The following is a 50,583-nucleotide window of genomic DNA, read 5'->3' on the forward strand; positions in this document are numbered from 1 at the left end:
GTATTTCCAGACCACGTCCTGGCCATCCCGGCCGGCGCCCAGCCAGACCAGCGCCATGACGGCCAGCAGCGCCAGCGAGCGGCCGCGGTAGCTGCGCCCGCTGAGCGAGGCGACGCTGTTCAGCACCAGCAGATAGCCGCCGAGGATGATGAGATTGCTGACCGGCGAGCCCAGCCCGGCGGGCAGGTCGGCGCGGAACAGGACGCTGCTACAGCCGACCGCCAACGTCGCGAAGCCGGCCGCCAGGATGCCCAGCGAACGGCTGCGGTTGGGATGGGTCCGATGTTCCCAGAACGTCAGGCCGGCACTGGCCAGCAGCGTTCCAATGGTGATGAAGTACAGGGTAAGGAGATCGACGTGCATCTCTTATCGGGAAATGAGGCACGCCAGGGAATTGCGGCGGCAGTCGCAATTCTAGGGGAAATCGGTCGCGAAACTGTGACGAACGCGACGGTTCCGGAATGATAAGTCCCTATTTACAAAGATCAAAAACGATAGGTCACGCTGCCGACCACGCTGCGGCGGGTGCCGAAGAAGCAGTCGCCGCGGGCGATGCAGCTGCCGACATACTGCTTGTCGAACAGGTTGGTGACGTTCAGCGCCACGCGCATCGGCCCCGCGTCGTAGGCCAGCATCGCGTCGTACACCGTGACGGCGGGCACATTGTTGTGGCCGGTGCCATCGTCGCTGCCGCCGGTGTAGCGCACCCCCGCGCCCGCCAGGAATCCCGGCGCGCCCAGGAGGCGGAAGCGATGGTTGGCCCAGAGCGACGCCATATGGCGGGGCATCCTGGCCAGTTGCCGGCCTTGTTCGGCGGGAACGCCCCGGGCGACCCTGGCGTTCAGCAGCGTCCAGGTGGCGACGACGTCGAAGCCGGCCACCGAAGCCAGCGCCTCCAGTTCGGCGCCGCGCGTGCGCGCCTGGCCCACCTGGACCGTGTCGGCCACGCCGTTCACCACGCCCGCCACCTTGCGGTTCGTTTCGGTCATGTCGAACAGGCTCGCCGTGATGGTCAGGTTGTCGCCAGACGGCTGGACCTTGACGCCGGTTTCCCACTGCTTGCCGCGTAGCGGCTTGAAGGCCTGGTTGGCGCGATTGAAACCGGCCTGCCCCTGGAACGACTCGGCATAGCTGAGGTAAGGGTTGAAACCGGCGGCCGAGCGGTACATCAGGCCGAAACGGCGGGTCAGTTCGCTGTCGTCACGGCTGCCCGACGGCGTGTCGTCCACCGCGCTGCGCGAACGGTCGTAGCGCAGCCCCAGCATCACCAGCCATCTTTCCCATTCGAGCTGGTCCTGTGCGTAGAAGCCGATCTGGTTCTCGTGCGAGGTCGGCATGTGGCGCAGGCTCGTGGGTGGCGTGAAGTTGCCGTACACGGGGTTATACACGTCGATCGGCGCCGCCAGCCCGCCGATGCCTTTGTGGGCCTCGAGGGTGGAGCGCTGATAGTCGATGCCGGCCAGCGCCAGGTGGCGGACCGCGCCGGTCTGGAGTTTGAACTGGAGCTGATTGTCGATCGCCAGTTGCTTCAAGGTGGGCTGGTTCATGTAGACCACCCGGCGCAGCAACGTGTCGCTGCCGGGCACCCATCCGTGTCCCGCGCCGTTGAAGCCGGTGGTGTAGATACTGCGGTAATCGGCGTCACTGTGCGAATAGCGCAGGTTTTGCCGCAAGGTGACCCGGTCGTTGAATGCATGCTCGAACTGATATCCCACGGCCTGCTGCCGGGTGCGATATCTGTCGAAATCCGGCTCGCTGACGAAGAAGTCCTGCGGGATGCGCCCGCCGGGCTTGTCGGTGCGCGTGCCGCGCCAGGGGAAAAAGCCGACCATGGTGCCGCTGTTGTCGCGCTGGAAGTTGGCCAGCAGCGTCAACGAGGTGGCGCCACTGGGCCGCCAGGTGAGCGATGGCGCCACGAAATAACGGTCGTCGGGCACGTGCCGGACCGCGCTGCCGCTGTCGCGTCCCAGCGCCACCAGGCGGTACAGCCATGTGCCGTCGGCATTGAGCGGACCCGTGAGATCCGCCTGGATCTGCTTGCGGTCGTGGCTGCCGACGCTGACACCGATCTCGCGCGTCGCATCGGGTTGCGGCCGCTTGCTGACCAGGTTCACGATGCCGCTGCTGGACGCCTGGCCGTACAGCATGCCCGAGGGCCCGCGCAGGATTTCGATGCGTTCGAGCGCATAAGGATCGGGCCGCGTGTTGTTGTAGAACCCCACCGCGTTGAGCAGGCCATCCAGGTACTGGGTGGACTCGGCGCCTCGGATCTTGATCCAGTCGCTGCGGTTGTCGGCGCCGAAAGAGTCGGCGGTGCTCACGCCCGCGGTGTAGCCGGCGGCCTGCTGCACCGACTGCGCGCCCTGCAGCGTGATGCGATCCTGGGTGATGACGGTGATCGACTGCGGCGTGTCGAGCACGGCCGTGTCGGTCTTGGTGGCCGTGGCCGCGCGCCTGGCCACGAAACCATGCACGGGACCGGTCGCCGTTTCCTCGGCGTCGGCGCCCTTCACCGTCACCGCGGGCAGCTGCCGCACCGACGCGGCCGATTGCGCCCCGGCGGCCGTGGACAGGCCCAGCCCCAACAGGATCCAGGGCAGATGCGATGCGCGGCAAAAAGGAAAGGCGGGACTGGGGTTCATCAGGCTTTATCCATCAATACAACGTGCGAACAGGAATCGATCTCACTATTATGGAAAGCCTGAGCGCCGAATCCCGCCCTTGCCTCGCGATGGATAAGCCCCGGTATTGCCTGCCGCCACGCAGCGTTGCGGCAGGCCCGCCGGTTCAGAACCGATGCGCCCAGCGGCACTTCCAACACGCGGGCCGTGGAAATACTTCGTGGCAAAAGGTGTCAGCCTGCAATGGCGCGCGCCCCCGGCTGCGGTTCAATACCGCACGTTGTCGCTGTGCCTGTCGTTGCCGGCCGCCTGGCGGCTCGCGCCGGCATTCCACTCCCCTTTCCGAGGCCCCGATCGCCATGGCAAATCGTTCCTACCTCTACAGCCTGAGCAACCGCCCCACCCACTTCACCGACCGCCCGGAGACGATTTCCGGCTTGTCCGAATGGCCCTACGCGGTGCCGTTCATGTACCGGCTATTGATGTCGGGCGATCCACAGCTGTGCGCCTCGCTGATCTCGGATGGACTGGAGGACGAAGAACCGGACCAGCGCACCCGGCTGCCCGCCATCAGCAGCACGTTCGAGCCGGGCCTGGCGCGGGTGAAACGCTTTGCCGAGATCGTGCGGACCGCGCTGGCCACGCCCGCCGCCGCGCCGACGGCCGCGCCCGCGACGCCGGCCACGCCGGAACCCGCCTCGCTGCTGGGCAAGCTCAAGCGCCTGTTCTCCTCGGACGACGCGGCGCCGGCCGGCGCGGCCAAGCCCGCGGCGCGGGGCCGCGGCCCGACGTCCGTGACGCGGCTGCTGGAAGCGCTGGACGAAACCCTGGTCTTTCTCGAAGCGCACCGCAATGAATACCTGCTGCTGGAGACCATCGAGCTGGAACTGATGATGGAATCCGAAGAGGCCGCGCTCAAGGCCAACGCGGAAAAGGAAATCGCGCGCTGCCGCCAGGCCGGCGCGGCGCTCGATGCGCTGCCGGCGGATCCCGCCGAGGCCGGGCGCCAACTGCTGGCGGCCACCGCCGAACGGGGCGAGCCGCCGCTGGACGCCTTCCATGGCCTGCGCCTGGACGACGGTTTCGACGGGAGCCGCACCGGCAATACGGACTACGTGCTGGGCCTGGCGTGGAGCGACGTGCTGTACTTCGCGCTGCACAACCGCGAGGAATTCGAGACGCGGCAGGCGCAGCCCGACGAGGACTGACAGCCGCGCCCGCGGCCCGCGAGGCGATCCGGATCGAGGACCTGGCGGCTATGCGCCTTGCGCGCCGGCGGCCTGGCGCAATGCCGGCCGGTTATCCCGAATCCACTGCGTCAGCCCATGCACCGCGATGCCGCGCTGCGCATTGAACGTGCGCGCCGGTTCCCAAGCCACGCCCCGCCCTTGCGCGAACACGGCGCGGTATTTGCGCATGCCGTCCTCCGGCGCGGCGGCCAGCTGCCGTTCCAGTTCCGGCACGGCCCAGACATGGCGCGCGATCTCGATGTCCAGCTCGCGCGCCACGCGCTCGGCCAGTTCGCCGTAGGTCACGGTGTCGCCGGCGACATGGACGGCCTGGTTGGCGATGCGCGGCTCGGCCCACAGGATCTCGGCGGTCAGTTCGCCGATGTCTTCGGCGGTGGTGACGGTGACGGCGGTGTCCCAGCCGCCCAGCGCGTTGACGCGGCGGCCGGCCAGATCGACCACGCCGAACGACGGCTCGAACAGGAAGCTGGTGAACATGCCGGTGGAGACGATGATCCATTCGGTGGCGCGCTGCGCCCGCAGCATGTCGCGCACGTCGAGCTGTTCGTCGAACAGGTCCTGCGGGCTGCCGCGGCCGATGGCGTCGTAGTCGACGCCGAACTGCCAGGGCACGAAGCGCCCGACGCCGCCGGCCAGCGCGGCCTGCGCGATCTTGCGCTGCACGCCCGGGCCGCCGACAAAACCGGTGCACGAGATCACGGTATCGAAGCGGCCGAATGTGGCGGCCAGTTCAGCGGTCGATTGGGCAACCAGGTCGCCTTCGACAATGCGCACGCCCAGGGCCCGCAGCTCGGCCAGGTCGCGCTGCTTGCGCGGATCGTCGGAGCGCGGCCCCGCCGGCCGCAACAGCACCGACAGGGACACGCCGGCATCGCCCGCGGCGCGGCGCGCCAGGCCGCGCAGCATGGCCATGCCGAGCTGGCCCGCGCCCAGGACCAGGATGGCATTGTGATTCAACATGGAAACTCCGGGGAAATGATTCAGGGAAGGCACCGCGGACGACGGTGGCTGACACGCCGCCAACGTCCGCGCTGCCGGCATGCGGGCAGTGTAGGAGCGCGCCCCGCGCCCATTGTTCGGCGCGCCTGAATTCACAACGCGCGCTGCGCGAACCCGTCGCGCCCCTACCCGAGCCGGCCCGTATCGAGGCCGATCCGCCCACCGCGCGAACCGCTTAACATTCCCCTTCTCCAGCGCATTCCCCAAGGCTCCCGTCCATGGACAAACTTCAAGCAATGGCGACGTTCGTGCGCGTGGTGCAGGCGCAGAGCTTCAGCAAGGCCGCCGAAACGCTGGCGATGCCGCGCTCGTCGGTGACCACCACGATCAAGAACCTGGAGGCGCACCTGGGCACGCCGCTCCTGCGGCGCAGCACCCGCAGCCTGAGCCTGACCGACGCCGGCGCGCGCTACTTCGCGTCGTGCCAGGCCATCCTGGCCGACATCGCCGAGGCCGAACACGACATGGCCGCCACCACGCAGGCGCCGCGCGGCCGGGTGCGGGTGGACATGCCGGGCGTCATCGGCCGCGCGCTGGTGGTGCCACGGCTGCGCGAGTTCGAGGCGCGCTATCCGGACATCGAGGTGGCGCTGGGGCTGAGCGACCGGCCCGCGGACCTGGTGTACGAAGGCATCGACTGCGCCATCCGCAGCGGCCCGCTGGCCGATTCGACGCTGGTGGCGCGCCCGCTCGGGCGGCTGGCGTGGCTGACCTGCGCGGCGCCAGCCTACCTGAAGCAGTTCGGGGAACCGGACTCGGTGGCGGCACTGCAAAGCCACCGCATCGTCAACTACCTGTCCAACGCCAGCGGCCGGCCGTTGGACTGGCGCTTCCGGGTCGACGGCGAGGACATCGCGCTGGCGTTGCCCGGCCGCTATTCGGTCAACGAGACCGAGGCCTACCTGCACTGCGGCCTGGAGGGACTGGGCCTGATCCAGCTGTCGGAGGTGGCGGCGTCGATCTACCTGCGCAGCGGCCGCCTGCGCGAAGTGCTGGCGCAGGCGCGCTGCGCGCCGGTGCCGATCTCGATCGTCTATCCGCAGGCGCGGGCCACGGCGGCGGTCAGGACCTTCGTGGACTGGACCGTCGCGATCATGCGCGACGCCTTGCCGGCCTGATGGCACGGGCGGCGGCGGGTGCGGCCGCTTGAGTGCGACATCGGCCCGCCGGCCGCGCATTCGCGCCACAGCGTGACAAATCCGCCACTCATCTACAATCCGGGGTCACATTGATCGGCTGCTCTGGGCGGCCGGTCCGCAGCCCCCAGGTAGTATGACCCGCGCGAAGAAACCCGCTCCCAGAAAGAGAAGCCCCTCCTCCCGAACCGCCGCCCGCTCCGCCGGACGGATCCCGCGTTTCCTGCGGGCGTTGATCGTCACGTCGCTGGCGAGCTTCGGCGCCGCCACCTACGTGCTCCACCCGCAGTGGAAGATACCGGCGTCGGTGGGCGATGCCCTGTCGCACCTGGGCTGGCCGGGGCAGGAACGCACGGCGCCGGTGGCGCTGCCCGCGCCCAACGCGGCGCTGGTGCAGACCGCGTTCACGGAATGTCCGCAGTTCTTCCCCAACGCGCGGCCGCCGGCGGTGCCCGCCGGCCAGCAATTGCGCGAGGTCTGTTTTTCCTCGTTCGCCATCCTGCACAACGGCCAGACCAAGACGCCGGTGTTCGTGGCCGAACGCCTGAACCGCCAGAACCTGGCGCAGGCCAAGGGCCTGCACCGCACCGACAAGTTCTACGCCGAGGCGCGCGTGCCGCGCGCCGAACGCGCCGAGCTGGACGACTACCGCGGCTCGGGCTTCTCGCGCGGCCACATGGCGCCGGCCGGCGACATGGCCACGCCGGATGCGATGGCGCAGAGCTTTTCGCTGGCCAACATGGTGCCGCAGGACCAGAAGCACAACGCCGGCCCCTGGAGCCGCATCGAGCAGGACACGCGCCAATACGTGATGCGCGCCTCGGGCGATGTATATGTCTTCACCGGACCGGTGTACACCGAGCGGCCCAAGACCATCGGCGCCGGCGTCGCGGTGCCGACCTATCTCTACAAGGTCGTGTACGACGCCACCACCGGGCGCTCGTGGGTCCATTGGCAGGCCAACAGCGCCAGCACCAAGGCCGGCCCGCCGATCGGCTATGACGAGTTCGTCAAGCGCACCGGCATGCGGCTGCTGCCGCAATAGCCGCGCCGTTCAGGCGGCCTGCCGCGTCTCGCTGTCGTAGAGCACCGGCATCTGCCCGCGCCAGCGCGCCCACGCCGCGCCGCCCGTGGCCAGCTCGGCCATGAAGTGGGCCACGTTGATGCGGCTGACGTGGCCCGCATCGAAGATGGCGCTGCGGATGGGCGAGGGATGCGCCTCGTAGGCGCTGACGGCATCGCGATCGCGCAGGCTGTCGGGACGCACCACCGCCCATTGCACGGCCGCGTGGCCCTGGCCGATGGCGGTGCGCAGGTAGTCCGCGGCCTGCTCGTTGTCGGCATGCGGCGGCACCAGCGCGCGCACCAGGCCGACCACGCCGCGCTGGGCCAGCGACAGCGGCTCGCGCAGGTCGCGGTTGCGGTTGCCGGCGGTGTTCATCAGCACGAAGCGGACCGGTTGCGGCGGCCGGTTGGCCGCGATGGCGCCGCACAGGCGGCGCACGGCATCGGTCACCAGGCGGCGCGGCGCGCCGTAGATGCCCTTGAGCGTCGGGGTGTGGCCCAGGCACGACGCCACCGCCGCGCAGTCTGCCGCATGGCGCGCCAGATCGGCGTCATCCAGGTCCAGCACGCCGGCCTGAATCAAGGTCAGGCGGCTGTCGCCATGATGGCGCCGCAGCGCGTCGGGCGCGCGCACGATGGCCCTGACCGCTTGCCCGCGGTCGAGCAATTGCGCGACCAGCAGCCGTCCGGTCGCGCCGCTGGCGCCGACTACGAGTGTCCGCATCGCCGATCCTCTTTTTGTATGAATGGCGCGATTGGTAACCGAAAGATTGTATCCGGCACGCGCCTTGCCGATTCAGGCAAAATGGGCCGCGCGCGGCCATGGCAATGCCCTGTGCGCTCCGCCGGACAGGCCGCGCGGCATTTCGAATAACAAGGAAAACCATGAAACACGCCACCCGGATGGGCAGCCTGATCGCGGCCCTGCTGCTGACCAGCATTGCCGCCAACGCCATGGCGGCGGCCGATGCTGCCGCGAGCCCGGCCACGCCCGCGAAAACCGCGCCCGCGAAACCGGCCACACCGCCGGCCACGCCGCCGGCCGCGCCCGACGCCGCCATCGAGCCCGGCAACCTCGGCCCCATGAGCGAACAGGAATACCTGACCCGCATGGAAGCCGCGTTCAACAAGCAGGACGTCAATGCCGACGGCTATCTCACCCGCAGCCCGCTGCTGCAGGAAGCCACGCCCGAGCAGATCACCGCGATGGACACGGACGGCGACGGCCGCATCAGCAAGGCCGAATTCCTGGCCTACGCGCTGAAGAATTTCCAGGCCCGTCCGAAGTACGAGAAGAACCACTACGCCAAGCCCTGAAGGGGCGCGATCGCGGGTCCAGGCGCCGCCCGCGGCGATGCTATTAACGATTGGATACACAAGACGGAAATCGCAATTACCCCGTCGCGGCCGCGTGCTAAGTTACGTCCCCAGTTGACGGCGCCGCCCCGCGCGCGCCGGCGGCAGTGCGCTTTCCCCTTCCCTTTCTTCTCGACCATCATGCACAAGAACCAAGATCGCGCCCCGGCCTCGGCCGGCAAGAAACGGATAGCCGGCCTGCTGGCCCTGGCCACCGCGACCTCCGCCACGCTGGCGGGCGACCTGCCCCCGCGCGGCGGCCCCGCGGCCCAATCGCAAGGCCAGACGCAGATGCAGACCCAGCAGCCCGCGCAGAACGACGGCCGCTTGCCGCCGCGCGGTTCGACGCAGAACCAGGCGCCGGCGCAGGCGCAAGCCCAGGGCGGGCAGAAAACCGAGATCAAGGACCAGGCCGCTTACGAGCGCCTGCTGCACAACAGCGGCGTCAGCGTGCAATGGTTGTGGACCGACGCGCGCGGCAAGCTGAAGGCCGTGGACGAGAACGACGTGGTGCGCCTGGAAGGCGGTCACGCCACCGACAAGGGTTCGGTGTCGATCAACGGCCAGGTGCTGTCGATCTCGGCCGACCGCTTCACCTTCCGCGGCACCATCCTGATCCTGGACGCGCCGGACAAGGGCCGCCGTTGCGAACGCACCGGCGATTACGAGTTCCGCGCCACCGGCAAGCGCAAGTACTGGCGCCTGCAGCAGATGGAAGCGTGCGGCGGCCTGACCGACTACGTTGACATCTACTATTGATCGACAAGCGGCCGGATCACAGATGCCGGTGGCTGCACGCCATCGGCTGATCGGCGATGCCGGCCACCACCCGCGCCAGCGCTTCGGCGCTGTCCCGATCCAGACAGTCGGTGCGGATCATGCGGTAGCCCAGCGCCAGGCTGTATTGCCAATCCAGGTCGAACAGATGGTAGTCGCGCCCGTCATCGGGATTGCGCCATTGCACGGCCGGGTCTTCGTAGGCCGCGCCCAGCAGATCGAGGTAGGTGCCGATCGGCGGCAAGGCTTCGAGCGGTTCATCCGAGTCCGGCAAGGTCGGCGGCGACAGGTTTTCGCCAGCGGCCACGTAGGGTTCGGGGCGGTCATACGCCAGCAGCAGCGCGCCGAAGGCGGCCGGGTCCGCGTCGTATTGCGCGCGCAGGTCGGCGCCCAGGCAGTCACGCGCCGCCGGCCCCAGGCAGTAATAGGGGCTGCGCCAGGTACTGCTCTCGTCGTCGAGGAAACGCGCATCCGGCGTGATGCCGTGGCGGGCCAGCAGTTCCAGCGTCTCCTGCACGGTGTCGTCATGCCGCACCGGCATGGCGGCGGGCAGATGGCCGGCATCCCGGTACAGCGCGATCACGTCGCCAGGGGTGCGCATGCCGTCGCGGTACTGGAACGAGCCTTCCTTGAGGCCGGCCAGCCGCATGCCCAGATTGAACAGTTCGGCGCGCGGCACCCGCGCGCCACGCGGCGCCAGCAGATAACCGTCGGCCAGCAACCTGGCCTCGAGCCCGCGCCAGTCGGGCGGGGCCCGATGCGGGTAACGCGGGAAGATGAACTGGTGATGCTCGGACATCGGACGCAGGCTCCAGTTGGCGTATTCTTTAACGATCAGGCAACCCACAGGATATCCCGAGAATGAATACCACCGTGATCAAGTGGCTGGCCAGCGTCGGTTTCGGCCTGCTCATCGGCCGCGCCGCCTACGGCGTCATCAACTCACTGCTGCAGATGGCCTTCGGGCTGGACCAGCCCGGCGCGCCGCTCGACCCGGTGGCGCTGGACCGCATGTTGATCACAGGCAGTGTGCTGTGCCTCGTGGTGGCGGTGGTGGTGGCGGCGGCGCTGCTGCGCGTGGCCGACAACCGGCGCCGCATTGCATGGGGCTGCCTGGTGCTGGGCGTGACGCTGCTGCTGACGCTGCTGGCCGCCCTGCCGGGAATGGACCTGGGCGGGCATCCCGCCGGATCGGCCGACGCGCGCGACGCCAACACGGCGCTGTTCTTCTGGCTGCTGATCTTCGGCCTGCCCTACCTGGGTGGCGGCCTGGCGCTGACGATCGGCGGCGCGGTCATGCTGCGCAAGTTCCGTCTCGCCGCGCCGCGCGCCTGACCCTTCCTTTGCCGGACCCGTACCGCTGGACCCATACCGCATGACCACCCCGACGTCCGATTGGACGACCACCGCCATCGTTCCCGCGCTGGTGCGCGGCGCCCTCGAACTCGAAGCCACCGCGCGCGGCCTCCTGCCGCATCGCCTGCCCGCCTGGGCCCGGGCGCAATGCCCAGACCCGCAGCTGGCCATGGTCGAAGCGCAACCCTCGGGCGTGCGGCTGGTGTTCCAGACCCGCGCCACCGCGATCGAGCTGGACACCGTGCCGACGCGCTACGCCTACACCGGCGTGCCGCCGCGTCCGCTCGGTCTCTACGACCTGCGCATCGACGGCCGGCTGGCCGGCCAGGCCAGCGCCGATGGCGGCGACGTGGTGACGATCGACATGGCGACCGGCGCCCGCGCGCACCAGCGCGGCCCCGTCGCCACGCTGCGGTTCGACGGCCTGCCCGGCCAGGCCAAGCGGATCGAGATCTGGCTGCCGCACAACGAGACCACGGCGCTGGCCGCGCTGCGCGCCAATGCGCCCATCGACCCGGTCGATGACGACGGCCGGCCGGTGTGGCTGCATCACGGCAGTTCCATCAGCCACGGCTCCAACGGCGACAGTCCGACGGCGATCTGGCCGGCGCTGGCGGCAAGCCTGGGCGGCGTCGAACTGGTCAACCTCGGTTTTGGCGGCAGCGCCCTGCTCGATCCGTTCATGGCGCGCACGATCCGCGACACGCCCGCGGACCTGATCAGCCTGAAGCTGGGCATCAACGTGGTCAACGCCGACCTGATGCGGCTGCGCGCCTTCGGGCCGGCGGTGCACGGCTTTCTGGACACGATCCGCGACGGTCATCCCGACACGCCGCTGCTGCTGGTGTCGCCGCTGTTCTGCCCGATCCACGAGGACACGCCCGGCCCCGGCGCGTTCGACATGGACGCGCTGGCGGCGGGCAAGGTGTCGTTTCTCGCGACCGGCGATCCGGCCGAGCGCCGCGCAGGCAAGCTGACCTTGACGCTGATCCGCGACGAATTGCGGCGCATCGCGGCGCAGCGCGCGGCCAGCGATCCGAACCTGCGCTACCTGGATGGCCTGGCACTGTACGGCGAGGCCGATTTTGCCGACCTGCCGTTGCCGGACCAACTGCACCCGGACGGCGCGGCGCATCGCCGCATCGGCGAGCGTTTCGCCCGCCTGGCGTTCGGCCCGGACGGGCTACTGCCGCGCGCCGGCTGACACGCGCGCCGCCGGGCGGCGCGACGGCCACGAGCCGCCGCGCCTGGCGCATCAAGCCGGACGGCTGCGCGCCACGTCCTCGCCGACGCCGCGCGGCAGCAGGAAGATATCCAGCATGCCGATCAGCGACACCAGCCCCACCACCAGGAACGCCAGGCGATAGGCCGCGCCCGGCGCGCCCTCCAGGCCCAGCAGCGGCACGCTCCATTCGCCGATGCGGATGGCGATGGCGCCCAGCGCCACGCCCATCCCCAGCGCCAGTTGCGACATGGTGGAGAACAAGGTGTTGGCCGCGCTCATCTGCGGCTGCGGCATCTCGGAGAACGCCAGGGTATTGAGCGCGGTGAACTGCATCGAGCGCGACATGCCGCCGATGAACAGCAGCAGCGCGGTCAACGCCACCGGCATGTCGGGGCCGATCAGCGCGCACGCGGTCAGCGCCGCGGTGTTGAGGATGCCATTGCCCACCAGCGTGGGCCGGAAGCCGAAGCGGCGCAGCACCGGCGTGGTGAACAGCTTCATCGTCAGGTTGCCGGCGAACACCGCGATCACCAGCAGGCCGGCGCGGAACGCATCCATGCCGTAGCCGACCTGGAACATCAGCGGCAGCAGGAACGGCACCGCGCCGACCGACATGCGGAACAGCGAACCGCCCCAGAAGTTGGCCGCGTAGGCGCGGATCTTCAGCGGCGTGAGGGTCAGCATGGGATGCGCGTGGCGGCGCAGGTGGCGCACGCCCAGCGCCAGCAGCGCGACGCTGGCCGCCAGCCACAGGCCGATGCGGTCCCAGGCCGGCGTGGCGCCGCCGAACAGTTCCAGCGCCCACAGCAGGCTCGACAGGCCGCCGCCGATCCACAGGAAGCCGGCCCAGTCGAACGGACGCCGTTCGGCGGCGCGGTCGCTCGGGATCAGCACCCAGGCGGCGGCCAGCGCGGCCAGGCCCAGCGGCAGGTTGAGGTAGAAGATCCAGCGCCACGAGGCGTAGGTGGTGATGAAGCCGCCGACGGGCGGCCCCAGCACCGGCGCCACCAGCGCCGGCCAGGTCAGGATCGACATGGCGCGGATCAGTTCGTGCTTGGGCGTGTTGCGCAGCACGACCAGGCGGCCGACCGGCACCATCATCGCGCCGCCCACGCCCTGCAGCACCCGCAGCGCGATGAAGGACCAGAGGTCGTTGACCATGCCGCAACCGAGCGAGGCCAGCGTGAAGATCACCAGCGCGCTGCAGAACACGCGGCGCGCGCCGTGGCGGTCGGCCATCCAGCCGCTGATGGGAATGAAGATGCCCAGGGTCAGCAGATAGGCGCTGACGCCCAGGTTCAGGTCCACCGGCAGCACGCCGAAGTCCTGGGCCATGGCCGGCACGGCGGTGGTGATGACGGTGCCGTCCAGGTTCTCCATGAAGAACGCGGCGGCCACCAGCAAGGCGGTGAAGTACAGGCGGCGCGCATCCGGCGGCGGCGTGGCCTGGGCAGTGGTGGTTTGGGAAGCAGTGGGGGTCATGATGTGTAGCGGTCCCGAAGGAGGGAGCGCCTGCGGCGACGGGGCCCGACCCCGCGTTCACGCAGGCGCGCCCGGCCGCGGCAAGGCGGTCCGAAGGCGCGTTGGATGACGTGAACGCTTACGGCGCCACGGCGGGAATGCCATGGCAGCCTGCGAATCATAATGGGAATCGCTTAATTCAGCCTGAAATTTTCGGGCTGGGATTTCCGCGCGGGCGGTGGCGCGGCGGCCAGGCGCTGGCGTTCAGGCCGATTTGGGTCTGGCGCGCTTGCGGGCCGCGGCCGGGACCTGGTCGCAAGGCGATGCACCGTCTTGCAGTCTGACACCATTTGCCGCCTGCCGCCCGGGCGCCGCCCAGGCCGGCCCGGTACAATTTCCCTCGCGTTTTCCCCTACCGGTCGTCCAAGCTCCTCACCCATGTCCAATCTCATCGTCCACGGCGGCACGCCCCTGCGCGGCCGCGTCATCCCGTCGGCCAACAAGAACGCGGTGCTGCCGATCCTGTGCGCCACGCTGCTGACCGACCAGCCGCTGCGGCTGCACGGCGTGCCCGACATCACCGACGTGCGCAAGATCCTCGACATCTTCCGCACCCTGGGCAGCGAGGTGCGGCTGGACGAAACCACCCGCACGCTGGACCTGCACCACCGCGACACCGCCTTCGACGCCGCGCGCCACCGCCTGCCGGAAGAGATGCGCTCGTCCATCATGCTGGTGTCGCCGCTGCTGGCGCGCTTCGGCGTGGCGCGGCTGGAGGACAACGTCAAGGGCTGCACGCTGGGCGTGCGCGAGATCGATCCGCACGTCGACATCTTCCGTTCGTTCGGCGGCGAGGTCGAACGCGCCAGCGGTTCGCTGCTGGTGCGCAGCGCCGGCCCGCTCAAGCCAACCCATCACTGGCTGGACTACGCCTCGGTCACCACCACCGAGAACTTCGTGCTGTGCGCGGCCGCCGCGGCCGGCGAATCGACGCTGACCAATGCCGCGTCCGAGCCGCACGTGCAGGAGTTCTGCCGCTTCATGACGATGATGGGCGCCGACATCGACGGCATCGGCACCTCGCGCCTGACGGTGCGCGGCGGCGCCACGCTGCGCGGCGGCGAGTTCACCTTCGAGGAAGACTTCCACGAGATCACCACCTTCCTGGCGCTGGGCGCGATCACTGGCGGCGACGTGGTGGTGCGCAACAGCACGCCGTCGAACTTCCCGCTGATCGACCGCACCTTCGCCAAGTTCGGCGTGAAGATCGTGCACGAGAACGGCTGGTCGCGCGCGCTGCGCGATGGCCCGCTGAAGGTGCAGACGCCCTTCACCAGCAACGTGCTGACCAAGGTCGAAGCCGCGCCCTGGCCGTATTTTCCGGTGGACCTGCTGCCGATCTTCATCGCGCTGGGCGTGTGCGCCCAGGGCAACGCGATGTTCTGGAACAAGGTCTACGACGGCGCGCTGGGCTGGACCGGCGAGCTGTCCAAGTTCGGCGCCCACGTGTTCTCGTCGGACCCGCACCGCGTCATCACCTTCGGCGGCAATCCGCTGACGCCGGCGGTGGTCGAAAGCCCCTACATCATCCGCGTGGCGATCGCGCTGTTCATGATCGCCAGCAGCATCGAGGGGCGCTCCGAGATCCGCAACGCCACCCCGATCCGCCGCGCCCACCCGCGCTTCGTCGAGAACCTGCGCAGCCTGGGCGTGCAGGTCGAGTGGACCGCCGAGGAATAGCGCGGGCGGTTTCCTATAATCCCGGGATTCCCTCGAACGGCGCCACGGCGCCTTTTTGCTTGCCAGGATCCCTCCCATGTCGTCGATTGCCCGCCAGGATGTCCATGTGCCCACCCCGCAAGGCCGCCTCTTCGCGCGGCGCTGGGACCCGGCGGGCCAGGACGCGGGCAAGGCGCCGATTGTGCTGCTGCATGATTCGCTGGGCTGCGTCGAGCTGTGGCGCGATTTCCCCGAACAGCTGGCCGAGGCGACCGGGCGCAGCGTCATCGCCTACGACCGGCTCGGGTTCGGCCGCGCCGATCCCAACCCCGCCACGCTGGCCACCGGCTTTGTCGAGGCCGAGGCCCGCGACGGCTTCCAGGCGCTGCGCCAGGCGCTCGACATCGGCCCCTTCATCGCCTTCGGCCACAGCGTCGGCGGCGGCATGGGCATCTGCTGCGCGGCGGCCCATCCCGACGACTGCCGCGCGCTGATCACTGAATCCGCGCAGACCTTCGCCGAAGACCGCACGCTCGACGGCATCCGCGCGGCGCAGCGCAACTTCGCCGAGCCCGGCCAGCTGGACCGCCTGAAGAAATATCACGGCGACAAGGCCGCCTGGGTCCTGAGCGCCTGGGTCGACACCTGGCTGTCGCCCGCCTTCGCCGACTGGAACCTCAACGACACGCTGCGCCAGATCGCCTGCCCGGTGCTGGCGCTGCATGGCGAAGCGGACGAGTACGGTTCGGCCGCGCACCCCGAGATCATCGCCCGCCTGACCGGGGGCAAACAGGCGCTGCTGGAAAACTGCGGCCACGTGCCGCACCGCGAGCAGGCGCACATCGTGCTCGACCTGGCCAGCCAGTGGCTGCGGGGCGCGGTGCGGGGCTGACGGCCGCCGGGGCCTGCGCAGGCAGGCCCCCTTCCCGGAAGGGAAAACCCCAGGGGCGTATTGGCGCAAAGGTTGTATACACTCTTTGCACACCATAGTACGCGCCAGGCTCCGTCCAAGTGTTGCTGCTGTAATTGGTCCGCCCGGCTTCCTTTACGGCCATGCCCACACCTGGGTCAGGGAGCTCGCCATCGATATCCGAAATCCGTCGCCCGGTCTCTACAACGAGGACCTGGCCCCCACGAAAGAACGCCGCTGGGGCGCCTTCAGCATCTTCAACGTCTGGACCTCGGACGTGCACAGCCTGTGGGGCTACTACCTGGCCGCCAGCCTGTTCCTGCTGTGCGGCAGCTTCGTCAACTTCCTGATCGCCATCGGCCTGAGCTCGCTGGTGATCTTCTTCCTCATGAACCTGATGGGCTATGCCGGCGAGAAGACCGGCGTGCCCTACCCCGTGCTGGCGCGCGCCTCGTTCGGCATCTGGGGCGCCAATCTGGCGGCGCTGGTGCGCGCGGTGGTGGCGTGCTTCTGGTACGGCGCGCAGACGGCGGCGGCCTCGGGCGCCATCGTGGCGCTGCTGGTGCGCAACGACAGCCTGCTGGCGTTCCACCAGAACACGCACTGGCTGGGGCATTCGGGGCTGGAGCTGATCTGTTATGTCGGCATCTGGGCGCTGCAGCTGCTCATCATCCAGAAAGGCATGGAAACCGTGCGCCGGTTCCAGGACTGGGCCGGCCCGGCGGTGTGGATCGCCATGCTGGTGCTGGCGGTGGGGCTGTGCGTGAAGGCCGGCGGCTTCAGCCTGGACCACGGCATTCCGATGGACGTGCTGCTCGACAAGACGCGCGACGCGGGCGTGAACGGCGCGCCGGGCAGCTTCTGGGCGCTGATGGCGGTGGGCGCGACCTGGATCACCTACTTCGCCGCGCTGTACCTGAACTTCTGCGATTTCTCGCGCTATGCCCGCGACAAGCAGGCGGTCAAGCGCGGCAACCTGTGGGGCCTGCCGGTGAACCTGGTGGCCTTCTCGCTGGTGGCGGGCGTCACCACCATCGCCGCCTACAAGGTCTATGGCGAAGTGCTGCTGCACCCCGAGCAGATCTCCACCAAGTTCGACAGCTGGGTGCTGGCGCTGCTGGCCGCCCTGACCTTCGCGGTGGCCACGCTGGGCATCAACGTGGTGGCGAACTTCGTGTCGGCCGCGTTCGATATCTCGAACGTGTTCCCCAAGCGCATCGACTTCAAGCGCGGCGGCTACATCGCGGCGTTGATCGCGCTGGTGCTGTATCCGTTCGCGCCGTGGGAAGGCGGCGCGGCGCACTTCGTCAACGCCATCGGCGCCACCATGGGGCCGCTGCTGGGCATCATCCTGGTGGACTATTACCTGGTGGCCAAGGGCCGCATCAATGTCGCGGCGCTGTACGACGAGCACGGCGAGTACCGCTACCAGGGCGGCTGGAACGTCAACGCGCTGATCGCCACCGGCATCGGCAGCGTGTTCTCGACCATCCTGCCCAACTTCACGGATTTGCTGCCGGCGTGGTGGGCCACCTATGGCTGGTTCTTCGGCGTGATGATCGGCGGCGGCGTCTACTGGGTGCTGGCCACGCTGCGCCCGCGGGTGATTCCCGCCATGGCCTGAGGCGGCCCGCGCCGGCGCGGACCCGGACTCGACGCCCGGGCCGCGCTCGCGGTACCCTGCATGCGACAGCCGCCACCCATGGCGCCGCGCCCCTGCATGGAGATTCCGCCCCCATGAGCCACCTGGTCTTGCTGCTGCTTGGCGTCGACTATCTGCACAAGCGGGCCCGCGCCCTGATGATCGGCGGCTGGCTGATGCTGGCGGCCGGCGCGTTCGTCTTCATCGACGCGCTGGACAACGCGCTCTACTTCCCGCTGGACTTCTTCGCCGCGCTGCTGGTCATCGAAGGCATCGCCACGCTGGCCACCGCCACGTCCGGCGTCGGCGGCCAGCGGGTGCTGCGCTACACCAAGGGCGTGTTCGTGCTGCTGGCCGGCGCCCTGGTGCTGGCGGGCCAGCATCACGGCCATTTCGTGCTGTCGATGATCTTCGGGCTGCTGTTCCTGGTGGACGGCCTGATCCAGTGCATCGCCGCCTACGTGGTGCGCTACCCGCGCTGGCGCGTGGTGTTCGCCTCGGGCGTGGCCGAGGTGCTGCTGGCGATCTTCTTCTTCCAACCCTATCCCACCCATTACGTCGGCACGGTGCCGTACTGCATCGGCCTGTTCCTGGCGATCTCGGGCCTGAAGCTGCTGTGGCTGGCGCGCCGCGTGCGCAACCTGGACGCCAATCCGGCGCTGGCCAACAATCCCGACCCCGCCTTCATGCCGACGCGCGTGGATGGCCCCGCGCAGAAGGTGTTTGACGGCCCGCCGCAAGCCGGCGAGCGCGCCCTGACCGTGCATGTGTGGACGCCGTCGGGCTCGGCCAGGACCGAGACGCGCAACTATCCGGTGGTCGACCGCTACATCGCCGCCGTGGACAGCAACGGCGTCATCTCCACCGGCCATGCCGCGCTCGAATCCCCCGACGGCGTCTACATCAGCCTGTACCCGGCCCAGGAAATCGACCGCTCGCCCGAACAATTCGGCGCGTTGCTGCGCGCCACCGCCGAGAACAACGTGCCGGGCATCTATCAACCCGATTACGCCACCGAATCGCAGGCCTGGTGCCCGTCGACCATGCAGGTGCGCATCCGCAACTACGACGCGGCCAGGCTGCGCGCCTTCTGGGACGACTACCGCAAGACCGAGATCTACAACCTCACCCACCGCAACTGTTCCAGCTCGGTCTCGGCCGCGCTGGAGGCGGCGCTGGACGGCGTGGTTGGCCGCCTGCACGGGCCCGGCGCCGGCTGGGCCGTGCTGTGGCGGCTGCTGTTCACCCCGGAACTGTGGGTGGCGGCGCAGATCCGCAAGCGCGCCCTGACCATGGCCTGGACCCCCGGCCTGACGCTGGACTACTCGCGCGCGCTCAGCATGCTGGCGGACCCGCGGCCCTTCGGCTGGTGGAAGATGTCGCAGGCGGCGATCCGCCAGATCGCGGCGCTGCGCGCCAGCTGGCGCCGCCAGGACCGCGAGGCGGTCGCGCGCAACGCCCAGACCCAGTCATGACGGCGCTGCTGGCGGTCATGACCGTGGCCGGCGCCGCGTGGGGCGCGCTGGCGCTGTGGTTCCAGTCGCCCGCTCGCGGCGGCGCGCGCGCGCTGGCGCCGCTGGCCTGGCTGCTGCTGGCCGCGGCCGCGCTGGCCGGGCTGGCCTGGGGCCATCGGCTGCCGGCAGTCGTGTTCGGGGCGATGCTGCTGATCCTGCTGGCCTGGTGGATCTGGGGCATGCGGCCATCCAACGACCGCGACTGGATGCCCGAGGTGGCCCGCACCACCTATGGCGAGGTGGACGGCGACCGCCTGACGCTGCACAACGTGCGCAACTTCGACTGGCGCTCGCGCAGCGACTTCGACGCGCGCTGGGAGACGCGCCGCTACGATCTGTCGAAGCTGGCCTCGGTGGACCTGGCGCTGTCGTATTGGGGCCGGCCGGCGATCGCGCATGCGCTGGTGTCGTTCGGCTTCACCGACGGCCAATACGTGGTGTTCTCGGTGGAGATCCGGCGCAAGCGCAACGACACCTTCTCGGAGATTGGCGGCTTCTTCCGCCAGTACGAATTGTCGGTGCTGGCCTCGGCCGAGGAAGACAGCCTGCGGGTGCGCACCAATGTGCGCGGCGAGGACGGCTACCTGTACCGCATCCACATGCCGGCCGGCGCGCCGCGCAAGCTGCTGCTGTCGTACGTGGACACGGCCACGCGCCTGCGGCGCCAGCCGCGCTTCTACAACACGCTGACGGCCAACTGCATCACCATCGTGTACCGGCTGGCCGACAAGATCGTGCCCGGCCTGCCGCTGGATTACCGCCTGCTGCTGTCGGGCTATCTGCCGGACTACCTGTACCGGCTCGGCGCCCTGGAGGGCGCGACCAGCGTGCAGGCCTACCGCGACGCCGGCCGCTACACCGAACGGGCCCGCGCCACCCGGGACCCGGCGCAGTACTCGCGCAACATCCGGCGCGGCGTGCCGGGCGTGACGCCGCCCGGCGCCGATGCGTGACCGCGCTGGGCAATGCGCTTGTCGTGTGGACAGGCCCTAGGTCAGGTTCAGGCCGCCGTCCGACAGCAGGATCTCGCCCGTCAGGTAGTCGGACTGCGCCAGCCACGCCACCGCCTGGGCGATGTCGTCCGGCTGCGCGGCGCGGCGCATCGGCGCGCGTTCGCGCCACAGTTGCTGCGCCTGGGTCCAGTCCTGCGTCAGCGGCGTGTCCACCAGCCCCGGCGCCACCGCGTTGACGCGGATGTCCGGCGCCAGCGACACCGCCAGCAGGCGCGTCACGTGGTTCAGCGCCGCCTTGGCGGCCGCGTACGGAATCGAGGCGCCCTTGGGCCGCACGCCCGCATGCGAGCTGACGTTGACCACGCAGCCCGGCCGGCCGCGCGCCGCCGCCGCCGACAGCGCCGCCTGCGCCTCGGCCACCAGGCGGAACGGCGCGACCACGTTGACCTCGTGCATCTCGTGCCAGACCGCGGGCGTGGCCGCGGCCAGGTCGGCGTGCGCAATCACGCGGCTGATGCCGGCGTTGTTGACCAGCACGTCCAGCCGCCCCCACGCCGCCACCGCTTCGCGCACCAGGCGGACGCGGTCGGCATCGACGGCCAGATCGGCCTGCACGTACACCGCCGAGCCCAGCTCGGCGGCCAGCGCCCGGCCCGCCTCGGCCGACTGGCGCGAATGCAGGACCACGGCATAGCCATCGCGTGACAGGCGCCGGGCGATGGCGGCGCCGATGCCGGAGGTGGAACCGGTCACCAGCGCAACGGGAAGGGAATCAGGCATGGAATCAGGCAATCCAGGAGAAAGGCGTCAGGGGGAAGGCGTGGCGGACGACTTGCGGGCCCGCCGGCGCGTCGCCTCGGGGCCGCCCGCCAGGCTGTCGAGATAGGCGCACAGCATGTCGGCCAGCGCGTCCGCGTAGGCCTCGATCTCGGCCTCGGTGCGCGGGCTTTCCGAGAACTGCTTGCCGACGGCGCTGAGCGTGTGGGTGATGAGATCGCCGGCCAGCGCGCGGGTGGCGTCGCTGGCCTGGGGCAAGGCCTCGACGAGAAAGGCGAGCACGATGCGGCCGCCCGCTTCCTTGGTGGCGCGCGCCTCGGGCGCATCGCGGTAGAGCGGCGCGGCGTCGTTCAGGGCCACGCGCATCACGGCTTCTTCGCATTCCGAGCGCACGAAAACGTGCACCAGGTTGCGCAGCCGCCGGGGCGGCGTGTGGCGAGTGTCTTCGAGCAGGCGCCGCAACAGGTCGGACGTCTGCTGCCATTCCTGCGTCTGCAGCCGGTACAGGATGGCGGCCTTGTTGGGGAAGTACTGGTAGAGCGAACCGATGCTGACGCCGGCCTTGTCGGCGACCCGGGCGGTGGTGAAGCGCGTGGCGCCTTCCTGGGCCAAAACCTGAGCCCCGGCCTGCAGGATGGCCGCGACCAGCTCGGCCGAACGGCTCTGCTGCGGCTGTTTTCTCTCGGAAAGCCGGGTGCTGCGGCGTGTGGTCATGGCGGCTCGGGAAATGCGAATAGAGAAATGCGACGAATCCGTCGTATTCTAAACCCACAATTGCTACTGGAAAACCGCCTCATGGCCAATACCCTGACTTCCCCTCCCCTGGTCGCCCTGCTCGACCGCCTGTTCACCCACGCCGACGCCTCGTGGTCCCGGGCCGACCCGGCGCTGGCCAACATGTCCGACGCCGAACAGACGCGGCTGATGCGCAGCAAGACCGACTACCGCGACTTCTACGGCCGCATGAAGGACCTGCCGCTGGCCGTGTCGCCCGAGACCGGCACGCTGCTCTACATGCTGGCGCGCAGCACGCAGGCGCGGTCCATCGTCGAATTCGGCACCTCGTTCGGCATCTCGACGCTGCACCTGGCGGCGGCGCTGCGCGACAACGGCGGCGGCCGGCTGATCACCACCGAGTTCGAACCGACGAAGGTGGTGCGGGCCGGCGAACACCTGGCCGAGGCCGGGCTGGCCGACCTGGTGGAACTGCGCCAGGGCGACGCCTTGCAGACGCTGGCGGCCGGCCTGCCCGAGCGCATCGACCTGGTGCTGCTCGATGGCGCCAAGGCGCTGTATTCGGACGTGCTGGCCCTGCTGGAAAGCCGCCTGCGCCCCGGCGCGCTGATCGTGGCGGACAACGCCGACTATTGCCCCGAATACCTGGCGCGGGTGCGCTCGCCGGCCTCGGGCTACCTGTCGACGCCGTTCGGCGACGATGTGGAACTGTCGATGCGGCTGGGCTAGAAAGCGCCCCGGGCCTCAGGCCCGCGCCGCCGTCGCCGGGGCCGCCGCGCGCGTCTCGGGCCGGCCCAGGAACAGGCACACCACCAGCGCGGTCAGCAGCGTGATCGCCGCCAGGATCCACAACAGCGTGGCGAAGGCGCCCGCGGAGGCCTGCGCAAGAGCCGCGCGGCCAACGCCGGGCAGGATCGCCGCCACCGCGTCGACATCGCCCGCGACCAGCCGCTGCGCGGCCTGCCCCGCCTGGGGCGCGGCGCCCGGCAGGGCCGCGGCCAGATGGCGGGTGGTCAATGCCGTCAGCATCGCGCTGACCACGGCCAGCGCCACGCCCTCGCCCGCCACCCGGGTGGTGCTGAAGATGCCGGTGGCCATGCCGGCGCGTTCCACCGGCACCACGCTGACGGCCAGGCCGTCCATCAGGCCCCAGGGCAGGCTGATGCCGACGCCGATCAGCAGCATCGGGCCGACCAGCGCCGCCACCGGCCCCGCCGTCATCGCCAGGCTGAGCCAGGCCAGGCCGGCGGCCGCCAGCAGCAGCCCGGCGCCGCAGATCCACGCCGGCGCCAGCCAGCGCGTCAGCTGGCCGGCCACGATCGGCAACAGCAGCAGGGGCGCGGACAGCGCGATCATCATGCGGCCGGCCTCGATCTCGCCCAGGCCGTCGACGGCGATGAAGCGCACCGGCAGCAGGATCAACAGCACCACGAAGGCATAGGCCGGCGCGGCCGCCAGCAGCTGCACGCCCAGGAAACGCGGGTAGCGGAACAGCGTCAGGTCCAGCATCGGCCGCGCCGCGCGCAATTCGATCAGGCCGAACACGGCGAACAGCGCCACCGCCGCCGCCAGCATCGCCAGCGTGAACGGATCAACCCAGCCGCTTTGCGGCGCCCGCATGATGCCCCAGGTCAGCAACGCCAGGGCGGCGCTGAAGGTGGCCGCGCCCGGCCAGTCCAGGCGCCCGGCCGCGGGGTCGCGCGATTCGCGCAGGCCGCGCGCGCCCAGCGCGAACGCGAGGACCGCCAGCGCGATCACCAGCAGGAAGATGCTGCGCCAGCCGAAGCGCTCGATCAGCAGCGCCGAGGCGATCGGTCCGAACGACAGGCCGGCGCCGAAGCTGGCGCCCAGCAGGCTGAAGGCGCGCATGCGGCCGGCCCCATCGAACTCCTGCGCCAGCGCGGCCGCGCCGCCCGAGAAGATCGCCGCGCCGCCGAGGCCCTGCGCCGCGCGCAGCAGGTCGAAGGCGGCGATGCCGGGCGCATAGACCAGGCCGATGGAGGCGGCGATGAAGATCGCGGCGCCCGCCAGGAACACGCGGCGGCGGCCGTAGCGGTCGGCCAGCGCGCCGGCCACCAGCAGCGTGCTGCCGAACACCAGCATGAAGGCGTTGGTGATCCAGTTCAGCGCCTCCGGGCTGCCGCCCAGGTGGCGCGCGATCGACGGCAGCGCGATGGCGGGGCCGGTGAAGGCGAACGGCATGGCCGCGCACGCCAGGCACACGGCGATCAGGATCAGGATCTTGCGGGCCGCGACGGGCGGCGGGGTAACGGTCGATGGCATAGACGGCATCACAAGGGAACGGGAACGGCATTGAAGATACCGAGGCTCGCCTGGCGGATAAATAGGTTAAAAATCCACACATCACGGAATTAATTTCTTCAATGGAATCGCCATGGACCGCCTGAGCGGCTTGTTGCCCTTTGTCCGCAGCGCCGAGCTGGGCGGCTTTGCCGCCGCCGGCCGCGACCTGGACCTGTCGCCCTCGGCCGTCGGCAAGGCGGTGGCGCGACTGGAGCAGGACCTGCACGTGCGGCTGTTCCAGCGCAGCACGCGCCGCATGCAATTGACCGAAGAAGGCCGGCTGTTCTACGAGCGCTGCAAGCGCATCCTGGAAGACCTGGACGAGGCGCACGACATGCTGTCGCAGACGCTGCGCGAGCCGCGCGGCCGGCTGCGCGTCAGCGCGCCGCTGGTGAGCTACCACTTCCTGCTGCCGGTGCTGCCGGCCTTCGCCGCGCGCTATCCGGGCATCGAGCTGGACATGGATTTCAACGACCGCATCGTCGACCTGATCGGCGAGCGCGTGGACGTGGCGATCCGCAGCGGCGACCTGCCCGATTCACGGCTCACGTCGCGGCCGCTGGGCACCTTCCGGCTGCTGCTGTGCGCAGCGCCGGACTACCTGGCGCGTCACGGCGCGCCGCAACGGCCGCGCGACCTGGAACGGCACCGGGCGGTGCGGTTCCGCTACCCCAACGCCGGCACGCTACAGGCGTGGCCGCTGGCGCGGGCCCCCGGCGAGGCCGAGCCGCGGCTGAGCGCCGCGTTCACCTGCAACAACATGGAAGCCCTGCTGGGCGCGACCATCCAGGGGTTCGGCATCGCCTGCATGCCGGACTTCCTGGCGCGCGATGCGCTCGCGGCCGGCACGCTGCGCACGGTGCTGGAAGAGCAGGTGCGCGGCGCGGGCCGCTTCCAGGCGCTGTGGCCGTCGAACCGCAACCTGTCGCCCAAGGTCCGGGTGTTCGTGGACTTCCTGGGCGAGCGGCTGTTCCGCGACGGCTCCACGCCGGCCTAGGGCCTGTTTACGCAGAAAGCGCCCGGTGCAGGCCCTGGCGCCGCCGGGATCACGCCACCGGCATGCGCTCGCACAGCTGGCCGATCGCCGCCAGGTCGCCCAGGCGCGCCAGGCGCCGCACTTGCTCGCTGAAGTCCTTGAAGGCCGGATCGCGCGCCTGGATCGCGCGCGCCCAGTCCATCAGGTCCGAGATCCCGCCGATGTCCAGCAGGCGTTGCACCTGCTCCAGCTCGGCGCGCGACAGGCGCGGCAGCGACGGCGACGCGGGCGCCGCCTCGCTGGCGGGCTGTTGCGTCGACAGGTGCAGCAGCCGGCCCAGCACGTGCCGCAGTTCCACCAGGTTGATGGGCTTGAGCAGGCTGGCGTCATAGCCGGCGCCATCCGGGGTGGGCGCTTCCTGCGGCGTGGCCGACACCGCGATCACGGGCAGGTCCGGCCAGCGCGCGCGGGCGGCCGCGAGCACGGCCGCGCCGTCGGCGCCTTCCATGCGATGGTCGGTCAGGATCAGGTCGGGGCGGCTCGCCTCATTGGCCTGGATGCGCGCCAGCATGCGCAGGCCGTCGGCCTCGCTGTCGACCTGGAAGCCCAGGCTGGCCAGTTCCTCGACCAGGAATTCGCGGATTTCCGGCGTGTCCTCGGCCAGCCAGATGTGTCGCCCGCTGCCATCCAGCTGCGGCAGGACATGCGCCGCGGCGGCGATGTAGTGATGCGACACGCGCGATTCGTCCACCTCCCTGACCGGCAGCGCCACGCGGATCGTGGTGCCCTGGCCCAGCTCGCTCTCGACCTGGATGCGGCCGTGCATGCGCTGCACCCATTGCTGCACGATGGCCAGGCCGAGCCCGACGCCGGGCTGGCTCTCGGCGGCCGACAGCCGCTGGAAGGGTTCGAAGATGTGCTGCCGGTCTTCCGGCGCGATGCCGCAGCCGGTGTCGCCCACCGACAAGGTCAGCCAGCCGGCGCCCTCGCCCGGGGCGGGCGCGGCGTAGTCGGCGGTCAGGGTCAGCACGCCGCCGCGGGTGAACTTGGCGGCGTTGTCGATGAGATTGGACAGGACCTGCCGCACGCGCTTGCCGTCCATCTCCAGCACCGCGGGCACCGTGTCCGCCACCCGCAGTTCGAAGCGGTTGTCCTGCCGCGCCGCGATCGGGGTGGATTCCTTGGCAACGGCGTCGAGCAAGGCGTGCGCGTACTCGGGCGCCAGGCGCAGGGCCTGGCCGCCGACGCCGGCCGCGTAGTCGATCAGGTCATTCACCATGCCCAGCATGTGGTCGGCGCTGCGGCGGATGACGGCGCCGCGCGGCGCGTCGTCGCGGCCGCCGGCCTGGATCAGGTCGGCAAAGCCGATGATCGAGGTCAGCGGCGTGCGCAGGTCGTGGCTGATGCGCGCCAGGAAGTCCTGGCGCACCCGGCCGGCCTCGTCGGCCAGGATCAGCGCCGCCTGCAGCGCCTGGGTGCGCTCGGTGACGGCCTGGTCCAGCCGTTGGTGTTCGCGTTCGCGCGCCTGCGCCAGCTCACGCTGGGCCGCCAGCCGCTCCTGGCGATGCTGGCGCGACCGGCCATATAGCAGCACGGCCAGCATCAGCGAAATCGACAGCAGGTCCCAGGCCACTTCCGGCCCGCCCTCCCAGCGGCCCGGCAGCAACCCGTGGATATAGGCCACCCGCAAGAACAGGCAGGCGCAATAGACGGCGAAGGACAACAGGAAGGTGCGGGCGTTGGCGTGGCCGCGGCGCCAGCCGTCGGCCATGGAGACCAGCCAGACCAGCGCCCACAGGAAGATCAGGCCGATCAGCGCCTGCGCGGCCTCGCGGTAGTCGCCCAGCGCCGCCCAGACCGTGCCCGCCACGCCCGCGGCGATCAACGACAGGTACACCCGGCGCCACAGCGGCACCCGGTGCAGGTCCGCGAACAGCATCGCCATGAAGGCGAACAGCGACGCCGCCACCGTCGCCAGGACGCTGGGCGCGCGCAGCGCCATCTCGCCGCCGCCGGTCAGCACGTAGCGGTACAGCAGCCCCTGGAACGACAGGCTGTAGAGAATCTCGACAAAGATGGCGGCCGACAGCAGCAGGAACACCGGATCGCGCTGCACCACGCCGAGCAACCCGGCGCAGATGCCGACCATCGCCAGCGCGCCGACCAGCAGCGCCACGAGCAGCGTGTTGCGCTGCGTCTGGCTCACGAACGCCGCCGGCGTGCGCAAGGTGGGCTCCATGCTGATGGCCGAGCGGCTCTGCACCCGCACCAGCACCGTCATGCGCTCGCCCGGCCCGAGCCGCAGCGGCGCCACCGACACGCTGGCGGGGACCGCGCGCTGGGCCAGCGGCTCGCGGTTGCCCTGCAGCAGCACGCTGGCCGGCGTCGAACTGCCCGCCGGGAACAGATAGAAGCGCACGTCTTCCAGGCGTGGCACGCCGAACGACAGCCAGCGTTCCTGAGTGCTGCCGGAGGTGTTGCGCACCTCCAGCCGCAACCAGAACGCCGAGGTCGAATACCCGCGGTTGAGCCAGCCGGCGGACACCGGTTGCCAGGCGTCATCCAGGATCTGGCTGGCGTCCCGGCTGGCGGTCTTGTCCTCGATGCCGCGCAGCTCGCTGTCGAGCGGCAGGCTGCCGCTCACCGCGCTCAGGTCGATGACGGGTTGGACGGCCTGCGCGCGCACGGGCAGGACCAGGCAGGACAGCGCCAGCCACAGCAACCAGGCCAACACGCCTGGACGGACACTACGCATGCGGATCCCGCTCCTGGCGCAAGGCGGTCGGCGCCATGCCGAACCGCTCGCGGAAAGCGGTGGAGAAATTGCCCCGGTTGCCAAAGCCCACCGCCTGCGAAATGGCCTGGATGTCCAGGCCGGTCTCGCACAGCAGGCGGCGCGCCTCGCGCATGCGCTCTTCGCGCAGGAACTCGAACACGGTGGTGCCGGCGCAGCGCCGGAAGGCCTGGTTCAGGCGCCGCGCATTGGTGCCCAGCGCCTGGGCCAGGGCCACCAGTTCGGGCGTGTGGTCGAGCCGCTCGCGCAGCAGCTTGCGCGCCGCGCGGAACAGCACCCCGTCGAGCGAGCTGCCGGCGGCGACGGCCGAGGTGCCGTCATCGGACGCCGCCACGGCAGGCGCGGGCGCCGGGACCGGCGCCACCCGCAGGTGGATCAGCAGGCGCAGGCGCACTTCCTCGAAATCGAACGGCTTGGCGACATAGTCGACCGCGCCCGCCGACAGCCCCGCCACCCGTTCGGTGGGCAAGGCGGCGGCGGTCAGGAAGATGATGGGGATGGCGCGCGTGGCCTGGTCGGCCTTCAGCAGGCGGCAAGCCGCCAGGCCGTCGCAGACCGGCATGTTCACGTCCATCAGGATGATGTCCGGCTGCACCAGCTGCGCCTTGCGGTACGCGTCGTTGCCCTCTTCGGCCACGTAGACCCGACAGTCCTGGCTGGTGAGGAAATCGACCAGCAGCATGCGGTCCTCGGGCCGGTCCTCGACGACCAGCACGCGCAGGCCCGCAAGCTGGCCAGGAAGGAGCGGATGGGAAGCGGCGTCGTTCATGCCGCGCATTCTTTCATGCTGGCGGGGGGACGCGTTGGTAACACGCGACGAAACCGTCGCGGGTTTATGAATATTTTTCCTTGTGGCAAACGTGCCCTGCATTCCGGCAAACCTCGCAAGCGCAATCATTGTTCACACATGATAGTGTTTGTTACATAGGGCAACTTGCCGGAAAAGGTAGCGCGTCGTCGACCCGGACCGCCGCAGCGTATCCCGATAACAACATCCCGCAGACACCGGGAGCGCGCGCCGGCAAGCCCTCTCTGTGGCGCATCCGAAAAGATGCCATTGCCCAGGCAAGAATCCCGCAGTGCCGGATAGTTGTAAAGAACTTTAGAAACTTTGTTTATTGATGTTTACGAAATATATCAAATAGCTTCGTTTAATTCTGATTGTAACGAATTATCACTTACGTATCCATGCGCCGCCTAGCCCACTCCTGCCGCCCCGCCGTTCTCCGCCAGCCTCCCTTCTCCTTGCGCGCCGGCTTTGCCGCCGTGGTGCTGGCGCTCGCCGCCGGACCGGTAGCCGCGCAGAACGTGCAGTTGCGGCTGCCGTCAGGCGCCGAACCCGGCCGCCAGCTGCCGCAACCCGCCCTGCCGGAAAGCACCCCGGCCGCGCCTTCGGTGACGGTGCAGCAAGGCGGCGCCACGGAAGCGCCCGCCGGCGCCGACAAGCTGACCTTCACGCTGACCGATATGCGCGTGGAGGGCGTGACCCGCTACCCGGCCGATTCGCTGCGCCCGCTCTATGAGGGGCTGGTCGGCAAGACCATCACCGTCGCCGACGCCTTCAAGGTGGCCAACGAAATCGAGCTGCGCTACCGCAATGACGGCTATGTCACCACGCGCGTGATCGTGCCGGCGCAAACCATCGATGATGGCCATTTCCGCATCATGGTGGTCGAGGGCTACATCGCCGACGTGAAGTACGACGGCGATATCGGCCCGGCCCAGGCGGCGGTCGAGAAGCTGGTGCAGCGCCTGCGCGGCGTGCGCCCCATCAACGTGGCGGAAGTCGAGCGCCAGCTGCTGCTGGCCAACGACCTGAACGGCCTGACCGTGCGCGCCACGCTGGAGGCCTCGCCCAAGGAAGTGGGCGGCTCGGTGCTGGTGGTGCACAGCGAACGCAAGGCGGTCGACGCGCGCCTGGGCATCGACAACCGCGCCTCGCCCTACCTGGGCTGGAGCGAAATGACCGGCCAGATCACGCTCAATTCGTTCGGCGGCCGCGCCGACAGCCTGACCCTGACCGGCCGCATGGGCTTCCCGGCCTACCGCAGCAAGGCCGTGGGCGCCAACTACAACATGCTGGTGTCCGACAGCGGCGCCACCGTCGACGTGGCCGCCAGCTACGCCAAGAGCGAGCCGGGCCGCGAACTGGCGCCGCTGAACGTCGCCAGCGACGTGCAGGCCTATTCGGCCACCGTCACCTATCCGCTGATCCGCTCGCGCCTGGAGAACCTGCGCGCCTTCGGCATGCTGGACGTGCGCAACGTCGCCACCGACATCATCGACATTCCCTTCACGCGCGACCGCCTGCGCGTGCTGCGCGCCGGCCTGAGCTATGACCGCACCGACAGCTGGAACGGCATCACCGCCGTGCGCGGCACGGTGCACCAGGGCCTGGACGCGATGGGCGCCTCCAAGGAAGGCAACGAGCTGGCCTCGCGCGCCAAGGGCCGCCCGGACTTCCTGAAACTCACCGCCGAACTGACCCGCCTGCAGCAGCTGTCCGACCGCTTCAGCCTGGTGGCCACCTTCGCCGGCCAATACAGCGCCCGCCCGCTGCTGGCCAGCGAGGAATTCGCCCTGGGCGGCCCCAACTTCGGCCGCGGCTACGACGACGGCGAAATGTCCGCCGACTCGGGCGTGGCCGCGTCGCTGGAACTGCGCTACGCCGCGTCCACCGACCGCTTCCTGCCCAGCGGCGCGCACGTCTACACGTTCGTGGACGGCGGCCACATCTGGTCGCGCAGCGAAAGCGCGCTGCTGACCCGCGCCAAGCTGTCCTCCTACGGCGCCGGCATGCGCGCCAACCTGACCAAGAACCTGTACGCCACGATCGAAGTGGCCAAGCCCATGAGCTCCGATGTCCTGACCCAGGGCAACAAAGATCCCCGCGTGTTCTTCAGCCTCTCGGCCCAGTACTAATCCGCGACAGAAAAGCGACCGACCATGAATCGTCAATCCCGCATCCTCGCCCAATCCGCCCGCCGCCCGTCCCTGAAGGCCCCGCCCCTGCCCGCGCTGACCACCATGGCCATGGTGATCGGCTCGCTGGTCTCCGGCGGCGCCCACGCCAACCCCACCGGCGGCAACGTCGTGGCCGGCGGAGCGACCATCAATGACCGCGGCAACGGCACGCTGGACATCAACCAGTCGACCGGCAAGGCGATCATCAACTGGAAGGACTTCAGCATCGGCGCCAACGAGACGGTCAATTTCCGTCAGCCGGGCAGCAACAGCATCACGCTGAACCGCGTGGTCGGCAATGATCCGTCGGCCATCTTCGGCCGCCTCAACGCCAACGGCAACGTGATCCTGGTCAACCCGAACGGCGTCCTGTTCGGTAAGGGCTCGCGCGTGGACGTGGGCGGCCTGGTCGCCACCACCGCCAACATCAGCGACAAGGACTTCCTGGCGGGCAAGTACAAGTTCGACCAGGCTTCGCCCAAGGCGAACGCCATGATCGTCAATGAGGGCACGATCAGCATCAAGGACAGCGGCCTGGCCGTGCTGGTGGCGCCCGCGGTGCGCAACTCGGGCGTGATCGAGGCCAAGCTGGGCCGCGTGGCCCTGGCCGGCGCCAAGACCGTCACGGTCGACTTCCATGGCGACGGCCTGTTGAGCTTCGACGCCACCTCGACCGTCAACGAACTGCCCAAGGACGCCGACGGCAAGCCGGTCTCGGCCCTGGTGACCAACGCCGGCGTGATCCGCGCCGACGGCGGCACGGTGCTGCTGACGGCGCGCGCCGTCAAGGGCGTGATCGACAACGTGGTCAACACCGACGGCATCATCAGCGCCAAGGCGGTGGGCACGAAGAACGGCAAGATCGTGCTGTCCGGCGGCGACGCCGGCACGGTCAACGTGGCCGGCACCGTCGACGCCACCGGCGCCGGCGCCGGCGAGCGCGGCGGCAAGGTCGTGGTGACCGGCGAACACGTCAACGTGGCGCGCGGCGCCGCGATCGACGTGTCCGGCGCGGCGGGCGGCGGCGAGATCGCGCTGGGCAGCCTGGGCGTCGCGCCCGACGACGGCTCGGCCGCGTTCAGCGGCAAGTCGTCCACCGTCAAGGTGGCGGCGGGCGCCACGCTCAAGGCCGACGCGCTCATCAATGGCAACGGCGGCAGCGTCACGATGTGGTCCAACGACGCCACCGCGTTCGCCGGCAGCCTGTCGGCGCGCGGCGGCGCCCAGGGCGGCGACGGCGGCTTCGCCGAAGTCTCCAGCAACAAGAACATCGGCCTGACCGGCTCGGCCGACCTGCGCGCGCCCAAGGGCAAGACCGGCCTGCTGCTGATCGACCCGACCGACCTGCGCATCGTCGACTCCGCCAGCGGCAGCGGCTCGCAGGACGGCAACGCCGGCGACGGCACCGTCAACGGCGGCGACGCCAACACCGCCAACAACACCGTGTCGCGCGGCCTGCTCGAAAGCCTGGCCGGCACCACCAACATCAAGCTGGAAGCCACCGGCCAGATCACCGTCGCGGACATGGCCGCGATCAATCTGAAGACCACCAGCGGCCACAGCTTCACGATGCGCTCGACCCAGACGGGTGGCATCCGCTTCGAGAATTCGAACACCGAGATCAGCGCCCAGGGCGGCTCCATCACGCTGGAAGCGCTGGGCGTGGGCAGCACGCTGGACAACATCGGCAAGCTGACCAGCCGCGGCGGCGCGATCACGCTGAACGCCACCGGCGACATCAACCTGGCCAACGTCATCAACGCCGGCACCGGCGCGGCGCAGATCCGCACCAGCGCGGGCTCGATCCGCAACACCGGCGGCGCCAACCAGGTGGTGGCGGGCAACACCGTCAAGCTGGACGCCAGCGGCGGCAGCATCGGCGACCTGGCCGCCCCGGTCAACACCCAGACGGCGCTGCTGTCGCTGGCGACCGGCGGCAACCTGGCGGTGGCCAACCGTCAGACCCTGACCTCGCTGGACATCACCAGCCGCCACGCGCAACCGGGCGCCAACAACAGCTTCCTGCTGACCTCGCCGGGCCTGGCCTTCGCGCTGCAGGACAACGGCGGCTACCAGCTGAACACGGTCAACCAGTCGGGCCTGAACTTCTCGTTCACCGGCGACCGCACCATCACCGTCGGCGACATCGGCCTGGGCGCCGGCACGCTGGCCCTGACGTCGACGGCCGGCCACATCCTCGGCACCCCGACCGGACAATTGACCGCCAGCCAGATCACCCTGAGCGCCGCCGGCGGCGACGGCCGCACGGGCGCCATCGGTTCGTCGGCGCAGGCGCTGCGCACGCAGACGGCCGCCCTGATCGCGACCAGCGGCAGCGGCGGCATCTACGTCAATAACAGCGGCACGTTGAACCTGAAGGCGATCGACACCACCGGCAGCCTGGTCGCGCAGACCTCCGCCCACCTGACGCTGGGCGACATCAAGGCGGGCTCGGCCACGCTGACCTCGCTCCTCGGCACCATCGTCGACGACGGCAACGACGCCACCAGCATCTCCACCGCCTCGCTGACGCTGTCGGCCGAGCTAGGCATCATCGGCGGCCCCGCGCGCGCCATCAAGACCAACGCCAGCACCGTGTCCGCCAACGCCGGCCTCGGCGGCGTGTACCTGGACAGCACCAGCACCAACCTGAACATCACGCAGGCGCAGGCCAACGGCGGTCCGATCGTGATCACCGGCGCGGGCAGCGTCTCGGCCAACAACGTCGGCTCCGGCGGCGGCGCCATCAACCTGACCGGCAACAGCATCGCCGCCGGCCAGATCAACGCGGGTTCGGGCAACGTCACGCTCACCGCGCGCGCCGGCAGCATCACCGGCAACGCCGCCTCGCTCATTACCGGCAACGTCGTCACCCTGCTGGCCCCGGCCTCCAACACCGCCTACACGGTGGGCACTGCCGGGATCTACCTGCGCACGGCCGCCAACGAACTGCACGCCACCGGCGGCAGCATTTACCTGAACCAGGCCCAGGGCTCCGTGCTGCTGGACGACCTGAAGGCCAGCAACGGCATCTACGTCACCGGCGTGGCCAACCTGACCGCCAACATGCTGGACGCCGGCAACGGCACGCTGTCGCTCAACGCCCAGGGCGGCAATATCCTGCGCGCCAACGCCAACAGCGCACTGGCGGGCAGCAGCATCAACCTGCAGGCCAAACAGCACATTGGCACGGCCAGCGACCACATCAATACCGCGACCACCAGCCTGACGCTGGGCAGCGGCGGCGACATCTATGTCGACAATCCCGCCAAGACGCTGACCTACCTGGCGATCAACAACTGGCACGCCGACCCCGCCCGCCGCAACACGCTGCAGGTGGCCGCGCCGTTCCTGAATTTCGACGTCAACGACGACCTGGGCAACGCCTACGAGCTCAAGCAGGTCTACAGCTCGCTGCTGAACCAGTTCTCGTTCACCGGCGACCAGAGCCTGAAGCTGGGCAATATCCGCGCCGGCAGCAACATCACGCTGACCTCCACCCAGGGCAGCATCCTGGATGACGGCATCGCCGACACGCGCGTCACCGCCAACAACGTCAGCCTGACGGCCGCCCAGGACATCGGCACCAGCGCCAATTACGTCGCGATCAACGCGCCGGGCCTGACGCTAGACACCCGTGGCAACCTCTATGCCACCGACATCGCGGACCTCAACTCGCTGACGGTATACGCGCGCCACAAGGCCGCGGACGACCGCTACACGCTGGACGTGCGCGCGCCGTCGCTGCTGTTCAATATCACCGACGACGTCGGCGGCCACACGATCCGTGAAGTGCGCGACAGCAACTGGATCAACTTCAGCTTCAACAGCGACCGCGACATCACGGTCGGCAGCATCGACGCCGGCTACAGCGGCAGCATCACGCTGAACGCCGCGGGCGACCTGCGCGACGACGGCAACAAGCAGACCCGCCTGCTGGCCAACTCGGTCAACCTGATCGCCGGCAAGGCCGTCGGCGCCACCGGCACGGGCTATCTGGACGTGCTGACCGGCTACCTGAGCGGCACGGCGAGCAATGGCGGCTTCTATGTGCAGCCGCCCAATCCGACCGGCGCCAACAATTACACCGGCATCGTCACGCTGAACAACATCACCGCCAGCGACGCCGTGCAGATCGACCTGCGCCAGGGCGACGCGCTGCTGGCCAACACGGTGCGCAGCAACAACGGCAGCGTGACGCTGAACGTGGCCAACGGCTCGCTGTACGGCAACGGCAGCGGCAGCATCTATGCGGGCGGCAACGACATCACGCTGTCGGCGGCGGGCGCGATCGGCGGCATGTACAACGGCGCCGTGCGCTACGTCGGCGTGGGCGCCGCGGGCCAGGCCAACGTGCAGGCCACCGCCGGCACCGACATCTATCTGAACGGCACCACCGGCAACATCAAGCTGACGCGCCTGGAGGCCGGCACCGGCCAGATCGGCTACACCCAGTCTTCCGGCAACACCACCCTCGGCAGCCTGCGCGCCGGCGGCGCGGCCACGCTGGCCAATACCGGCGGCTCGCTGCTGGACGACGGCGATGCCGCCACCCTGATCCGCGCCAGCAACATCGCCCTGACGGCGAGCGGCGCGATCGGCGCGGCCGGCGCGGCATTGACGCTGCAGGCGCCCGACGTCAGCCTGACCAGCGGCGGCAACATCGCCGTGGACAGCCTGACTGGCCTGACTCGGCTGAACGTCACGCGCAATGGCTCGGCCAATGGCGTGTACAGCATCACCGCGCCCAACCTGACGGCCTTCACCGTCACCGACGACGGCCTCGGCATCCACCTGGCGGACATCGCCAGCTCGACCAATCTGGACTTCGGCTTCACCGCCAACAACAAGAATCTGCTGGTCGGCAACATCGACGCGGGCGCCAACGGCAAGGTCAGCCTGGTGTCGGGCCTGAACATCGCCAACGACAATCCGGCCAGCCCCGGCGCCATCCGCGCCGCGACCGTCGCGCTGACGGCCGGCTCGAACGGCTCCATCGGCACGTCCGCCACGGGCGGCGCGCTGGCGCTGACCGGCGCCTCGGCGCTCAGCCTGACGGCCGGCAACAACATGTACGTCGGCAGCGACACCGTGCTGCGCAGCCTGGCCATCAACAGCCTGAAGAACGCGGGCAGCGCCAGCACCTTCGCCATCACCGGCGGCGCCGGCCAGGTCATCACCATCAGCGACGACGGCACCACACAGTACCTGCAACAGGTCACGGGCGGCCTGACCGACTTCAGCTTCAGCGGCCGCAAGAACATCCAGGTCGGCACCCTCACGGCCAGCAACACGATCAGCCTGACGACCACCGGCGGCGGCGTCAATTCCAGCATCACCAGCGACGGCACCGCCGGCCGCATCACGGCCGGCAGCGTCACGCTGTCCGCCACCGGCTCGGACAGCTACACCGCGCGCGACGCCAATACCGGCGCCATCGGCACCAGCGGCCGCGCCCTGCGCCTGAGCACCAGCAACCTGGCCATCACCAACAACGGCGACATCAACCTGAACAACGGCGGGCTGGCGCTGAACAGCCTGAACCTGTACCTGTCGCGCCGCGACGCCGGCAGCGTCAACTTCGACACCAACAGCTACGCCTTCGGCGGCCTGGGCAGCCAGGTAATGAGCATCTCCGGCGGCACGAACCTGGCGATCGGCGCCAACATGAGCGGCGCCGCGCTGACGGTCAATACCGACACCGCCATCACGCTGAACACCATCAACACCGGCAGCGGTTCGGTGTCGCTGACGTCGCGCTACGCCAACAGCGACCTGGCCCCGACCATCGGCGGCTCGGGCATGGTCACCGCCAACAACGTCAGCCTGAGCGCGCTAGGCACCAACGGCAGCGTATCGGCCCAGACCAACACCGCCAACCTGGCGGTCGCCTCGGCCGGCAATGTATCCATCGCCAACAGCAAGCAGTTCGATTCGCTGTCGCTGACCGCCAACCACAGCAGCAGCAGCGGCTCGGTCAACAACACGTACAACATCAGCGCTACCGGCATGACGGCGTTCTCGTTGAGCGACTCGACCGGCACCGCGGGCCTGACGCTCAACAACATCACCAACAGCGGCAACCTGGCGCTGTCGATCTCGTCGGACCGCTCGCTGACCGTCAACAACGTCACCACCGCCGCCGGCGGCTCGGTGACGCTGGCCAGCAATGGCACCATCTACGGCAACAGCTCCAGCGCCAGCCTGCCCAACATCACCACCAGCGCGCTGACCCTGAACGCCGGTTCGGTCACGGGCACCTACGCCACCAACCAGCCGCTGTTCGTCAGCGTTGATTCGCTCTCGTCCAACATCCGCGGCAGCCTGTGGGTGTCGAACAACAAGAGCCTGACGCTGCGGGACAACAGCGCCACCAGCTCGGCCCAGGTCAACGTGACCAACGGCTCGATCACCCAGGGCGCCGGCCGCTTCGTCACCCCGGTGCTGACGCTCACGGCCACCCAGTCGATCGGCGTCGCCGGCAACGAGATCCTGACCGACACCCGCCAGCTGACCACGCAGTCGGGCCGCAACCTGTACCTCGACAACGCCAGCGACCTGTTCTCGCTGAACATCACCGCCAACCACGCCAACAGCGCCCTGGACAACGTGCTGCAGGTGGCGGCCAAGGGCCTGACGTTCAACGTCACGGACGCCGGCTCCTATGTCATGACCCAGGTCAGCGACCTGACCGGCCTGAACTTCTCGTTCAACGGCGACCGCACGCTGTACGTCGGCAACGTCGACGTCGGCCCGGCCAACACCGTGAGCCTGGGCGCCTATGGCTCAGGCGCCCACATCCTGAACCTGACGCCGACCTCGCACATCACCGGCGACGTGGTCACGCTGGGCACGAGCGGCCAGATCGGCGTGGCGTCGGGCGACAATTCGGGCTCGATCCACACCACCACCGGCGAGCTCTACCTGACGGCCGGCAGCCACGTCTACCTGGACAACGACCGCGACCTGGCCAGCCTGTCGCTGTACGCCACCGGCTCGTCGGCGGCCACCTACCAGATCCTGTCGAACGAACTGCTGTTCGATGTGGCCCATAACGGCAGCCGCCTGCAGGTCAACGAGGTGCGCGACAACACCGGGCTGAACCTGATGCTGTCGAGCAACGTCGGCCAGGACATCGGCATCATCGACACCACGCAGAACGGCACGGTGCGCCTGTCCAGCAACAACAGCATCCTGGGCAGCGCCGACGACAGCCAGCGCGTCACCGCGGCGTCGGTGCAGATCATCACCCAGGGCTCGGGCGCCATCGGCGCCGTGGGCCGCGAGATCAACCTGTCGGCGCCGCTGGTGAACATCCAGAACGTCGGCGACGTGTACATCGACTCCAACCGCCACATCGACGCGCTGACGCTGTATTCCACCGGCAACGGCGCGCGCAGCTACAGCATCAACTCGCCCACGCGCGACGGCGGCAGCATCGTGCTCCAGGCCGCGGACGGCGGCAGCGGCAGCAGCGCCGGCCTGGTCCTGACCAAGGTCGAGGACAAGGGCGGCCTGAACCTGAGCGTGACCAGCGACCGCACCATCACCGTCGGCGCGATCAACGTCGGCTACGACAGCGTGGTGCTGAACTCGCGCGGCGGCTCGCTGCTGGGCGACGGCGACGCCAACACCAAGATCGACGCGGCCGGCCTGACCCTGACGGCGGCCAACGCCATCGGCGCGGCCGGCGCCGGCAACGCCATCGACACCCGCGTCAGCACGCTGAGCGGCCGAGCCGACAACGGCGGCGCCTTCATCACGGTGGAGGGCAACACCAGCCTGCCGAGCCTGACCTCGACCGGCGCCAGCTCGGTCAGCAACACCACCGGCGACATCGAGCTGGGCACGGTCAACACCAACGGCAACACCTTCACGGTCAACAACACCGGCGGTTCGATCCTCAGCGGCACGATCAACAACGCCACCAGCGTCAACCTGACGGCCAACGGCTCGATCGGCAACAAGAGCGCCATCCGCACCAATGCCCTGAACGGCGGCACCACCACCGTCACCCTCAGCGCCACCAAGACCGACCGCGCCGATGGCAGCATCGCGCTGACCGAGACCTACGGCCTGCAGGCGACCTCGGTCACCGCGCCGGGCGACATCACCCTGACCGCCGACACCGGCAACAACGGCCGCAACCTCACCGTGGGCACCGTCACGTCCACCGACGGCGCGGTCACGCTGTCGACCGCGCGCGGCAGCATCATCGGCATCGACAACAGCAACCTGGTCACCGGCAAGAGCGTCAGCCTGACGGCCAACTACGGCACGGCCTCGAAGATCGGCACGTCCAACGCGGCTCTCCTGCATCTGAACACCGAGAAGCTGACGATGGCCACGCCCGGCAGCATCTACGTCGACAACCTGGCCGACCTGTCCGACCTGACCATCATCCGCAACAACGCGCAGGGCTCGAACCTGGGCAGCGCCGGCTTCCTGACCATCGGCGCCAAGAACCTGCTATTCAGCGGCGGCGACAGCAGCAATGCCACCGCGCTGACCGTCGTGCGCGACACGACTGGCCTGAACTTCACCTACCAGGCCATCGGCGCGATCAACGTACACGACATCGACGTCACCCAGAACGGTTCGGTCAACCTGTCGACCAACCCGTACTACACCACGGGCGGCTCGATCCAGGGCATGAACGCGTCCTCGAAGATCGTCGCTGGCGACCTGACGCTGTCCACCGCCACGGGCAACACGCCCAACACCATCGGCTCTGCCGGCCTGGCCCTGAACACCCAGGTCAAGAACATCGCCGCCACCGCCTCGGGCGGCATCTGGCTCAAGCAGAACGGCTCGATCAACCTGGGCAACCTGCGCGCCGGCGGCGACCTGTCGGTCACCACCACCACCGGCGACATCCTGGTCGGCACCGTCAGCTACGGCACCGGCAACGCCCTGACCTTGAACGCCCAGACCGGCAGCATCCTGTACGGCGGCGGCACGCTCTCGGGCGCGGGCACCGGCGCCATCACGCTGACGGCGCAGAACGGCATCGGCACGCGCGACGCGGCGATCAAGATCGCCGCGCCGAACAGCCCGGTGTCGGCCACCGTCACCGGCGACGGCTCGCTCTACCTGGACAGCAGCGGCAACCTGCTGGGCGGCCTGACGACCTCGGTCGCCAACGGCGAGACCCGCATCACCGGCAACGGCAGCCTGGCGCTGACCAGCGTCACGTCGGGCACCGACGCGGCCGGCAACGACATCTCGGTCAAGACCACCTCCGGCAACATCACGGTCAAGAACGTGCAGGCCGGCGCCAACCACGGCCAGGTCACGCTCAACGCCGAGAACGGCTCGATCCTGGCCGACGCCGCCGGCGCCACCGTCAAGGCCTACGGCGTCGCCCTGAACGGCGCCAACGCCGTCGGCGCCGTCAACGGCCGCATCAACGCCACCGGCCAGCGCGTCGAAGTCACCACCAACGGCGGCATGTACCTGGCGGCGGACAACAATTCCGTCTACTCGTACCTGTCGGGCAACACCATCGACATCGCGGCCGCCGGCAATCTGCAGATCGCCAACGCCATCGCCAGCAACGGCACCATCAAGATCGTCGGCAACGGCAACAACAGCCAGCTGGTCGCGGGCAACATCGACGCCGGCGCCGGCACCGTCAACATCGACTTCAGCAAGACCGGCAGCACCATCGTCGACGACCGCGAGGAATCCACCCGCATCATCGGCAACACCGTCACGCTCAAGGCCGGCGCGGGCATCGGCGGCGCGGCGGGCTCGCCCGACAACCTGCAGACGACCGCCGCCAACATCATCGCCGAAGTCACCGGCAGCGGCTCGCTCTACCTGAACGACAACCGCGCGGCCGGCACCACGCTGGCCTCGGTCATCACCCAGGACGGCGCCATCGGCATCACCACCGCCGGCCCGACCCTGGTCACCAGCGCGGTCAGCAAGACCAGCTCGGCCAACAACGGCATCTCGATCGCCACCACCAGCGGCGACCTGTCGATCAACACGATCGACGCCAAACAGGCCGGCGACGTCACGCTGCAGGCGGCCGGTTCGATCAAGGGCGCGCTGGTGGGCAACCTGATCACGGGCAACAGCCTGACCGCCATCGCCGGCGGCAGCATCGGCTCGGCCGCCTACCTGGCCAACGGCACCGGCGGCATCGCGCTGCGCACCAACCTCGGCGCGCTGGGCAATCTGTCGACCGCCGCCGACGGCGCCGTCATCGTGCTCAACAACGTCGGCACGCGGGCGCTCACCGCCAACAGCGGCAACATCCAGCAGGCCGGCGCCAACAGCTCCGTCTACCTGACCAGCGCCGGCGACCTGGACGCCAGCGGCGGCATGTCGAATACCGCCGACAACCTGCTGCTGTCCTCGGGCGGCACGCTCAAGCTGGCCGCCGCCGGCGTGCAGGCCAACGGCACCGTCACGCTCAAGGGCACGCAAGACGTGGTCGCGGCCGGCGCCGCGCCGCGCACGATCAACGTCAAGGGCACCACGGTCAGCTTCAGCAGCGGCGCCGCGGGCGGCAACACCAATCTGGTGACCGAAGCCAGCTCCGTCGCGGCCAGCCTGACCGGCACCACCACGCCGGCCAACCTGACGCTGACCAACACCGGCGCGCTCGACGCGTCGCTGAGCACCGCCAACGGCGACATCAACGCCACGGCCACCGGCACGCTGATCGCCGCGGCCACGGCCGCCGGCAGCAACCGCACCATCACGCTGACCTCGCAGCACGGCAACGTCGAGATCGACACCGTCAACGCCGGCGCCGCCAACGGCACCGTGGTCCTGAGCGCCGCCGAAGGCTCGCTGCTGGGCCTGGGCAACAGCCTGATCGCCAACAGCCTGGACCTGACCAGCAAGACCGGCATTGGCACCTCTGCCGACCACGTCACCACGACGGCCCGCAACCTCAAGGCCAACGTCCTGGGCAGCGGCGACATCTACGTGGACGGCAGCGGCCCGCTGACGCTGGGCCGCGTGGCCACGGCCGACGGCAACATCGGCATCAGCGCCACCGGCAATCTGGTCAGCGCGGTCGGCCTGTCGGCCGGCAACAGCGGCGATGTCACGCTGGCCTCCAGCGCCGGCAACGTCACCGTCAGCCACGACATCGCCAGCACCGACGTGCATGACCTGTCCGTGAGCGGCGCGGCCATCGCCATGGCCGCCGCCAACACCAGCGGCAGCCAGGCCTACAGCGGCAACGTCACCCTGAACGGCGACCTGACCGGCAGCGCCATCGGCATCACCGGCAGCGCCACGCTGGCCGGCGCCAAGCGCACCCTGACGGCCAACGGCGCCAACGGCGGCGTCGCCCTCTCGGGCACGCTGAACGGCGGCGCGCAGCAGGCGGTGATCGTCGCCAGCGACGGCGACGTCACGCTGGGCGGCAATGCCTCCAACCTGGCCAGCCTGACCATCACCGGCAACAACATCGACCTGCGCCAGGTCACCAGCACCGGCGCCCAGCAGTACAACGGCGCCACCACGCTGCGCGGCGCCTACACGACCACCAACGGCGCCTTCGGCGTCGACGGCGCGACCACGCTGGCCAGCGCCGTCAGCGTGTCCACCGGCAGCGGCGCGGTCGCCTTCACGGGCGGCGTGTCGGGCGCCAACGCGCTGACCGTCACCAGCAGCGGCACCACCACCTATGGCGGCGCGGTCGACATCGCCTCGCTCAACCAGGCGGGCACCGGCGGCACGGCCATCAACGGCGGCAGCGTCACCACCAGCGGCGCGCAGACCTACACCGGCCACGTGGAGCTGGGCGACGATGCGGTGCTGACCGGCGCCACCGTCACCCTGGCCAACGGCGTCGACGGCGCCCATGCGCTGGAGATCGACGGCGCGGCCGCGCTGACCGGCGCCATCGGCGCCACCACCAAGCTGGCCAGCCTGACCCTGGACGGCAGCGCCACGCTCAACGCCGGCACCATCGCCACCACCGGCAACCAGCGCTACAAGGGCGCCGTCACGCTGGGCCGCGACCACACGCTGAGCACCACCTCGGGCAACGTGGCGTTCGACAGCACGCTGAACGGCTCGCGCGACCTGCACGTGGCCTCGACGGCCGGCGGCAACGTCAGCTTCGACGCCGTGGGCGGCGCCACGCAACGCCTGGGCAACCTGAGCATCGACACCGCCGGCACGACCGCGTTCAACGGCTCGGTCTATGCCGCATCGCTGCAGACCGACGACCCGGGCGCCGTGACGATCAAGGGCGAACGCATCGACACCACCGGCGTCCTGCGCTTCGGCGAACTGGTCACCCTGGCCAGCAACGTCACGCTCAAGGGCAGCAGCATCACCCTGGCCCAGGGCGCGAATTCGACCGACGAACAGCAGGGCCTGACCCTGCAGGGCCCGGCCGTGATCGGCGGCCCGGTCGGCGCTGGCGCCAATGGCCGCCTGGCCTACCTGACCGTCGAGAACGACGTGGAACTGGGCGGCGGCCCGATCAAGACGGTGGGCGAGCAGTCCTACCAGGGCAAGGTCTGGCTGACCGACGCCACGCAGATGAGCACCAGCAATGCCAAGGTGACCTTCAGCGACACCGTCGCCAGCCGCGGCGCCACCGCGAACGGCCTGACGGTCAGCAGCGGCAGCGGCGACGTGCGCTTCACCCAGCAGGTCGGCGACGCCACCACCGGCCGCCTGGGCGCGCTGGCCATCAACAGCAACGGCGCCACCACCTTCGACAAGGCGGTGTACGCCGCGTCGGTCAACACCGACGTCGGCGGCACCGTGGCCATCAACGGCGGCCTGGTCGACACCACCGGCACGCAGTCCTACGGCGAACGCGCCGTGTTCAGCACCGACACCGTGCTCAAGGGCAGCACCGTCAGCCTGCTGGGCGGCGGCGACGGCGGGCATGACCTGACCATCGACGGCGACGCCGTGCTCAAGGGACCGCTGGGCGCCAACGACCCGCTGGCCAACCTGACGGTCAAGGGCAACGCCACGCTGGGCGCGGGCACCATCACCACCGTGGGCGAACAGTCGTACCAGGGCAACGTCACGCTCGGCGGCAACGTCACCGTGACCAGCCGCCAGGGCGACATCGGCTTTGACCGCGCGGTCGATGGCGGCGGCGGCCTGACGGTCGTCGCCAGCCAGGGCGAAGTGATGTTCTCCGGCCCGGTCGGCCAGGGTACGCGCCTGGGCGACCTGAAGGTCGGCGCCGCCGGCGACATCGTGCTGGACGGCCCCGTCCGCGCCGCCTCGGTGCAGACCGGCGGCAACGGCGACGTGCTGATCAACGGCGGCTCGATCGACACCACCGGCGCGCAGCAGTATGGCCAGCACGTCATCCTGAGCGGCGTGGACACCACCCTGACCGGCGCCAACGTGCAGCTCAAGGCCGGCGTCGACGGCACCCAGCCGGGCCAGCAAGGCCTGGTCATCGTCGGCAACGCCGATATCCAGGGCGACGTCGGCGCCACCACGCCGCTGCGCACCGTGGCCGTCACCGGCGCCACCACCCTGAGCGGCGGCAAGACGCACACCACGGGCGACCAGGTCTACAACGGCGCCGTGACCCTGAAGGGCGACCGTGACCTGACCAGCGACACCGGCTCGGTGATCCTGGGCAGCAAGCTGGACGGCGGCAACGGCAACAACCTGAACGTCAACGCCGCCAAGAACATCCAGGTCGCGGGCGACGCCACCGGCCTGGGTTCGCTGACCCTGCGGGCCGTCGACACCATCGTGTTCAACGGCGACGTCAGCGCCTACCGCGTGCAGCAGCTGGAGGCCAAGACCGCCAGCTACAACGGCGCGGTGCGCGCCTCGGGCCCGGACGGCATCGACATCTCCGGCGGCACCGTGTCGTTTGGCAAGGATGTCACCGCCGACACCGGCGCGATCCGCATCGCCAACACCAGCCCCACCGGCACCACGTCGTTTGGCGGCGGCAGCACGGTCAAGGCCGCCACCGGCTTCACCCAGACCGGCGGCGCCGGCCTCACGCTGCCGGCCCAGCTGCTGGTGACGCAGGGCCCGATCAACCTGGGCGCGCCGGCCAAGCTGCAGGGCGGCAACGCGGTCATCCAGACCAACGGCGACATCACCGCCATTGGCCTGACCGGCCCGCAGACGTCCCTGACGCTGGCTTCGGGCTCGGGCGCGCTGCGCATCGGCCTGAACGACGCGGACCCGAGCCACAAGCTGGACGTGGCCGGCCTGACCGTGCCGAACGCCGGCTCGGCCGACATGTGGGGCACGATCGGCGGCAAGACCGGTTCCATGGCCGCCACCACGATCCGCAGCTCGCTGGCCGGCGCGCCGTACTACATGAACGGCGCCACCTGGGGCCAGACGGACGTGATCGACCGCCTGGCGGCGGTCACGGCCCCGCGCTCGGTGATCCCCAGCACGCCCACCGCCAACCCGCTGTTCCAGGGCACCGTGCCGTCCAAGGGCTTCGGCCCCGACGTGCTGGGCGCCTTCGCCGATCCGCAGGTGCTGACGGTGGCCTCCGCCTTTTCCTGGCAGCTGCCTTCCGGCGACAATGCCGTGCTGACCGTGCCGAACGGCAATGGCCCGGTGCTGCACACGCCCGCCGGCAACCCGCAGCGCCCCGCCGTCGAAGGCATCCCCCCCGCCGACGACGCGCGCCGCGAACTCGACATTCAATCCCGCACTCTCTGATCCGACATCATGACTACGCAGACTTCGCTTCCCCTGTTCTACGAACAACCCCGTCCGCTCGCCGCCGGCGTGCATGACAACCTGTCGCTGGCCAGCAATACGGGCTTCGGCTACGCCGCCAAGACCAACGCCGTGCCGCTGGTGGCCACCGAGCTGCCGACCGCGTGCCGCCACTTCCCCATCGTCTTCACCGATGGCGAGCAGCCCACGCCGGTCGCGGTGCTGGGCGTGCGCGGCCAGGAAAACCTGTTCGTCGACGCGCAGGGCCAATGGCGCCCCGGCACCTACATCCCGGCCTACGTGCGCCGCTATCCCTTCATCTTCATGGAGAACGAAGACCGCAGCCAGTACACGCTGTGCGTCGACGAGAAGGCCGCCGCGGTGGTCGAGGGCCGTGACAACCCGTTCTTCGACGAGGCCGGCGAGCCGACCGCGCTGGCGCGCAGCGCGCTGGAGTTCTGCCGCGATTACCAGAACCAGCACGCCTACACGCTGGAGTTCGCGCGCGCGCTGGCCGACGCCGACCTGCTGATCGAGAACCGCGCCGACATCACCCTGGCCGACGGCCAGCGCCTGGCCATGTCCGGTTTCAAGGTGATCGACGAAGCCAAGTTCAACAAGCTGCCGGAAGCGGAATTCCTGCGCTGGCGCGCCAACGGCTGGCTGCCGCTGGTCTATTGCCACCTGCTGTCGATCAACACCTGGCCCAGCCTGATCGATCAGGTGCAGCCGGTCGCCGCGACCGAGGAAGCCGCCGCCGAGGCGTGATCCTCTGAAACGCCCGCGGGCCGGCGCACGCGCCGGCCCGCGCCCCCACGGCCCCGCCGGCCTCGCCGGTCGGGGCCGTGTGCGTTATGACGCTTGCCCGGCCGCGCGCGCCAGGAAGGCCAGCACCGCGCGATAGGACGCCTCGTTGCCGGCCGCGTTGGCCGGCGGCGTGCCGCCCGCGTCCAGCAACAGGCCCGACATGGCGTGCGGCTTGCTGATCAGCGTGGCCGGCAGGCACGGATAGTGCACGTGGTGCCCCGCGCCATGGCAGACATGGTGCAAGGTCGGCAGCCCATGCGCCTGGCGCTGGCGCACGACGATCTCGGAATACGCGGTGCTGGGCCAGAAACCGTCGTCCGACGCGCTGACCAGCATGACCGGGCCGGGATAGCGTTCCACCGGAATGCGGGCGCGCTCGAACGCGGCGGCATCGCGGCTGGCGCTGAGAAACGCATGGGTCTGCCGGTACGGCGGATCCGAGGCGTAGGCCGCCTCCCAGTCGGCGCTGGCGTTGTCCTGCCACAGGTGCGGCAAGGGCTCGCCGGCCTTGCGCCAGACCTGCGCGTTGCGTCCGGTGCCCGGCTCGCCGGCGCTGACCACGCCATGCGTGACGGGCGACGGCACGTAGGCCACCACCGCGCTCACCAGGTCGGGATAGTGCGACGCCACCAGCAATGAGGTCTCACCGCCGCGGCTGATGCCGGACAGCGCCACGAAGCCGTCGCGCGGCTTGAGTTCGGCGCGGGCCCAGCGCAGCGCATGCTCGAAATACTCCAGCGGCATGTCGTTCAGGTACTTGGGCCGGCCGTCGTAGTTGAAGATGGCCAGCGCCAGGCACTGGTAGCCGCGGGCGGCGAACAGCGCGGCCCGCGGCGCGTTCACGCCGCCGGACGAGCCGTTCATGTAGATCACCAGCGGATGCGGGCCGGGCCCGGCGGGCGTGTAAAGCTCGCCCGACAGCGTCATGCCGCCGACCTGCTCGCGCACGGCGCGGTGCGTGACGCCCTCGGCCGCGAAGGTCTGCACCAGCCGCGCCGTGGCCTCGTGCCGGCCGTCGGTGGCGTGCAGGTCGGTCACCAGCGGCTCGGTGCGATCGGGCGGGAACACCACCCGGTCCATCTGCTCGCAGGTCATCGACCACACCAGTCCCATGGCGGACGGCTCGGCATAGCTGCCGGACACCGGGCAATCGCGCGCCAGGTCCAGGCTGCCGTCGTGGCCGGCCATGAACACCGCCTGCGAACGCCACGGCACGCCGCTCATCGACATGCGGGCCGTGACGGTGACGAAGGCGTAAGCGGGAAAGCCGTCGATGCGGATCTCGCGCGGCACGTCGATCAGCGCGGATTCGGGGCTGACGGTGATGCGGGCTTGTTCGGTCATGGCGCGTCCTCAGCCTTTCAGGTCGGTCTTGGGCACGTTGTTGGCGCGGATCACGCCGGCCCACATGGCGGACTCTTCGGCGATGACCCGGTCCAGGTCGGCCGACGAGGTGAACTCCACGGTCACGCCCTGCTCGGCGAACTGCTTGACCAGGCTGGGGTCGCGCGTGCCTTCGCGCACCGCGTTCTCCAGCGTGGCGGCGACCGCCGCCGGCATCGCCGCCGGGCCCGAGATCATCATGCGGGTGTACAGCTCGAAGCCATCGACGCCGGCCTCTTTCATGGTCGGCACGTCGGGCAGGCTCGACAGGCGCTGGTCGGCCGTCACCGCCAGCACCTGCAGCTTGCCGGACTGGATGTTGGCCAGCGCCGAGGTCGGGAAATCAAACGTGCTCTGCACCGTGCCGGCCATCAGGTCCAGCAGCGCCGGGCCGCTACCCTTGTACGGCACGTCCTGGAACTGGGTGCCGGTCCTGGACTGGAAGTGCAGCAGCGCCAGGTGGTTGATGACGCCGCGCCCGGCATGGGCGCAGGTGATGTCGCCGGGCTTCTTTTTCGCCAGCGCGATGAACTCCTGCACGTTCTTGACGCCCAGCGCCGGATGCACGATCAGCAGCATCGGCGACTTGCCCATCGAGCCGAGCTGCTTGAAGTCCGAGGCCTGGTACGGCAGGTTGTTGTAGAGCAAGGGGTTGAGGATCATGCCGTTGGTGCCGGCAAAGCCCAGCGTATAGCCGTCGGGCTCGGCCCGCGCCACCGCCACGGTGGCGATGATGGCCTGGCCGCCCGGCCGGTTCTCGACCACCACGTTGCCCTTGAGGATCTTGCCCATGCGCTCGGCCAGCGCGCGGGCGGCGATGTCGGTCAGGCCGCCGGGCGCGAAGCCGACCAGCAGGCGCACGGGGCGGGTGGGGAAATTGGCCTGGGCCTGGGCAAGCGCCAGGCGAGGCAGCAACGGCAGCGCGGCAAGCGCGCCCAGGGCGTGGCGACGGGTGAACGGCATAAGGCTCTCTCCAGACAGGCGCGCACGGCGACCGCGCGACAGGCGGCCGCGCGAGCCATGCGATGAACAAGGGGGGAAGGAAGCACAGGCCGCCCGCCGAACGGCGGGGGGTCTCAATGACGGTATCTTGTATGCAATATGGCGCGGGGGCTATCTAGGGATATCCCGGTGCGCGCCGGATGCCGTCAGAATTGCCAGCGCATTTCAATGCGGCCCGTATGGTCGCGGGCGGCGCTGGCGTACTGGCCCGCATAGGCCAGGCCGAGGGTGGCGCCGCGGCCGACGGCCAGGTCGGCCCCCACCTCCACCAGGGCGGCGTCGCGACTGATCGGCGCGCCGGTGACGGTGAAGGCCTGGCCAGCGTCGAAGGCCACGCGCGAGACCGGAGTCAGGTCGCCGAACGCATGGCGCCAGCCCAGGCCGGCCGACACCGAGCCGGCCAGCGTGCCCAGCGCCACGGTCTGCCTGCCCCGCAGGCCGAGCGTGGTCGTGGTGGTGTCGTTGCGGCTCGCGGCGCCCGACAGGGCCGCACTGCCGCCCGACTCGCTGAAACCGCGCACGCGCTGCCCGGCCCAGGCGACGCCGGCATAAGGTTCCAGCGTCAGGCCATCGGCGACGCCCAGGGCGTAACCCAGCTCGCTGAAGACCTGGGTGGTGTTGCCGCCGTAGTCCGCCGTCAGCGTCTGGTCCAGGCCCCCCGCGCCGATCTGGCGCCGGGTGTGGATGTCGTGCCAGGAATAGGCGGCGCCGGCCATCAGGTTGAGCTTGCCCGCGCCGACCGCGAAGGCCTTGCCGCCATACACGATCGCGCTGTAGCTGGAGATATCGGCGCGCGACGCCAGGTCGTCCACCGACAGGCGCGAATCCGTATACCCGAACGCGCCGCCCAGGCGCCAGCCCCCGCCGACGGCGCCATCGGCGCCCGCGAACACGCCGCCGGTGCGCTGGCGCGCCGCCGCGTTGCCGCCGCTGGCGCCAATGCTCTGCCAGTTGCCCACGAGCTGCGCCCAGGCCGGACGCGCCTGCGACACGGGCATGGCCGAGGGCAATGGCGAGGCATCGCTGACGCCCGCCGCGGCGGTCGGCGCGCCAGGCGCGCTGCCGGCGGCCAGGTTGCCGCGCAGCTGGTCCAGCGGCGTGTTGCGCACGGCGCTGGACAGATTGTTCAGGCCGGCCGCCACCGTGGCATGCGCCTCGCCCGACAGGCCCGAGAAGAAGCCTTGCGGCGCGCCGGCCGGCAGCGAAATGGCCGCGCCGTACACGCTGTGCGAGGCGGGCATCGATTCGACCGCGTTGGCCGCGGCGCGGGCATTGCGTCCCGACACCAGGTCGGCGAAGCGCAGCGGCATGCCGCCCGTGCCCGGATCCACCGGCGTGACGGGGTCGACCGGGTCGACGGGGTCCACCGGCGGGACCCGCGCGCGCGTCAACGTCAGCGTCACCTGCTTGTCGTCGGCCGAGTAGGTAAGCGTCGGGGTCAGGTAGGCCAGGTCGGAAGTCACCCCGGCAAAGCGCGAGCCGACGAAGGTGCCGCTGGCGCTCAGCACGACCTGGCTGAAGTGTTCGCTGTACGCGCCGGGTTGCGCGGTCACCTCGACCGTGGCGCCGCCCAGCGCCGCCCGGCCGGTGACGTCGAGCCGGTCGAACGCGGCGGGCGTGGCGCGCACGGTGTAGATGCCGCCCGCGCCGAACGTCACATTGCCGGTGACCGCAACGGCGGCGGTCGCCCCGCCCGCCAGTTTGAGCCGATTGCCGCCCGCCGGGCTGAGCAGCACATCGCCAAGCGTGGTCGACCCCTGCGCCAGCGCCAGGGTATTGCCAGCGCCCGACAGCCAGATCGCCGTGCCGCGCGCATTGCGCGAGTCGAGGCCGGCGATGATCGTGCCCTGCTGAGTGACGATGGTGCCGTTGCCGGACACCCGCACGCCGACGCCGCCCAGGCCAAAATCGTACGCGCCGCTGGCCCCGGCGTTGCCGCCACGGATTTCACCAATGTTGAGCAGGCGCTGGTTGTCGGCAGCCAGGGCCACGCCCACGCCGCCGTCGCCGCCGCGGCCGATCCGGGGGACCGAGCTGCCGCCCTCGAGGCTGGTCACCTGGCCCCCGCCGCCCCCGCCGCCGCCCCATATCTGCCCGCTGTTCACCAGCACCGCGCCCGCGCCCTCGGCGACCACGCCCGCGCCGCCCTGGCCGCCGGCGACGCTGGACAGCGTCAGGGGCGGATTGACCCAGCCGCCCCAGTCG

At 69.9% G+C, this 50,583-nt stretch carries 30 protein-coding genes and 1 pseudogene; 17 read left to right on the forward strand and 14 right to left on the reverse strand.

Features of this window, described 5'->3' with window-relative positions; translation table 11 throughout:
- Nucleotides 1-363: pseudogene (locus AOZ49_RS33075) on the reverse strand (GGDEF domain-containing protein); the annotation flags it as partial.
- A 122-nt stretch (nucleotides 364-485) separates the two neighbouring features.
- On the reverse strand, nucleotides 486-2,642 hold the full coding sequence (locus AOZ49_RS24020; protein WP_231690431.1) for a TonB-dependent siderophore receptor: 2,157 nt from the start codon (nucleotides 2,640-2,642) through the stop codon (nucleotides 486-488).
- A gap of 338 nt (nucleotides 2,643-2,980) precedes the next feature.
- On the opposite strand from AOZ49_RS24020, the gene AOZ49_RS24025 reads away from it, so the two are divergent.
- Complete coding sequence (locus AOZ49_RS24025; RefSeq protein ID WP_054478172.1) at nucleotides 2,981-3,829, forward strand: DUF7822 domain-containing protein; 849 nt, start codon at nucleotides 2,981-2,983, stop codon at nucleotides 3,827-3,829.
- 48 nt (nucleotides 3,830-3,877) lie between these two features.
- On the opposite strand, the gene AOZ49_RS24030 is transcribed toward AOZ49_RS24025, so the two are convergent.
- Nucleotides 3,878-4,831, reverse strand: a complete 954-nt coding sequence (locus tag AOZ49_RS24030; protein ID WP_054478173.1) for an aromatic alcohol reductase — start codon at nucleotides 4,829-4,831, stop codon at nucleotides 3,878-3,880.
- A 257-nt stretch (nucleotides 4,832-5,088) separates the two neighbouring features.
- Here AOZ49_RS24030 and AOZ49_RS24035 point away from each other — a divergent pair, with 257 nt between their 5' ends.
- A complete protein-coding gene (locus tag AOZ49_RS24035) occupies nucleotides 5,089-5,988 on the forward strand; it encodes a LysR family transcriptional regulator (RefSeq protein WP_054429778.1) in 900 nt (299 codons plus the stop codon).
- Nucleotides 5,989-6,142: 154 nt separating this feature from the next.
- The gene (locus tag AOZ49_RS24040; RefSeq protein WP_180180238.1) at nucleotides 6,143-7,051 is read left to right on the forward strand and encodes a DNA/RNA non-specific endonuclease; all 909 of its coding nucleotides are present in this window, start codon (nucleotides 6,143-6,145) and stop codon (nucleotides 7,049-7,051) included.
- 9 nt (nucleotides 7,052-7,060) lie between these two features.
- On the opposite strand, the gene AOZ49_RS24045 is transcribed toward AOZ49_RS24040, so the two are convergent.
- Nucleotides 7,061-7,795 (reverse strand): NAD(P)-dependent oxidoreductase, encoded by a 735-nt coding sequence (locus tag AOZ49_RS24045; RefSeq protein WP_054478175.1) that lies wholly within the window; start codon nucleotides 7,793-7,795, stop codon nucleotides 7,061-7,063.
- A 161-nt stretch (nucleotides 7,796-7,956) separates the two neighbouring features.
- On the opposite strand from AOZ49_RS24045, the gene AOZ49_RS24050 reads away from it, so the two are divergent.
- Together AOZ49_RS24050 and AOZ49_RS24055 are read left to right on the forward strand one after the other, a co-directional pair.
- The gene (locus AOZ49_RS24050; protein WP_231689751.1) at nucleotides 7,957-8,388 is read left to right on the forward strand and encodes an EF-hand domain-containing protein; all 432 of its coding nucleotides are present in this window, start codon (nucleotides 7,957-7,959) and stop codon (nucleotides 8,386-8,388) included.
- A gap of 180 nt (nucleotides 8,389-8,568) precedes the next feature.
- The gene (locus tag AOZ49_RS24055; protein WP_054478176.1) at nucleotides 8,569-9,186 is read left to right on the forward strand and encodes a hypothetical protein; all 618 of its coding nucleotides are present in this window, start codon (nucleotides 8,569-8,571) and stop codon (nucleotides 9,184-9,186) included.
- 16 nt (nucleotides 9,187-9,202) lie between these two features.
- On the opposite strand, the gene AOZ49_RS24060 is transcribed toward AOZ49_RS24055, so the two are convergent.
- Nucleotides 9,203-10,003 (reverse strand): hypothetical protein, encoded by an 801-nt coding sequence (locus tag AOZ49_RS24060; protein WP_054478177.1) that lies wholly within the window; start codon nucleotides 10,001-10,003, stop codon nucleotides 9,203-9,205.
- Nucleotides 10,004-10,065: 62 nt separating this feature from the next.
- Here AOZ49_RS24060 and AOZ49_RS24065 point away from each other — a divergent pair, with 62 nt between their 5' ends.
- On the forward strand, nucleotides 10,066-10,539 hold the full coding sequence (locus AOZ49_RS24065) for a hypothetical protein (RefSeq protein ID WP_054478178.1): 474 nt from the start codon (nucleotides 10,066-10,068) through the stop codon (nucleotides 10,537-10,539).
- Nucleotides 10,540-10,579: 40 nt separating this feature from the next.
- Complete coding sequence (locus AOZ49_RS24070) at nucleotides 10,580-11,764, forward strand: GDSL-type esterase/lipase family protein (RefSeq protein WP_054478180.1); 1,185 nt, start codon at nucleotides 10,580-10,582, stop codon at nucleotides 11,762-11,764.
- 51 nt (nucleotides 11,765-11,815) lie between these two features.
- On the opposite strand, the gene AOZ49_RS24075 is transcribed toward AOZ49_RS24070, so the two are convergent.
- Complete coding sequence (locus tag AOZ49_RS24075) at nucleotides 11,816-13,267, reverse strand: MFS transporter (RefSeq protein WP_156349993.1); 1,452 nt, start codon at nucleotides 13,265-13,267, stop codon at nucleotides 11,816-11,818.
- A gap of 417 nt (nucleotides 13,268-13,684) precedes the next feature.
- Between AOZ49_RS24075 and AOZ49_RS24080 the strand changes: the two genes are divergently transcribed.
- The 5 genes from AOZ49_RS24080 (at nucleotide 13,685) to AOZ49_RS24100 (ending at nucleotide 19,984) form a co-directional block, all read left to right on the forward strand.
- Nucleotides 13,685-14,986, forward strand: a complete 1,302-nt coding sequence (locus tag AOZ49_RS24080) for a UDP-N-acetylglucosamine 1-carboxyvinyltransferase (protein WP_054478182.1) — start codon at nucleotides 13,685-13,687, stop codon at nucleotides 14,984-14,986.
- Between the two features lie 76 nt (nucleotides 14,987-15,062).
- Nucleotides 15,063-15,857 (forward strand): alpha/beta fold hydrolase, encoded by a 795-nt coding sequence (locus tag AOZ49_RS24085; RefSeq protein WP_054478184.1) that lies wholly within the window; start codon nucleotides 15,063-15,065, stop codon nucleotides 15,855-15,857.
- Nucleotides 15,858-16,047: 190 nt separating this feature from the next.
- Nucleotides 16,048-17,499 (forward strand): NCS1 family nucleobase:cation symporter-1, encoded by a 1,452-nt coding sequence (locus AOZ49_RS24090; RefSeq protein WP_054430320.1) that lies wholly within the window; start codon nucleotides 16,048-16,050, stop codon nucleotides 17,497-17,499.
- Between the two features lie 113 nt (nucleotides 17,500-17,612).
- Nucleotides 17,613-18,992, forward strand: coding sequence for an HdeD family acid-resistance protein (locus AOZ49_RS24095; protein ID WP_054478187.1), 1,380 nt, complete (start codon nucleotides 17,613-17,615; stop codon nucleotides 18,990-18,992).
- Complete coding sequence (locus AOZ49_RS24100) at nucleotides 18,989-19,984, forward strand: Lnb N-terminal periplasmic domain-containing protein (protein ID WP_054478189.1); 996 nt, start codon at nucleotides 18,989-18,991, stop codon at nucleotides 19,982-19,984. The genes AOZ49_RS24095 and AOZ49_RS24100 overlap by 4 nt, the downstream gene beginning before the upstream one ends.
- A gap of 36 nt (nucleotides 19,985-20,020) precedes the next feature.
- Here the strand turns inward: AOZ49_RS24100 and AOZ49_RS24105 are convergent, their stop codons facing one another.
- Nucleotides 20,021-20,764: an SDR family NAD(P)-dependent oxidoreductase gene (locus AOZ49_RS24105; RefSeq protein WP_054429788.1), complete on the reverse strand. Its 744-nt coding sequence runs from the start codon at nucleotides 20,762-20,764 to the stop codon at nucleotides 20,021-20,023.
- Between the two features lie 27 nt (nucleotides 20,765-20,791).
- A complete protein-coding gene (locus AOZ49_RS24110) occupies nucleotides 20,792-21,475 on the reverse strand; it encodes a TetR/AcrR family transcriptional regulator (protein WP_054478191.1) in 684 nt (227 codons plus the stop codon).
- Nucleotides 21,476-21,556: 81 nt separating this feature from the next.
- On the opposite strand from AOZ49_RS24110, the gene AOZ49_RS24115 reads away from it, so the two are divergent.
- A complete protein-coding gene (locus tag AOZ49_RS24115; protein ID WP_054478196.1) occupies nucleotides 21,557-22,225 on the forward strand; it encodes an O-methyltransferase in 669 nt (222 codons plus the stop codon).
- 15 nt (nucleotides 22,226-22,240) lie between these two features.
- On the opposite strand, the gene AOZ49_RS24120 is transcribed toward AOZ49_RS24115, so the two are convergent.
- A complete protein-coding gene (locus tag AOZ49_RS24120; protein ID WP_054478198.1) occupies nucleotides 22,241-23,779 on the reverse strand; it encodes an MFS transporter in 1,539 nt (512 codons plus the stop codon).
- A gap of 112 nt (nucleotides 23,780-23,891) precedes the next feature.
- On the opposite strand from AOZ49_RS24120, the gene AOZ49_RS24125 reads away from it, so the two are divergent.
- Nucleotides 23,892-24,797, forward strand: a complete 906-nt coding sequence (locus tag AOZ49_RS24125) for a LysR family transcriptional regulator (RefSeq protein WP_054478200.1) — start codon at nucleotides 23,892-23,894, stop codon at nucleotides 24,795-24,797.
- Nucleotides 24,798-24,846: 49 nt separating this feature from the next.
- Here the strand turns inward: AOZ49_RS24125 and AOZ49_RS24130 are convergent, their stop codons facing one another.
- Together AOZ49_RS24130 and AOZ49_RS24135 are read right to left on the reverse strand one after the other, a co-directional pair.
- Entirely contained in the window at nucleotides 24,847-27,531 is a 2,685-nt protein-coding gene (locus AOZ49_RS24130; RefSeq protein WP_054478203.1) for a hybrid sensor histidine kinase/response regulator, read from the reverse strand.
- The gene (locus tag AOZ49_RS24135) at nucleotides 27,524-28,348 is read right to left on the reverse strand and encodes a response regulator transcription factor (protein WP_082380572.1); all 825 of its coding nucleotides are present in this window, start codon (nucleotides 28,346-28,348) and stop codon (nucleotides 27,524-27,526) included. The genes AOZ49_RS24130 and AOZ49_RS24135 overlap by 8 nt, the downstream gene beginning before the upstream one ends.
- Before the next feature lie 467 nt (nucleotides 28,349-28,815).
- Here AOZ49_RS24135 and AOZ49_RS24140 point away from each other — a divergent pair, with 467 nt between their 5' ends.
- The 3 genes from AOZ49_RS24140 to AOZ49_RS24150 are packed head-to-tail and all read left to right on the forward strand — an operon-like array spanning nucleotide 28,816 to nucleotide 45,954.
- On the forward strand, nucleotides 28,816-30,492 hold the full coding sequence (locus tag AOZ49_RS24140) for a ShlB/FhaC/HecB family hemolysin secretion/activation protein (protein WP_054478205.1): 1,677 nt from the start codon (nucleotides 28,816-28,818) through the stop codon (nucleotides 30,490-30,492).
- Nucleotides 30,493-30,516: 24 nt separating this feature from the next.
- Nucleotides 30,517-45,186: a filamentous hemagglutinin N-terminal domain-containing protein gene (locus AOZ49_RS24145; RefSeq protein WP_054478206.1), complete on the forward strand. Its 14,670-nt coding sequence runs from the start codon at nucleotides 30,517-30,519 to the stop codon at nucleotides 45,184-45,186.
- A gap of 9 nt (nucleotides 45,187-45,195) precedes the next feature.
- On the forward strand, nucleotides 45,196-45,954 hold the full coding sequence (locus AOZ49_RS24150) for a SapC family protein (RefSeq protein WP_054429795.1): 759 nt from the start codon (nucleotides 45,196-45,198) through the stop codon (nucleotides 45,952-45,954).
- An 84-nt stretch (nucleotides 45,955-46,038) separates the two neighbouring features.
- Here the strand turns inward: AOZ49_RS24150 and AOZ49_RS24155 are convergent, their stop codons facing one another.
- The 3 genes from AOZ49_RS24155 to AOZ49_RS24165 form a co-directional block, all read right to left on the reverse strand.
- Entirely contained in the window at nucleotides 46,039-47,337 is a 1,299-nt protein-coding gene (locus AOZ49_RS24155; RefSeq protein ID WP_054478209.1) for an alpha/beta fold hydrolase, read from the reverse strand.
- A 9-nt stretch (nucleotides 47,338-47,346) separates the two neighbouring features.
- Nucleotides 47,347-48,339 carry a Bug family tripartite tricarboxylate transporter substrate binding protein gene (locus AOZ49_RS24160; protein ID WP_054478211.1) on the reverse strand — a complete coding sequence of 331 codons (993 nt, stop codon included), beginning with the start codon at nucleotides 48,337-48,339 and terminating at the stop codon, nucleotides 47,347-47,349.
- Nucleotides 48,340-48,524: 185 nt separating this feature from the next.
- Nucleotides 48,525-50,583: autotransporter family protein (locus AOZ49_RS24165; RefSeq protein ID WP_231690432.1), on the reverse strand; the 2,059-nt coding region annotated here is incomplete at its 5' end.

This window comes from Achromobacter sp. 2789STDY5608615 (assembly GCF_001298995.1).
Lineage (GTDB): Bacteria > Pseudomonadota > Gammaproteobacteria > Burkholderiales > Burkholderiaceae_B > Achromobacter > Achromobacter insuavis.

Coding starts and splice junctions, on each gene's coding strand:
- AOZ49_RS24035 (WP_054429778.1), top strand. CDS start 5,089: ATGGACAAACTTCAAGCAATGGCGACGTTCGTGCGCGTGGTGCAGGCG.
- AOZ49_RS24040 (WP_180180238.1), top strand. CDS start 6,143: ATGACCCGCGCGAAGAAACCCGCTCCCAGAAAGAGAAGCCCCTCCTCC.
- AOZ49_RS24050 (WP_231689751.1), top strand. CDS start 7,957: ATGAAACACGCCACCCGGATGGGCAGCCTGATCGCGGCCCTGCTGCTG.
- AOZ49_RS24115 (WP_054478196.1), top strand. CDS start 21,557: ATGGCCAATACCCTGACTTCCCCTCCCCTGGTCGCCCTGCTCGACCGC.
- AOZ49_RS24105 (WP_054429788.1), bottom strand. CDS start 20,764: ATGCCTGATTCCCTTCCCGTTGCGCTGGTGACCGGTTCCACCTCCGGC.
- AOZ49_RS24085 (WP_054478184.1), top strand. CDS start 15,063: ATGTCGTCGATTGCCCGCCAGGATGTCCATGTGCCCACCCCGCAAGGC.
- AOZ49_RS24110 (WP_054478191.1), bottom strand. CDS start 21,475: ATGACCACACGCCGCAGCACCCGGCTTTCCGAGAGAAAACAGCCGCAG.
- AOZ49_RS24080 (WP_054478182.1), top strand. CDS start 13,685: ATGTCCAATCTCATCGTCCACGGCGGCACGCCCCTGCGCGGCCGCGTC.
- AOZ49_RS24125 (WP_054478200.1), top strand. CDS start 23,892: ATGGACCGCCTGAGCGGCTTGTTGCCCTTTGTCCGCAGCGCCGAGCTG.
- AOZ49_RS24065 (WP_054478178.1), top strand. CDS start 10,066: ATGAATACCACCGTGATCAAGTGGCTGGCCAGCGTCGGTTTCGGCCTG.
- AOZ49_RS24095 (WP_054478187.1), top strand. CDS start 17,613: ATGAGCCACCTGGTCTTGCTGCTGCTTGGCGTCGACTATCTGCACAAG.
- AOZ49_RS24145 (WP_054478206.1), top strand. CDS start 30,517: ATGAATCGTCAATCCCGCATCCTCGCCCAATCCGCCCGCCGCCCGTCC.
- AOZ49_RS24045 (WP_054478175.1), bottom strand. CDS start 7,795: ATGCGGACACTCGTAGTCGGCGCCAGCGGCGCGACCGGACGGCTGCTG.
- AOZ49_RS24155 (WP_054478209.1), bottom strand. CDS start 47,337: ATGACCGAACAAGCCCGCATCACCGTCAGCCCCGAATCCGCGCTGATC.
- AOZ49_RS24030 (WP_054478173.1), bottom strand. CDS start 4,831: ATGTTGAATCACAATGCCATCCTGGTCCTGGGCGCGGGCCAGCTCGGC.
- AOZ49_RS24135 (WP_082380572.1), bottom strand. CDS start 28,348: ATGCGCGGCATGAACGACGCCGCTTCCCATCCGCTCCTTCCTGGCCAG.
- AOZ49_RS24025 (WP_054478172.1), top strand. CDS start 2,981: ATGGCAAATCGTTCCTACCTCTACAGCCTGAGCAACCGCCCCACCCAC.
- AOZ49_RS24055 (WP_054478176.1), top strand. CDS start 8,569: ATGCACAAGAACCAAGATCGCGCCCCGGCCTCGGCCGGCAAGAAACGG.
- AOZ49_RS24075 (WP_156349993.1), bottom strand. CDS start 13,267: ATGACCCCCACTGCTTCCCAAACCACCACTGCCCAGGCCACGCCGCCG.
- AOZ49_RS24100 (WP_054478189.1), top strand. CDS start 18,989: ATGACGGCGCTGCTGGCGGTCATGACCGTGGCCGGCGCCGCGTGGGGC.
- AOZ49_RS24060 (WP_054478177.1), bottom strand. CDS start 10,003: ATGTCCGAGCATCACCAGTTCATCTTCCCGCGTTACCCGCATCGGGCC.
- AOZ49_RS24070 (WP_054478180.1), top strand. CDS start 10,580: ATGACCACCCCGACGTCCGATTGGACGACCACCGCCATCGTTCCCGCG.
- AOZ49_RS24160 (WP_054478211.1), bottom strand. CDS start 48,339: ATGCCGTTCACCCGTCGCCACGCCCTGGGCGCGCTTGCCGCGCTGCCG.
- AOZ49_RS24120 (WP_054478198.1), bottom strand. CDS start 23,779: ATGCCATCGACCGTTACCCCGCCGCCCGTCGCGGCCCGCAAGATCCTG.
- AOZ49_RS24130 (WP_054478203.1), bottom strand. CDS start 27,531: ATGCGTAGTGTCCGTCCAGGCGTGTTGGCCTGGTTGCTGTGGCTGGCG.
- AOZ49_RS24150 (WP_054429795.1), top strand. CDS start 45,196: ATGACTACGCAGACTTCGCTTCCCCTGTTCTACGAACAACCCCGTCCG.
- AOZ49_RS24020 (WP_231690431.1), bottom strand. CDS start 2,642: ATGAACCCCAGTCCCGCCTTTCCTTTTTGCCGCGCATCGCATCTGCCC.